This window comes from Longimicrobium terrae (assembly GCF_014202995.1).
GTDB classification, from domain to species: domain Bacteria; phylum Gemmatimonadota; class Gemmatimonadetes; order Longimicrobiales; family Longimicrobiaceae; genus Longimicrobium; species Longimicrobium terrae.
The window spans coordinates 1-57,227 of the sequence record NZ_JACHIA010000020.1; the positions used below are offsets into that span (position 1 = coordinate 1).

Annotated in this window: 53 protein-coding genes and 1 tRNA gene (1 of these 54 running past the window's edge); 13 read left to right on the forward strand and 41 right to left on the reverse strand. The window is 70.1% G+C overall.

Annotated features, from left to right (window positions below; all coding sequences use genetic code 11):
• Window positions 1-152: 152 nt before the first annotated feature.
• The 24 genes from secG to HNQ61_RS22655 form a co-directional block, all read right to left on the reverse strand.
• On the reverse strand, window positions 153-662 hold the full coding sequence (secG, locus tag HNQ61_RS22540) for a preprotein translocase subunit SecG (RefSeq protein ID WP_170039984.1): 510 nt from the start codon (window positions 660-662) through the stop codon (window positions 153-155).
• A 70-nt stretch (window positions 663-732) separates the two neighbouring features.
• Complete coding sequence (gene tpiA / locus HNQ61_RS22545; RefSeq protein ID WP_205762214.1) at window positions 733-1,500, reverse strand: triose-phosphate isomerase; 768 nt, start codon at window positions 1,498-1,500, stop codon at window positions 733-735.
• Window positions 1,497-2,708, reverse strand: a complete 1,212-nt coding sequence (locus HNQ61_RS22550; protein WP_170040511.1) for a phosphoglycerate kinase — start codon at window positions 2,706-2,708, stop codon at window positions 1,497-1,499. Before HNQ61_RS22550 ends, tpiA begins: the two co-directional genes overlap by 4 nt.
• 2 nt (window positions 2,709-2,710) lie before the next feature.
• Window positions 2,711-3,718, reverse strand: coding sequence for a type I glyceraldehyde-3-phosphate dehydrogenase (gap, locus tag HNQ61_RS22555; RefSeq protein WP_170039986.1), 1,008 nt, complete (start codon window positions 3,716-3,718; stop codon window positions 2,711-2,713).
• 54 nt (window positions 3,719-3,772) lie between these two features.
• The gene (locus HNQ61_RS29710; protein ID WP_170039988.1) at window positions 3,773-4,540 is read right to left on the reverse strand and encodes a phosphoribosyltransferase family protein; all 768 of its coding nucleotides are present in this window, start codon (window positions 4,538-4,540) and stop codon (window positions 3,773-3,775) included.
• 236 nt (window positions 4,541-4,776) lie between these two features.
• Complete coding sequence (locus tag HNQ61_RS22565) at window positions 4,777-5,409, reverse strand: hypothetical protein (RefSeq protein ID WP_170039990.1); 633 nt, start codon at window positions 5,407-5,409, stop codon at window positions 4,777-4,779.
• A gap of 205 nt (window positions 5,410-5,614) precedes the next feature.
• Window positions 5,615-6,433 carry a GNAT family N-acetyltransferase gene (locus tag HNQ61_RS22570; RefSeq protein ID WP_205762216.1) on the reverse strand — a complete coding sequence of 273 codons (819 nt, stop codon included), beginning with the start codon at window positions 6,431-6,433 and terminating at the stop codon, window positions 5,615-5,617.
• Window positions 6,434-6,498: 65 nt separating this feature from the next.
• The gene (locus tag HNQ61_RS22575) at window positions 6,499-6,897 is read right to left on the reverse strand and encodes a hypothetical protein (RefSeq protein WP_170039992.1); all 399 of its coding nucleotides are present in this window, start codon (window positions 6,895-6,897) and stop codon (window positions 6,499-6,501) included.
• Window positions 6,898-7,064: 167 nt separating this feature from the next.
• Complete coding sequence (aroE, locus tag HNQ61_RS22580; protein ID WP_170039994.1) at window positions 7,065-7,904, reverse strand: shikimate dehydrogenase; 840 nt, start codon at window positions 7,902-7,904, stop codon at window positions 7,065-7,067.
• Window positions 7,901-8,446, reverse strand: a complete 546-nt coding sequence (locus HNQ61_RS22585; protein WP_170039996.1) for a low molecular weight protein arginine phosphatase — start codon at window positions 8,444-8,446, stop codon at window positions 7,901-7,903. Before HNQ61_RS22585 ends, aroE begins: the two co-directional genes overlap by 4 nt.
• Before the next feature lie 100 nt (window positions 8,447-8,546).
• Window positions 8,547-9,242 carry a 2-C-methyl-D-erythritol 4-phosphate cytidylyltransferase gene (gene ispD / locus HNQ61_RS22590; RefSeq protein ID WP_205762218.1) on the reverse strand — a complete coding sequence of 232 codons (696 nt, stop codon included), beginning with the start codon at window positions 9,240-9,242 and terminating at the stop codon, window positions 8,547-8,549.
• Window positions 9,220-10,602: a DNA repair protein RadA gene (gene radA, locus HNQ61_RS22595; RefSeq protein ID WP_170039998.1), complete on the reverse strand. Its 1,383-nt coding sequence runs from the start codon at window positions 10,600-10,602 to the stop codon at window positions 9,220-9,222. Before radA ends, ispD begins: the two co-directional genes overlap by 23 nt.
• A gap of 79 nt (window positions 10,603-10,681) precedes the next feature.
• The gene (locus HNQ61_RS22600) at window positions 10,682-11,209 is read right to left on the reverse strand and encodes a hypothetical protein (RefSeq protein ID WP_170040000.1); all 528 of its coding nucleotides are present in this window, start codon (window positions 11,207-11,209) and stop codon (window positions 10,682-10,684) included.
• 14 nt (window positions 11,210-11,223) lie between these two features.
• Entirely contained in the window at window positions 11,224-13,914 is a 2,691-nt protein-coding gene (locus HNQ61_RS22605) for a replicative DNA helicase (protein ID WP_205762220.1), read from the reverse strand.
• A 79-nt stretch (window positions 13,915-13,993) separates the two neighbouring features.
• Complete coding sequence (locus HNQ61_RS22610; RefSeq protein ID WP_205762222.1) at window positions 13,994-14,983, reverse strand: uracil-DNA glycosylase family protein; 990 nt, start codon at window positions 14,981-14,983, stop codon at window positions 13,994-13,996.
• Complete coding sequence (gene coaBC / locus HNQ61_RS22615) at window positions 14,980-16,218, reverse strand: bifunctional phosphopantothenoylcysteine decarboxylase/phosphopantothenate--cysteine ligase CoaBC (RefSeq protein ID WP_170040002.1); 1,239 nt, start codon at window positions 16,216-16,218, stop codon at window positions 14,980-14,982. The genes HNQ61_RS22610 and coaBC overlap by 4 nt, the downstream gene beginning before the upstream one ends.
• A 14-nt stretch (window positions 16,219-16,232) precedes the next feature.
• Window positions 16,233-16,475: a DNA-directed RNA polymerase subunit omega gene (gene rpoZ / locus HNQ61_RS22620; protein WP_170040004.1), complete on the reverse strand. Its 243-nt coding sequence runs from the start codon at window positions 16,473-16,475 to the stop codon at window positions 16,233-16,235.
• A gap of 34 nt (window positions 16,476-16,509) precedes the next feature.
• Window positions 16,510-17,163 (reverse strand): guanylate kinase, encoded by a 654-nt coding sequence (gene gmk / locus HNQ61_RS22625; RefSeq protein ID WP_205762225.1) that lies wholly within the window; start codon window positions 17,161-17,163, stop codon window positions 16,510-16,512.
• Entirely contained in the window at window positions 17,160-18,041 is an 882-nt protein-coding gene (locus tag HNQ61_RS22630) for a YicC/YloC family endoribonuclease (RefSeq protein WP_170040006.1), read from the reverse strand. Before HNQ61_RS22630 ends, gmk begins: the two co-directional genes overlap by 4 nt.
• A gap of 286 nt (window positions 18,042-18,327) precedes the next feature.
• Window positions 18,328-19,515: a hypothetical protein gene (locus HNQ61_RS22635; protein ID WP_170040008.1), complete on the reverse strand. Its 1,188-nt coding sequence runs from the start codon at window positions 19,513-19,515 to the stop codon at window positions 18,328-18,330.
• A 369-nt stretch (window positions 19,516-19,884) separates the two neighbouring features.
• Window positions 19,885-21,828, reverse strand: a complete 1,944-nt coding sequence (locus HNQ61_RS22640) for a TonB-dependent receptor plug domain-containing protein (protein ID WP_183685810.1) — start codon at window positions 21,826-21,828, stop codon at window positions 19,885-19,887.
• Entirely contained in the window at window positions 21,825-23,348 is a 1,524-nt protein-coding gene (locus HNQ61_RS22645) for a leucyl aminopeptidase (protein WP_170040012.1), read from the reverse strand. The genes HNQ61_RS22640 and HNQ61_RS22645 overlap by 4 nt, the downstream gene beginning before the upstream one ends.
• A gap of 235 nt (window positions 23,349-23,583) precedes the next feature.
• A complete protein-coding gene (gene icd / locus HNQ61_RS22650; protein WP_170040014.1) occupies window positions 23,584-24,888 on the reverse strand; it encodes an NADP-dependent isocitrate dehydrogenase in 1,305 nt (434 codons plus the stop codon).
• A gap of 121 nt (window positions 24,889-25,009) precedes the next feature.
• The gene (locus HNQ61_RS22655; protein ID WP_170040016.1) at window positions 25,010-26,143 is read right to left on the reverse strand and encodes a citrate/2-methylcitrate synthase; all 1,134 of its coding nucleotides are present in this window, start codon (window positions 26,141-26,143) and stop codon (window positions 25,010-25,012) included.
• A 235-nt stretch (window positions 26,144-26,378) separates the two neighbouring features.
• On the opposite strand from HNQ61_RS22655, the gene HNQ61_RS22660 reads away from it, so the two are divergent.
• Entirely contained in the window at window positions 26,379-26,885 is a 507-nt protein-coding gene (locus HNQ61_RS22660) for an RNA polymerase sigma factor (protein ID WP_184430773.1), read from the forward strand.
• Window positions 26,886-27,173: 288 nt separating this feature from the next.
• Here HNQ61_RS22660 and HNQ61_RS22665 read toward each other — a convergent pair whose 3' ends face one another.
• Entirely contained in the window at window positions 27,174-27,698 is a 525-nt protein-coding gene (locus tag HNQ61_RS22665; protein ID WP_205762227.1) for a TraR/DksA C4-type zinc finger protein, read from the reverse strand.
• A 4-nt stretch (window positions 27,699-27,702) separates the two neighbouring features.
• Here HNQ61_RS22665 and HNQ61_RS22670 point away from each other — a divergent pair, with 4 nt between their 5' ends.
• Window positions 27,703-28,716, forward strand: a complete 1,014-nt coding sequence (locus HNQ61_RS22670; RefSeq protein ID WP_205762229.1) for a putative sulfate exporter family transporter — start codon at window positions 27,703-27,705, stop codon at window positions 28,714-28,716.
• 928 nt (window positions 28,717-29,644) lie between these two features.
• Here HNQ61_RS22670 and HNQ61_RS22675 read toward each other — a convergent pair.
• The 5 genes from HNQ61_RS22675 to HNQ61_RS22695 all read right to left on the reverse strand — a co-directional run bounded on the left by HNQ61_RS22675 (window position 29,645) and on the right by HNQ61_RS22695 (window position 34,759).
• Complete coding sequence (locus HNQ61_RS22675; RefSeq protein WP_170040024.1) at window positions 29,645-30,082, reverse strand: hypothetical protein; 438 nt, start codon at window positions 30,080-30,082, stop codon at window positions 29,645-29,647.
• Between the two features lie 81 nt (window positions 30,083-30,163).
• The gene (locus HNQ61_RS22680; protein ID WP_170040026.1) at window positions 30,164-30,745 is read right to left on the reverse strand and encodes a hypothetical protein; all 582 of its coding nucleotides are present in this window, start codon (window positions 30,743-30,745) and stop codon (window positions 30,164-30,166) included.
• 268 nt (window positions 30,746-31,013) lie between these two features.
• The gene (locus tag HNQ61_RS29325; RefSeq protein WP_170040028.1) at window positions 31,014-33,452 is read right to left on the reverse strand and encodes an Ig-like domain-containing protein; all 2,439 of its coding nucleotides are present in this window, start codon (window positions 33,450-33,452) and stop codon (window positions 31,014-31,016) included.
• Window positions 33,453-33,898: 446 nt separating this feature from the next.
• Window positions 33,899-33,981, reverse strand: a tRNA-Leu gene (locus tag HNQ61_RS22690).
• 13 nt (window positions 33,982-33,994) lie between these two features.
• Complete coding sequence (locus HNQ61_RS22695; protein WP_170040030.1) at window positions 33,995-34,759, reverse strand: hypothetical protein; 765 nt, start codon at window positions 34,757-34,759, stop codon at window positions 33,995-33,997.
• Window positions 34,760-34,928: 169 nt separating this feature from the next.
• Here HNQ61_RS22695 and HNQ61_RS22700 point away from each other — a divergent pair, with 169 nt between their 5' ends.
• The 11 genes from HNQ61_RS22700 to HNQ61_RS22750 all read left to right on the forward strand — a co-directional run bounded on the left by HNQ61_RS22700 (window position 34,929) and on the right by HNQ61_RS22750 (window position 44,973).
• Entirely contained in the window at window positions 34,929-35,573 is a 645-nt protein-coding gene (locus HNQ61_RS22700; RefSeq protein WP_170040032.1) for a TetR/AcrR family transcriptional regulator, read from the forward strand.
• Window positions 35,574-35,645: 72 nt separating this feature from the next.
• The gene (locus HNQ61_RS22705) at window positions 35,646-36,473 is read left to right on the forward strand and encodes an enoyl-CoA hydratase/isomerase family protein (protein ID WP_170040034.1); all 828 of its coding nucleotides are present in this window, start codon (window positions 35,646-35,648) and stop codon (window positions 36,471-36,473) included.
• A 546-nt stretch (window positions 36,474-37,019) separates the two neighbouring features.
• Window positions 37,020-38,489: an aldehyde dehydrogenase family protein gene (locus HNQ61_RS22710; protein ID WP_170040036.1), complete on the forward strand. Its 1,470-nt coding sequence runs from the start codon at window positions 37,020-37,022 to the stop codon at window positions 38,487-38,489.
• A 113-nt stretch (window positions 38,490-38,602) separates the two neighbouring features.
• Window positions 38,603-38,827, forward strand: coding sequence for a type II toxin-antitoxin system HicB family antitoxin (locus HNQ61_RS22715; RefSeq protein WP_205762231.1), 225 nt, complete (start codon window positions 38,603-38,605; stop codon window positions 38,825-38,827).
• A gap of 67 nt (window positions 38,828-38,894) precedes the next feature.
• Window positions 38,895-40,100: a thiolase family protein gene (locus tag HNQ61_RS22720; protein WP_170040038.1), complete on the forward strand. Its 1,206-nt coding sequence runs from the start codon at window positions 38,895-38,897 to the stop codon at window positions 40,098-40,100.
• Window positions 40,101-40,111: 11 nt separating this feature from the next.
• Complete coding sequence (locus HNQ61_RS22725) at window positions 40,112-40,900, forward strand: enoyl-CoA hydratase/isomerase family protein (RefSeq protein ID WP_170040040.1); 789 nt, start codon at window positions 40,112-40,114, stop codon at window positions 40,898-40,900.
• Between the two features lie 710 nt (window positions 40,901-41,610).
• Entirely contained in the window at window positions 41,611-42,093 is a 483-nt protein-coding gene (locus HNQ61_RS22730) for a hypothetical protein (RefSeq protein ID WP_170040042.1), read from the forward strand.
• Window positions 42,094-42,217: 124 nt separating this feature from the next.
• Window positions 42,218-43,093: a 3-hydroxyacyl-CoA dehydrogenase family protein gene (locus HNQ61_RS22735; protein ID WP_205762233.1), complete on the forward strand. Its 876-nt coding sequence runs from the start codon at window positions 42,218-42,220 to the stop codon at window positions 43,091-43,093.
• Window positions 43,090-43,872 carry an enoyl-CoA hydratase-related protein gene (locus HNQ61_RS22740; RefSeq protein WP_205762235.1) on the forward strand — a complete coding sequence of 261 codons (783 nt, stop codon included), beginning with the start codon at window positions 43,090-43,092 and terminating at the stop codon, window positions 43,870-43,872. The genes HNQ61_RS22735 and HNQ61_RS22740 overlap by 4 nt, the downstream gene beginning before the upstream one ends.
• 2 nt (window positions 43,873-43,874) lie before the next feature.
• Window positions 43,875-44,717, forward strand: coding sequence for a hypothetical protein (locus HNQ61_RS22745; protein WP_170040043.1), 843 nt, complete (start codon window positions 43,875-43,877; stop codon window positions 44,715-44,717).
• 109 nt (window positions 44,718-44,826) lie between these two features.
• Complete coding sequence (locus HNQ61_RS22750; protein WP_170040053.1) at window positions 44,827-44,973, forward strand: hypothetical protein; 147 nt, start codon at window positions 44,827-44,829, stop codon at window positions 44,971-44,973.
• Between the two features lie 95 nt (window positions 44,974-45,068).
• On the opposite strand, the gene HNQ61_RS22755 is transcribed toward HNQ61_RS22750, so the two are convergent.
• From HNQ61_RS22755 to HNQ61_RS22805, 11 genes are all read right to left on the reverse strand, one after another.
• Entirely contained in the window at window positions 45,069-45,944 is an 876-nt protein-coding gene (locus HNQ61_RS22755) for a 50S ribosomal protein L11 methyltransferase (protein WP_170040055.1), read from the reverse strand.
• On the reverse strand, window positions 45,941-47,113 hold the full coding sequence (dnaJ, locus tag HNQ61_RS22760) for a molecular chaperone DnaJ (protein ID WP_170040057.1): 1,173 nt from the start codon (window positions 47,111-47,113) through the stop codon (window positions 45,941-45,943). Before dnaJ ends, HNQ61_RS22755 begins: the two co-directional genes overlap by 4 nt.
• A gap of 142 nt (window positions 47,114-47,255) precedes the next feature.
• Complete coding sequence (gene hrcA, locus HNQ61_RS22765; protein ID WP_170040059.1) at window positions 47,256-48,305, reverse strand: heat-inducible transcriptional repressor HrcA; 1,050 nt, start codon at window positions 48,303-48,305, stop codon at window positions 47,256-47,258.
• Window positions 48,306-48,531: 226 nt separating this feature from the next.
• Window positions 48,532-49,716: a radical SAM family heme chaperone HemW gene (gene hemW, locus HNQ61_RS22770; RefSeq protein ID WP_170040069.1), complete on the reverse strand. Its 1,185-nt coding sequence runs from the start codon at window positions 49,714-49,716 to the stop codon at window positions 48,532-48,534.
• A gap of 148 nt (window positions 49,717-49,864) precedes the next feature.
• Entirely contained in the window at window positions 49,865-50,308 is a 444-nt protein-coding gene (locus tag HNQ61_RS22775) for a hypothetical protein (RefSeq protein WP_170040071.1), read from the reverse strand.
• Window positions 50,309-50,461: 153 nt separating this feature from the next.
• The gene (dprA, locus tag HNQ61_RS22780; RefSeq protein WP_170040073.1) at window positions 50,462-51,595 is read right to left on the reverse strand and encodes a DNA-processing protein DprA; all 1,134 of its coding nucleotides are present in this window, start codon (window positions 51,593-51,595) and stop codon (window positions 50,462-50,464) included.
• A gap of 149 nt (window positions 51,596-51,744) precedes the next feature.
• Entirely contained in the window at window positions 51,745-52,776 is a 1,032-nt protein-coding gene (obgE, locus tag HNQ61_RS22785; protein ID WP_170040075.1) for a GTPase ObgE, read from the reverse strand.
• Between the two features lie 442 nt (window positions 52,777-53,218).
• Complete coding sequence (locus tag HNQ61_RS22790) at window positions 53,219-53,818, reverse strand: carboxymuconolactone decarboxylase family protein (RefSeq protein WP_170040077.1); 600 nt, start codon at window positions 53,816-53,818, stop codon at window positions 53,219-53,221.
• Window positions 53,811-54,821 (reverse strand): asparaginase, encoded by a 1,011-nt coding sequence (locus HNQ61_RS22795; RefSeq protein WP_170040079.1) that lies wholly within the window; start codon window positions 54,819-54,821, stop codon window positions 53,811-53,813. Before HNQ61_RS22795 ends, HNQ61_RS22790 begins: the two co-directional genes overlap by 8 nt.
• Before the next feature lie 190 nt (window positions 54,822-55,011).
• Window positions 55,012-56,658, reverse strand: a complete 1,647-nt coding sequence (locus HNQ61_RS22800; protein WP_170040081.1) for a S41 family peptidase — start codon at window positions 56,656-56,658, stop codon at window positions 55,012-55,014.
• A gap of 290 nt (window positions 56,659-56,948) precedes the next feature.
• A protein-coding gene (locus HNQ61_RS22805; protein WP_170040083.1) for a response regulator crosses the window boundary here: on the reverse strand, window positions 56,949-57,227 show its 3' end. The gene runs 864 nt beyond the window's last position; only the last 279 of its 1,143 coding nucleotides appear in the window; the start codon falls outside the window, past its right edge; it ends in the stop codon at window positions 56,949-56,951.

The following is a 57,227-nucleotide window of genomic DNA, read 5'->3' on the forward strand; positions in this document are numbered from 1 at the left end:
CGCGGCTCAGCACCTTGCCATTCGCTCGGGTCGCTATGACCAACTCCCCAGAGGACTTTCACCTCCAAGCTCCAGCCCATGCCGGGCACACAACGCAGAACGGCCCCCTTCCGGAAACCGGAAGGGGGCCGTTCACGCGACGAAAAGAACGATCAGGGCGTCGTCGCCGGAGCCGGAGCGGGCGCGGTGCCCGTCGCGGGAGCGGGCGTCGTACCGGTCGCCGACGCCGGTCCGGCCGGAGCCGTCACCGGAGCGGTTCCCGCCGCGGGAGCCGGAGCCGTACCCGTTACCGGAGCGGACGCCGCGCCGGGCGCGTTTCCGGTGGCCGGTGCGCCGAGCGGAGACTGCGCGCCCGGAAGCGCGGGAGCCGGAGCGGGCGTGGTGGTGCCGCCCTTCTGCAGTTCGCGCTGCAGGATGGACGACGCGCCCTGCGGCCGCGACGACAGCATGCTGAGTGTGAGCGCCAGGGCCAGAAAGAGGCCGCCGCACCACCAGCTCATCTTGGTGAGGAGCGTGGTGGCATGCCGTCCGCCCATCAGCGAATCGGTGCCCGCGCCACCGCCCATCGCGGCCAGCCCGCCGCCCTTCCCCGACTGCAGGAGCACCACGGGGATGAGGATCAGCGCGTCGAGGATCAGCAGGATCAGCAGAAACGTGAACACGGAAGGCCCGGAAGACTGGCGAAGAAATTCTGCGAGGAAACGACGAAAGTTAGACGGAACTCGCCCGGTGTCAACCCGCCGCCCGTACGATGGCGGCAAACCCGGCCGGGTCGAGGCTCGCGCCCCCCACCAGCACGCCGTCCACGCCGGGCTGCGACATCAGTTCCGCCGCGTTTTCGGGCTTGACGCTGCCGCCGTACAGAACCGGCACCTGCCCGGCCGCGCCGGCGCCGTACACCTCTTCCAGCGTGCGCCGGACGGCCGCGTGCATGGCGGCCGCGTCCGCGGGCGTCGCTGTTACGCCGGTGCCGATGGCCCACACCGGCTCGTACGCGATCACCAGCCGCGCCAGGTGCTCCACCGGCACCGCGGCCAGAACGGGCCCGAGCTGCTCGACGACGACGGCCTCGGCCCGGTCCGCGCGGCGCTCGTCGATGGTTTCGCCGACGCAGAGGACGGGATCCAGCCCGCCCTCCAGCACGGCGACGGTCTTTCTCACCGTTTCGTCGATCGTCTCGCCGAAGACGTGGCGGCGCTCGCTGTGGCCCACCAGCACGAGTTCCGCGCCGGCGTCCGCCGCCATGGAAACGGAAAGCTCGCCCGTAAAGGCGCCGCCCGCCTCCCAGTGCACATTCTGCACGCCCAGGCGCACGTCCGGCCGCCCCTGCACCGCCTCGCGCGCCGCGGCAAACGACACCGCGGGGGGAAAGAAGACGACGCTCCGGCCGTCCGCCGGCTCCACGAGGGGCAGGAAATCGGCGAAGAAGCGGGCCGCCTGCGACGGCCCGTGGTTCATCTTCCAGTTGCCGGCCAGGATGCGCGTGCGGGTCACCGTCACTCGGCCTCCGACAGGACCGACACGCCCGGAAGCTCGCGGCCCTCCAGGAACTCCAGCGAGGCGCCGCCGCCGGTGGAAACGTGCGACATGCGCGACTCCAGCCCCATGTCCGCCACCGCCGCGGCGGAGTCGCCCCCGCCGATGATGGTGGTGGCACCGCGGTCCGTGGCGTCAGCGACGGCCTCGGCCACCCCGCGCGTGCCGGCGGCGAACTCCGCGATCTCGAACACGCCCATCGGCCCGTTCCACAACACGGTTCCGGCGGTGCCGAGCACGCGGCGGAACTCCTCCACGGTGCGCGGCCCGATGTCGAGCACCGACTGGTCCGCCTGGATTTCCTCGCGCGCCACGACGGTGGTGGTCTGCCCCGCCTCGAGCCGGGGCGCCACGACGGCATCCACCGGAATCACCAGCTTGTCCCCGGCCTGCGCCAGGAGTTCGCGCGCCATCTCCACCCGGTCGTCTTCCACCAGCGAGGTGCCCGTGGCGAGCCCCATGGAGCGGAAGAAGGTGTTGGCCATCGCCCCGCCGATCAGCAGGTGATCGGTCTTGGGAAGCAGGCTGCGGATGACGTCGATTTTTCCGGAAATCTTGCTGCCACCCAGGATGGCGACGAACGGGCGCGCCGGGGACGCCAGCGCACGGCCCAGGTACTCCAGCTCGCGGTCCATCAGAAGCCCCGCCACCGCCGGCTTGCCCTGCCCGCGCATGATCGTCGCGATCCCCGCGGTGGAGGAGTGCGCCCGGTGCGCCGCCCCGAACGCGTCGTTGACGAACACGTCACCCAGCGCGGCCAGCTGCTCCGCGAGTGGTCCGTCGTTCTTTTCCTCGCCCGGGAGGAAGCGGGTGTTCTCCAGCAGAATCACCTCGCCCGGCTGCAGCATGGAGGCGGCACCGTGGGCCTCGCGGCCCACGGTGTCTTCCACGAAGCGGACGGAGTGCCCTTCCAGCAGTTCGGCCAGGCGGGCCGCCACCGGGCGCAGCGACATCTCCGGCACCGGCTTCCCCTTGGGGCGGCCGAAATGCGCCAGCAGCACCAGCGACGCGCCGCGCTGCAGCAGCGCGTTCAGCGTGGGGAGCGTGCTGGTGATGCGGGTGTCGTCGGTGATCCGCCCATCCTCGATGGGAACGTTGTAATCGACCCGCACGACGACGCGGCGGCCCCGCAGCTCGTCGTCGCGCAGGTCGGCGATGGTGCGCTTGCGCACGCTCACAGGCGCTCGCCCATGTAGCGGGCCAGGTCCACGCAGCGGTTGCTGTAGCCCCACTCGTTGTCGTACCAGGTCACCACCTTGACCAGGCCGGCGGTGACGCTGGTGCACGGCGCGTCGATGATGGACGACGCCGGGTTGCCGATGAAGTCCACGGAAACCAGCTCCTGCTCCTCGTACGCCAGCACGCCCTTCATGCGGCCCTCGGCGGCGGCGCGGAGCGCGTCGTTCACTTCCTGCGCGGTGACGTCGCGGCCCAGCTCGGCCGTAAGGTCCACCACCGAAACGTCCGGGGTGGGAACGCGCACCGAGATGCCGTCGATGAGCCCCTTGACCTCGGGAAGCACCAGGCTGGTGGCCTTGGCGGCGCCCGTGGTGGTGGGGATCATGGAGAGCGCGGCGGCGCGGGCCCGGCGCAGGTCCTTGTGCGGCAGGTCCAGGATGTTCTGGTCGTTGGTGTAGGAGTGGATGGTGGTCATCACTCCGCGCTTGAACCCGAACTCGTCCAGCAGCACCTTGACCACGGGCGCCAGGCAGTTGGTGGTGCAGCTGGCGTTGCTGACCACGTGGTGATTGGCCGGGTCGTACTTGTCCTCGTTGACGCCCAGGACGATGGTGACGTCCTCGTTCTTGGCGGGTGCGGAGATGATGACCTTCTTGGCCCCGGCCTGCAGGTGCTTGGCGGCGTCTTCGCGGTTGGTGAAGCGGCCGGTGGACTCGATGACGATGTCCACGCCCAAGTCGCCCCAGGGGAGCGCGGCGGGATCCTTTTCGGCGAACACCCGGATCTCGTCGCCATCCACCAGCAGCGACTGTTCGCGCGCTTCCACCGTGCCGGGGTAGGCGCCGTGAACCGAGTCGTAGCGCAGCAGGTGCGCGAGCGTCTTCGTGTCGGTGAGGTCGTTGACGGCCACGAAGTCGATATCGGTGGCCCCCGCCTTCTTGGCCGCGCGAAGGACGTTACGGCCGATGCGGCCGAAGCCGTTGATGGCGACGCGAATGGGCATTGTTCCGCTCGTGAGGATCGGTGAAAAGGCATGGAGCGCCGGGCCGCGCGGGCCTCAGCGCTCCAGTTCCGGAATGACGCGCGCAAAGGTCGCGACACTCACCACGCGCGCCCCGGCCTCCAGCAGCGCCTGGGAGCAGGCCAGCGCGGTGGCGCCCGTGGTCCATACGTCGTCCACCAGGATCACGTGCTCGCCGCGCAGCTCCCCGGCACCCGCGGCGGGGGCGGTAAAAGCGCGCGCTACGTTAGCCTTGCGTTCGCCCGGATGCAAGGCCGTTTGGGTGGCGGAGGCGCGCGTGCGCACGAGCAGACCGGGCGCGGAGGCGCGCCCCGTTCGCCGCGCGAAACCATCCGCGAGCAGGACGGCCTGGTTGTAGCCGCGCTCCCGCAGCCGGGAGCGGCTGGTGGGAACGGCGACCACGAGCCGCGCCTCGTCGTCCACGTCGCGCGGCCAGGTCATGGCGGCCATGCGCGCCGACATGGGCTCCGCGGCGGCGCGCCATCCCCCGTACTTCAGGGCGTGCACCAGCGCACGCGGCTCCGTCCCCATGACGAACGCGGACCGGATGGAGCGCACGGCGGCGGGCCATTCGCCGCACGTGCGGCACTTGGGACGCGGGTCTTCCCGCGCGGGAACGGGCCCCCAGCACCGGTCGCAGCGCGGCGCGGGAAGCGGGCGGCAGCGCGTCCAGCACACGCGGCAGACGATGCGTTCGGGCTCCGTCGTGGAAACCGGCTCCCGGCAGGCCACGCAGATGGGGGCGAACACCAGGTCCAGCGCGCCGGTCCACGCACCGGAAATCAGATCGCGGATGACGTTCACGGAACAGCTTTCCGGGTCCGGGGTGGACAGCCTGAACGCCGGAAAGAAAGCCGATCCGCCGGATGTCCGGAAGCGCCGCCCGCAAACTGGTCCGCGATGTGGCGCAGACGGCGCGCACGCCGCGACGCACATCCTCCAGAAAGCGAGACGGGCCGCCGCGAATCTCGCGGCGGCCCGTCGTCATGCACTCCTGCTTCGATTCGGCGAATCATCCGGAACCCGCCATCCGCCGCAAATCAATCGTCGGTGATCAGGCGCTGCTGCAGGAGAAGCGCGGTCGCGGCGGCGGCGAGCAGCGCGCGGTCATCAGCCGGAAGCGCCGGGCTCATGCGGACGCTGCCGGGATGGGTGCGATCCACCACCGCCACGGGCACGCCGTCGCGACTCAGAAGGTAGCCCAGCGGCCATCCCGTCTCGTCGTCGCCGGGATACGCCTCGCCCGTGATCTCGTAGCGCACATCGGCGCGATGGATGGTGCCGCCGGGCATGCTTCCGTTGCGCCCGGACAGCTGCAGCTTCCACTGGCCCGCCGAGTCCGCGCCGGGGCGCAGGTCGCAATCCAGCGACATCCCCGACCCCAGTTCCACGTCCACGCTGCCGAGGGTCACGCCGCGCTCGCGATCACGGCCGTCGCATCGCGCAGTCCATCGTACGGCATGCAGCGTATCGCGGATGACGAACGAAAATTCCTGCTGGAACTCACGCTTGCCGCCCACGATGTCCAGAACGCCGCCGCGCTGCCGGGTGTCGCGGAGGTTCACGGTATCGGCGGAAAACGGACCCCACTGTACGCGGAGCGGATGGAGCAGCCCCCGGCGCGTGTGCACCCGCCAAGCGGGCGCGTCCGCCAGCTCCGCGGGAACAGGCATGAGATCCGGCTGAATGGCCGCGCATGCCGGGAGCGCGGTGAGCGCGAGAACCATCGCGGAGCGGATCAGAGGGATGGCGCGAGGCATGTGGGCCTGGTCGGGACGTGGCGTAATCCGATGATCACGATGTCATCAGAGCTTCGACACGAACGATGAGCGGAATCCACGCTTCGCGACACCGGACGAATGACCTACGCGGAGCCGGTCAGCCCTGGGGTGCGGACGTCTGCCCCTGCCACTTGATCCGCGTGTAGGCGATGCGGAATCCCTCGCGCTCAGCGTTGCGCTGCGACGCGCTCCCCGGGTGCGCGCCCATCATGGCCAGCGGGCATCCGGATTCCGCCGCGAAGCGGAGGCGAGCCTGCAGCAGCGCGTGCTGGGCGCCTCGCCTGCGCATGGCGGGAACCGTGCTGGCGCCAGCCAGCAGCGCGACCCCGTCCGCCAGGATCAGCGCACCCGCGGCGGCGGGCTGTCCATCCACCTCCGCCAGAAAGCACTCTGTTCCCGCCGCGGGCGCGCTCACCCGCCCGAAGCTCTGGATGAACTCGGCGATCCCCTCACCCTCGCTGCTCCACCCCTGTGCCGAGACCCGCGCCCACTCATCCGCTTCTTCCACGGCGATGCGGCGGACGTGCACTCCGGCCGGGATGTCCGCGGAGCGATCCGGGAGCCGTGACGGGCGGAAAAGGATGCTGGTGAACTCGATCGGCCGGTACCCGCGGCCGTTCAACTGCTCCAGCAGGCCGGGATCGGCGAGCGGGCTGACCTCGTGGAACACCTCCGCGCCGCGCTCAGCGAAGAACGCCTCCAGCCGGCGGAAATCGTCTTCGCTCACCGGGCCTGACATCCCCAGCCCGAAGGTCTGCGTCAGCGGCGAGCCTACGCCGTCGAACATCGCCCAAGTGCCGGCGACGTCGATCCACGCGGCACCGCTCTCCGGCTGCAGGCGGGCGCGGGCATCGACAAACCCCGCGTTCGCCCGCGCCTCCGCCCGTTCCAGCCGCGCGGAAAGGTCAGCATCCACCAACGGAAAGGCGGCGGATGCCGGTGTCGTGATCTGCACAGTGCTGACGGAATGCGTGATGGTGATTACCGCTGGGCTGTCGTCCCGGCGGAAGTGGCGTCTTCGATGATCAGGGCCGAAATGCGGGCCATCGGCGGGCACGAGCGCGTCTGCGGGCCCGTCACGTATGCCGCCACGGTCGCGCCCGTCTGCACGTCCACCGCGCGTGCGGCCGTCACACCGCCGCCGGAGGAGCGGCGCAGGTACTGTGTGGCGGAATTGGCGGTGCCGTTCAATCCGCACCCGCCGCCGTTGTCGCGCACCATGATGTTCAGCCCACGATCGGTCATGCGGACGGATTCCACGGTACCGCGCACGTACGGCTCACCCGCGGGGACCGCGACAGGAGCGGACGGCGTGCACGCGGTGCCGGCCAGAACCAACGCGACGGCGGCGGGAAAGCGGGCAAGAAGCGAGTTCGTCATCGGCTTCAAATGGATCGGGTGAACTGCCTGTCGTGCCCGCGCCCGAAAATGGGCGCGGGTCAGCGTTGCGGCATCGGTCATTAGACCCGGATCGCCGCAAAATGTTTTCGGCCATCCACATCGGACCCATGCGGAGATGCGGGGCGTGGAGATGCCGAGGGGGAGACTTACGAGGCGGGAAGAGAGAGGGCGGCGCGCATTTCATCCAGCGGCGCATCCATCTGAAACCAGCGGCGAAAGGCGGCCGCGCCCTGGCGGACCAGCATCTCGCTTCCGTCCGCGGCCGGGACGCCGTGCGCCCGCATCTCGCGCGTCCACGCGGTTTCCCCCGGCGCGTAGACCATGTCCAGCGCCGCACCGATCCACCCCTCCGCCTCCGCGGGGTCCAGCGCCGGCGCGTCTCCGGCCTTGAGCCCCAGCGACGTGCTGTTGATGGCCAGATCGAAGCGGTCGCCACGCAGTTCCTGTGCGGAGGCGGCCACGTCGATCCGCAGCCCGGGGGCGCGGAACCGGTCCGCCAGCGCACGCGCGCGATCCAGCGTGCGGTTGGCGATGGCGATGCGCGACACGCCCGCGTCTGCCAGCGCGCACACCGCCGCGCTCGCCGCGCCGCCGGCCCCCAGCAGGAGCACGGACGCGCCCGCCGGCTCGCCGCCCAGGAGCGACTGCACCGCGCCGCGCGCGCCGTCCACGTCGGTGTTGTCGCCGTGCACGCGCCCGTCCACCGCCCAGTAGCAGTTGCAGGCGCCGGTGCGGGTGACGGCGGGAGAGGGGAGGTCCACCGCGGACGCGGCCACCGCCTTGTGGGGAACGGTGACGTTGCCGCCGCCGCCCGCCAGCGCGATTCCGCGCATGAGCCCGGCGACCTGCGCCGGGGCGCAGCGGAGCGCCACGTACACGGCATCCAGCCCCAGGTGGCGGAACGCGGCGTTCTGAAAGACGGGAGAAAGCGAGTGGGCGACGGGGTCGCCCAGGATCGCGAAGAGGCGGGTGGCGGCGGTGGTCACGGATGCAGAATGGGCGCGAGCCGGTCCAGCACCTGGTCGATCAGCGCGCTCAATTCGTCAAACGTCTGCTGGTACAGCTCTTCCGGGCCGCCGTACGGATCCGGAACGGCGTGCCCCAGCCCCTCGCCGCCCGCAGCGAAGTCGCCCAGCGTGGCGGCCTTTTCCCCCGCGCCTACGCGGTCCACCACCACCAGGTGCGACGGGCTCATCGCCAGGATCAGGTCCGCCCACTCGGCCAGCCCGGGGGTCAGCGGCTGGCTGCGGTGGCCGGAAAGGTCAATCCCGGCGCGGGCGGCCACGGTCACCCCCTCGGGAGAGGCGGCCCCGCCCGGCGCGGCGGACACGCCCGCGGACTGCACGCGCACATGCCGCCATCCGCGCGCGGCCACGGCCTGGCGGGCGATGCCCTCCGCCAGCGGCGAGCGGCAGGTGTTGCCGGTGCAGAGAAACAGGAGATTGAACGTGGTGGTCCGCGGCGTGGACCTCGTGGCCTGTTCGGACATCTCCGGTCCCGGGTTGCGGGCGGGGGTCAGGTCTGACATGGGCTCCGGTGTGGCTGTCGCCCGGTTCGTGGTGCACCGGCAAGGCGAGCGGCGCAATCTACAGACTGCGCCGCCGATCGTCCAACCAGTACGCAAGCCGTCAGCCGCGGTCCAGTTCCGCCGCGATCGCCTCCGCCACCGCCACGTCCTCCGGGCGCGTCACCTTCAGATTTCGCGGCGAGCCCATGACCACCCGCACCGGCCCGGCGTAGCGCTCGAACAGCGCCGCGTCGTCCGTGGCGGCGAATCCGTCCGCCGCGGCACGATCATAGGCGTGGAGGATGGCGGCGCACGGAAAGCCCTGCGGCGTCTGCGCCTGCCAGAGCCGCGCGCGGTCCGGCGTGCCGGTGATGGCGCCGGATTCATCCACCTGCTTGATGGTATCCGTCACCGGCACCGCCGCGATCGCGCCGCCCTCCGCCTCCAGCACGCGGTCGATGGTGTCGCGGTCGATGAACGGGCGCGCACCGTCGTGGATCAGCACCCGGTCACAATCCGCCACGAGCGCGAGTCCCGCGCGGACGGAATCGCCCCGCTCCGCCCCGCCCGCGGCGAGGACGATTCCCATCCCCTGCAGCCACGCCGGAGGCGGTTCCACGTCTTCCGCGGGGAGCACGACGACGACGCGTTCGATGCGCGGATGGCGGAGAAAAGGAAGGATGGCGCGCAGCAGCACCGGCTGCCCGCCGATGGACAGGTATTGCTTGCGCACCGGCCCGCCGAAGCGACGGCCGCTGCCGCCGGCGACGATGACGGCGGCAACGCGGGGGATGTCAGGCGAAGATGTGGTCGACAAGGGCGCGGATGTCTTCGGCGGGGACGGCGCGGATGCCGGCGGGAACGCTCTGCGGCACGGCGCGGGGAGACAGGTAGGCGGTGCGGAAGCCCATTCGCGCGGCTTCGGCCAGGCGGCGCTCCATCTGACTCACCGCGCGCACCTCGCCGCCCAGTCCCAGTTCGCCGATGATGACGACGTCGGCCGGCACGGCGCGGTCGAACACGCTGGAGGCGAGCGCCACGGCGACAGCGGCGTCCCCCGCGGTTTCCGCCAGCCGCAGCCCGCCCACGACGTTCAGGAACACGTCCAGCTGGCCGAAGGGAAGGCCGGCTCGCTTTTCCAGCACGGCGAGAAGGAGGGCGAGCCGCTTGGGATCCATCCCCGAACTGACGCGCTGCGGGGCACCATACGCGGCCTTTGCCGCCAGCGCCTGCACTTCTACCAGGAGCGGGCGCGTACCCTCCATCGTCGCCACCACGGCGGAGCCGGGGACCGCGTCGGAGCGCTCGCCCAGGAACAGTTCGCTGGGATTGGCGACCGGGGCCAGCCCGCCCGCCGTCATCCGGAAGACACCGATCTCGTCCACGCCGCCGAAGCGGTTCTTGGTGGCGCGCAGAACGCGGTGGTCCAGCCCGCCCGCGGCCTCGAAGTAGAGCACCGTATCCACGATGTGCTCCAGCGTCTTGGGACCCGCGATGCCGCCGCCCTTGGTGACGTGGCCCACCAGGAACACGGCCGTTCCCGTCTGCTTGGCAAAGCGCTGGAGACGCGCGGCGCACTCGCGCACCTGGCCCACGTTGCCCGGCGCGCCTTCCAGTTCCGGCGTGTAGACGGTCTGGATGGAGTCCACCAGCAGCACTCGCGGGTTCACTTCCGCCGCGCGCAGGAGGAGAGTATCCAGTTCCGTTTCCGCCAGCAGCGTCACGGCGCCGGCGGGCTCGTCCATGCGGTCGGCGCGCAGCTTTACCTGATGCGCGGATTCTTCGCCGGAGACGTACAGCGTGCTGCGGCCGGAGCCTTCCAGCCGCGCGGCCACCTGCAGCAGAATCGTCGATTTGCCGATTCCGGGCTCGCCGCCCACCAGCACCACCGAGCCGGGGACGATGCCGCCGCCCAGGACGAAGTCGAACTCGGCCAGCCCCGTGGGCCAGCGCTGTCCCTCCGCGCCCTGCACGTCGCGCAGCCGCACGGGCGCGGGCGAGTTTGAGGCGGCCAGACGCAGGGACGATATCGACGACGCGGACGCCTTGGCCCGGCGCGGCGCGGCGGGCTCTTCCACCAGCGAATTCCACTCGCGGCAGGCGGGGCACTGGCCCTGCCACTTGGGCGTCTCGTTGCCGCATTCGCGGCAGAAGAACGCAGTCTTTGTCTTGGCCATTCGCCCTGTCTGCTCCGGAAACGGGTCCGGAGATCCGTACACCACGGACACCGAATCGTGCGCTGCTCGCCCGTCGCGATCAGCGGATGAACGGAATGGAATCACACAGAGTCAACGGAGTCAACAGAGAAGACCTCCGTTGACTCTGTTGACTCTGTGTGAACCCTGTCTTTTCCAGACTGGCCCGCGCTCGGCACTCCGGCGGACCGTCCCCGGCCAGAGGAGATTCAAAGTCCGGGGTCAGGCGGAATGGAAGGTGGATCAGCCAGTGCGCGGACACGAACCGTTCGAGCAGGTCGAACGCCGCCCGGGCATCCCCCTCCGCGTGCCGCACCCACGTCGGCGGCCGGCCGGGCATGGAGTGATGCGCGAAACGGATGCGCTCTCCCTCCAGATCGATCCGCAGCACGTCGTGATCGGGATCCCACTCGGCGACGTTCGCGATCAGGAGCGCGTGCATCGACGCCGACGCGAAGAGCCGCCCCTCGTACCGCGCCGCGATGAGCCGGACGAGGGCGGCCATCTCGGCGAAGTGGTGCGGGCCGGGGCGGATGGCGAGGAACAGCGCCTCCACCTCCGCCCACGGCCGCGCCTGGATGCGGTACATCCCGGCCGCCCAGCTCAGTACTCCGGCGGACCGTCCGAGCGGCCGGAGTAGCTTTCGAAGCGGGTGAACTCCTTGAGGAACATCAGGTTCACGGTGCCGGTGGCGCCGTTTCGCTGCTTGCCGATGATGAGCTCGGCGCGCCCCTCCAGGCTGTTCCCCTCCTTGTCCGTGGGCCCGAAGTAATACTCCGGGCGGAAAAGGAACATGATGACGTCCGCGTCCTGTTCGATGGCGCCGGAGTTGTGGCTCACGATGCCGTCGGCCAACCAGCACGACGGGCCGGGAACGGTGAGGTCGAACACTTCTTCCTCGCCTTCGGGCACCACGCTCACAACACGGTCCCAGAACAGGTCGCTCTCCGCCCAGGCGTGCAGTTGCTCGTCATCCAGCAACGTCGCGTATTCCGCCACAACCGCGCGGGACGGGGCGAAGCGGAAATGCGACGTGCCGCCGTACGACGTGCCCCGCGCGGAAGCCATCGCGCGCTGCGACATCCCCCGCTCCGCCATTCGCTCCTTCACCCGGCCGAACACCTCCCGCGGGAGCGTGTCGACATTGGTGTTTTCCTCCGTGGCCGCCAGCCGCTCCGCGAGGCGAGCCACCGGTTCCGCCCGCGGCCCGAATCCGCCGACAGTCTCCAGAAACCGTCGCTGATCAACGGCGCCGGAGACATAGACGTTGTACATCGGGCGCCCACTCGGCTGCGCGACTTCGCGAATCCGCCCCACGATTCCCAGGCGCAGCAGCAGCGCGGCCACGTCATCAGCAAGCAGTCGGCTGCACGTGGCAAAGAACACGCTGGACGATCCGCGCGCGCCGGACGTGCGGACGTGCACGCTTCCATCCGTCGCCCACAGATGTCGGAGAAGGAGCGCGACCTGCCGGCTGCTGAAGCGGAACACGTCCGCAGGCAGGTACTTCTGGTGAGACCGATGGTTGAAGATCCCCAGTTCGCGCAACCAGCGGTTCACCCCCGCCGGATGCCAGCGGTTTCCGTTGCCGCTGATGACGAGCTGGTGCCAGTTGCCGCGCCCGGCATGCCGGTTGACCGTCGCGCCGAACTCCGCCTCCGCCGCGCGAGCCACGTACGCGCTGTTCTCCTCCGACGCGGTGGTATAGCGGAGCGGCTGGCCGCTCAGGTAACTGCCGTCGCCTACCAGATGGCCCAGCAGACCCACGCGCGAGTCCGGCCACACAACCGGGTCCGAAGGCTCCGGAAGCTGACGGGCGAGCGCGAGGCGGTCGCCGGAGGCGAGGTCGCGCACATGCACCCATCCGGCCGGTCCGCGCAGACGGTGCTCCGCCGTGGCGCGGATGCGCCGGCCGCTGGCGAGCTGGACCGTGAACACCGGCTTGGGGCCCTTGCTCCACACCAGGTCCGTCGCGGCGCGGTGCAGCTTTCCATCTTCCGACACCGCGATCACTTCCGGCGTCGTCCCCACCAGGTCGCGGATGGGGACGCGGCGCCCGTCCGCCAGCACCACGCGCGTGTCGCCCGTGACGCATTCTCGAAGGTCGCTCATCATGGGGCGCTTGTCGGGGCGCGACTCCACGGCGCGGGACAGCTGCGAAAGCGCCACCACGGGAACGTCGAGTTCCTTCGCGAGCGCCTTGAGCCCGCGGGAAATCTCCGACACTTCCTGCTGGCGGTTTTCGGTCTTGTTGCCCTTGCCGCCCACCATCAGTTGCAGGTAGTCGACGATGATCATCGACAGGTCTGGGCGGTCCGCCTTGAGCCGCCGGGCCTTGGCGCGCATTTCCAGCACCGAGATGCCGGCCGTGTCGTCGATGTAGATGGGCGCGGTGTTCAGGTGCCCCGCCGCGGTGGCCAGGCGCGCGTACTCGTCGTCGCCCAGGCGGCCGCGGCGCAGACGGCCGGCGTCCACGCGGGCCTCGGCGCAGAGCACGCGCTGCACCAGCGACTCCTTGCTCATTTCCAGCGAAAAGAACGCGACCGCCTTCTGGGCCGAAATCGCCGCGTGCTGCGCGATATTAAGCGTGAACGCCGTTTTTCCCATTGACGGCCTGGCCGCGACGATGATGAGGTCGCTGGGCTGAAAGCCGGCGGTCATCTCGTCCAGGTCGGCGAAGCCGGTGGGAATGCCGGTGACGGACGAGTTGTTGTTCTGCAGCGCCTCGATCTTTTCAAACGTGGGCCACAGGATCTCCTTGATCCAGACGAAGCCCTTGCGGTCGTTGGTCTGCGCGACCTCAAAGATCTTCTGCTCCGCCTGGTCCAGCAGGGTGTCGACCTCGCCGGGATTGTCGTACGTGTCCTGAATGATGGTGGTGGCCGCCTCGATCAGGCGGCGCAGCAGCGCCTTTTCGCGAACGATGCGGGCGTGGTACTCGATGTTGGCCGCCGTGGGCACCGCGTCCATCGCCGAGGCGATGAACTGCAGGCCGCCCACCGACTCCAGGTCGCCGTGGTTGCGCAGGTCCTCCGCCAGCGTCAGCGCATCCACCACGTCGCCGCGCTCAAAGATCCGCTGCATCGCCCGGAAGGCGCGGCGGTTTCCCTCGCGGTAGAACATGGTGTCGTCGACCTGCTCGATGGCCTTGGTGAGCGCATCGGCGTCGATCAGCATGCCGCCCAGGACCGCCAGTTCCGCCTCGGCGGAATACGGGGGCGAGCGGTCCGCGAACGCCGACGGCATCGCCGAAGGCGGCGCGACCTTGGGGACGTACGGGAGGATGGTGGACATGGCTCCTGGTACTGCTGAAGAGCGAATCGTCTTGCAATCCGCGCGGGGCGGAATTGTATGAGCTTTTGAGCGACGCGGATCAGGCCGCGTCCAGCAGAGCGCGCGCGCGCTGAAGGTCTTCCCAGACGGCGCGCACCCAGGCCGGGCTGCGCAGGCAGGCGGCCGGGTGGTAGGTGGGAACGAGCGGAATGCCGCGGTACTGGTGCGCGCCGCCCCGCATGCGGCCCATGGGCGTGTCGATGCCCAGCAGCGTCTGCGCGGCGAAGTTGCCGAACGCCAGAATCACCCGCGGCTGCACCAGTTCCACCTGGCGCAGCAGGTAGGGGCTGCAGGCGTCCACCTCTTCCGGCTTGGGATTCCGGTTGGCCGGCGGGCGGCACTTGAGCACGTTGCAGATGTACACCTGCTCGCGTGAAAAGCCGGACGAAAGCAGCAGCAGATCCAGCAGCTGCCCCGCCTTGCCCACGAACGGCCGCCCGGTGCGGTCTTCCTCCTGCCCCGGCGCCTCGCCCACGACGAGCACGTCCGCGTCTTCCCTGCCCTCGCCGAACACCACGTGCTTGCGCGTCTTGGCCAGCTCGCAGCGCGGGCACCCCAGCGCCAGGTCGCGCACCTCGCTCAGCACGGGGAGCGCGCGAATCTCCTCCGCGGAGGCGTAGCGGGCAGGCGCGCGGGGCGCAGGCGGATGCGGCGTGCTCCCCGGCACCGGCGCACCCTCCCGCCGGTGCGTCTCCACCACGCCCGGCACCGGCGGCGCGTTCCTGTCGATGACCGGCGTATCCGTCGACCCGGTAGATACGGTCGATGTAGGCGATGCGGCCGATCGGGCCGGGGACGCCGGCCTCGGACGCTCCGCCATCGGCTCCGCCCGCGTGCCCGGCCGCTCCGACGCGGATCGACCCGGCTGCATGGCCGCCCGCGCTGCCTCCATCCCCATCCGCTGCGGGATGACGGGGGAGAGCAGTTCGCGCAGCTGATCGGGGGAGAGCGCCTCCAGGATCAGTTCCTCATCACCCAGTTCCCGCCGCTGCCGGAACCACGAGCGGAGCAGATCGCGCGGATCGTTCACGCGCCGGGCTCCGCCGTGAGGATCGATTCCACACGGTCCAGAATGCGGTCTGCAACCTCCGCCTTGCTCATCAGCGGCAGCGCCTCATCCGGCAGATCGGGCTGAAGCAGGACGACGCGGTTGGTTTCCACCTCGAAGCCGGCGCCCGGCTCCGTCGCATCGTTCACCACGAGCAGGTCCAGCCCCTTGCCGTGCAGCTTGCGGCGCCCGTTCTCCACCACGTCCGCCGTTTCCAGCGCGAAGCCCACGACCACGCACCCCGCCGGGCGCACGTCGCGCGTGGCGCGCAGCACGTCCGCCGTGGGCTCCAGAACGATCTGGGGAACGCCGCCCGCTTCCTTCTTGATCTTGTCCGTCGCGGCGTTGGCCGGGCGGAAGTCCGCGACCGCGGCGGACATCACCAGCGTGTCGGCGGCGGGCAGCGCCTCGGCGACGGCGGCGCGCATCTGCTCCGCCGTCTCTACGCGGCGCAGTTCCACGCCTTCCGGGACGGGAAGATGCGACGGCCCGGCGATGAGAATCGTCTGCGCGCCGCGCCGCCACGCCGCGGCGGCGATCTCGTACCCCATGCGCCCCGACGAGCGGTTGCCGATGAAGCGCACCGGGTCGATCGGCTCGCGCGTGGGCCCGGCGGTGACGACGACCACGCGGCCCGCCAGCGCGCCGCGGCCTTCCAGCGCGCGCCCCGCGTGGGCCACGATCTGCTCCGGCTCCAGCATGCGCCCCGGTCCTTCGCCCTCGCCCCAGGCGAGAGGGCCCACGGCGGGACCGGCGACCCGATACCCGTATTCCGCCAGCCGCGCAAGGTTGCCCTGCGTGGCGGGGTGGGCGTACATGCGGTCGTTCATCGCCGGAACGAGGACGACGGGCGCCGCCGTCGCAAGCAGCGCGGCGGTCATCAGGTCGTCGGCCATGCCGGCGGCCGCCCGCGCCAGAAAGTTGGCGGTGGCGGGCGCAATGATCACCAGGTCCGCGTCGCGGGCCAGGCGGATGTGCAGGAGCGGATCGCCCTGGGGATACAGCGACGAGTACGCCGGGCGCCCCGTGAGCGCCTCGAACGAAAGAGGGCGCACGAATTCGAGCGCCCCCGCGGAAAGCACCACGTCCACCTCCGCACCCGCGAGCGTGAGCTCGCGGGCCACGGTGATGGCCTTGTACGCGGCGATTCCGCCGGTGACGCCCAGGACGACGCGGCGCCCCGTGAAGGGGCGCCGAGAAGAACGCGGTCCGGGCACGCCGGTGAGCGGGTTTAGAGTTCGTCCGGACGGCGGCGATGGATCAGGTGGTACGCCGCCTTGCCGTCGCGCACCTGCTCGATGGCGATCGTGGTCAGCTTCTCGCGGACCTCGTCCGGATTGCCCAGCGTGGGGTCTTCGAGCAGCTCGTTGCGGCGCAGCTCGTTCAGGTTGCGCGCCATCTTGGCCGCCACCAGGACGCCCAGGTACTTGCTTCCGGTATGACGGGCCGCCTGGCCCGGAGTCACCACTCGCATATCAATCCCGCTTCCTCAGATGTGATCCCGCGCCTCAGCCCGCGTCCGAGCCCAGGTTTCGTTCGATCTCCGCCGCGATGGCGTTGATCAGCCCATCCAGCGGCGGATGGGGGCGCACGGCCCCCGCCCGCCCGTCCAGGATGGCTTCCACGTCCGCCACGGCGTGGTCCAGCTCGTCGTTCAGCACCACGTGGTCAAACCGCGGCGCTTCGGCGATTTCGTCCCGCGCATTCCGCAGGCGGCGGCGCACTGCTTCGTCCGCCTCGCTGCCCCGCCCCGTCAGCCGCTGCACCAGCACGCGTCCGGAGGGGGGGAGGATGAAGACCAGCACCGCTTCCGGCACCGCGGCCCGCACCTGCGCCGCTCCCTGCACATCGATGTCCAGCAGCAGAAACGCCCCGGCCGCGTGCGCCCGCCGCAGTTCGCTGCGCGGGGTGCCGTAGAAGTTGCCGTGCACCTCCGCGTGCTCCAGCAGCTCGCCGCCGGCAATCATCCGCCGGAACTCGTCCACGTCGACGAAATGGTAGTGCACCCCGTCGCGCTCGCCCGGGCGCGGAGACCGCGTTGTGGCGGAGACGCTGAAGACGACGTCCGCGCGCCGCTCGCGCAGCCGGCCGGCGATGGTCGTCTTTCCCGCGCCGCTGGGAGCGCTGAGCACCAGGGGAAAGGGAGCGGAGGGGACCGTCACTCCACGTTCTCCACCTGCTCGCGAAGGCGCTCCACCTCTTCCTTGATGGCGATCACGCGGTGGGCGATCCCCGCGTGGTTGGCCTTGGAGCCGATGGTGTTCGCCTCGCGGTGCATCTCCTGGACGAGGAAGGACAGGCGCTTGCCCACCGGCTCCGTCGCCTCGGCCGCCATCAGCTCGCGGAACAGCTCGTTGTGCGAACGGAAGCGCACCAGCTCTTCGTTGATGTCCCACCGCTCGGCCAGATGCGCGATCTCCTGCGCCAGCCGGTCCTCGTTCACCGCCACGCCGCCGCTCAGCTCGGCGATCGCCGTCCGCAGCCGGTCGCGCTCGGCGATCAGCCGCGCGGGGGCCAGCTCGGCGATGGCGTTCAGCGCCGTTTCGATGGCGGCGATGCGCCCTTCCAGGTCGTCCGCCAGGCGGCGTCCCTCGTCCTCGCGCATGCGGGCGGTGGCGCGCGCGGCATCTTCCACCACAGCGCGCAGCTCCTCCACGTCCAGCTCCGCCTTCGCCCCGTCGTCGTCGCGCACGATGACGTCGCCAAAGCGCAGGAGCGAGGCGAGGTCCGGCTCGCCGCCCACGCCAAAGCGCTCGCGCAGGTCGGTGAACAGCGCCAGGTAGGCGCGGACACGCTCCTCATCCAGCGAAAGCCCGAACGCCGCCGCGCCCGAAGCGCCGGCGGGCTCCAGCCGCAGCGAGCCGTTCACGTGCCCGCGCGAAAGCTCGCCGCGCAGCCATTCGCGCAGCTGCGGCTCCCACTTCGACAGCGAAGGGGGCGTACGAAAGTTTACGCTCAGGTGGCGGTGGTTCACGGTGCGGATTTCCACGCGCAGCGTTCCCGCCGCCGTTTCCCGCGCCGCTTCCCCAAACCCCGTCATGCTCCGGATCATCGCGCCCGCCGTAAGAGGGACGGCAATTTTACCCCGTAACCGGCCGCCAGTCAACGGAACGGTCGGCCCCATCCATCGGACGGCGGGGCCGAATTCAGCATCCGCGCCGTTTTTCCATCGTCGTGCCTCCACGTCCGCCTGCATCGGCGGCCCGGACGGGTCCGCGGCCCGGCCGCAGGCGGAAAACGAGAACCCTCTCCCGCCGGTGGCGGGAGAGGGTTCTGTCCACACTCGATGTGCGCCGCCTTCGCCGGACGGCGGGCGCGCGCCAGGGCTAGGGCCAGGGAGTGACGCGGATGTCCGCGGAAACGCGCACCGACTCGCAGGTCTGCTGGTAGCCGCACGCAACCGGCTGTGTCCACGCCTTGTTCACCAGCCCGTTTCCGTTCACGAAGTCGCTGTAGTACCAGATGTTCTGGCCGAAATCGTCGTCCGTGTTCGGCCACGGGTCCGATTCGTACAGCCGGATCACGAGCCAGCGGCTGGAGTCCGTGATCCGCTGGCTGAAGATCTGGTCGAACTTGTTCCAGTACTTGGCGAAGCTGTCGCCTGTGTTGATTCCCTCGTACCGCAGCGTGTGCGTGTCTTCCACGTACGAGGGATCGCTGGAACCGGGAGGGGTGGAATGGCGGAGCGTCGCGCGGAACTCGTACTCCTCGTCACCCCACTCGGTGTCGCCGTCCTCCGTCACATTGAATCCTTCCATGAAGATGCCGGAAGGAGGGGTGGGGGGGACGTACTGGCACTGCGGGAGCGAAGGATCATAGAAGCAGGGATCCTCCTCTTCGTCGCCGGGCTCGCAGATGAGCACGTCCGGGGCGCAGGCCGATTGATAGGTCACGGTGACCCCGTCGGCCTCTTCCATGTCCTGGATCACGTCCGCCGAAGAGGCGCCCGCGTACAGCGGACGCAGGCCCTTCCGCTCCGCCGGGTGCAGCATCAGCATGGGCTGGGCGGGCACCCCGTCGGCGAGGCGGAACTGCCGGGAGGTTCCATCCGACGCGTACGCCGTCACCGCGGGAGCGTCCGGGTCCATCGTGGCGGCGACCATCACCGAACCGGTTCCCGCCCACCGGGTGCGGTGCTCGCGGAAGGGAGCGTAGAAGTCGGTGACGGGAAGCGCGTCGATGCGGCGCAGCAGCGATTGCGCGTCCGTCCGCCCCGCGAGCGCGGCCGCGGCGATCACGCGCTCGCCCTCGGGGGTGCGTGCCCAGCTCTGCAGCACGAGCTTGTGCTCGTTCAGGCGCGAGCGCCGCATGGACGCGCGCACGTCCACGCGGGCGTCCTGCCGCGCCAGCCCCAGCGCCAGCACGCGGGCGACGTCCTGGAGTTCGCTGGCGTTTGACGCGCCCGGAGCACTGGGAGCCAGGTCCGCGGGAAGGGTGGGCGCATGCTCCGCGCACGCTCCCAGGAGAAGGGCGCAGGCGGTGCCCGCGGTGAGGATGATCCTTCGGTTCAGCATGGAAACCTTCAAGGAGGAGGGAGAAGCGGCCGCGGAAAACATTCGTTCCGCGCCGCCATCGAGAGTACAGGATCCCCAACCCCCACTACCAACCATTTCCAGCCACCGGACAAACGAGTTGAAAGAGCGCACCACGCCTGGTTTCCACGACCGAAAAGGTGCGCTCATACGGATGCAGACCGTTCATTCGCGGGCTCTCTCCGGCGAGCAGACGATCCAGCGGAGGGGTCCGCCGGGGGCGCCGGGAGACTTCCATCCGCGACACCCGGCGGTGCCGGCGCGAACTTCCGGATCCTCATCGGGGGGGTTGAAGAACAAAAAGGCGCGCGGCCGGAGCCGCGCGCCTTTTTTCCATCCACCCACGCGTGATCAGTCGCGGAAGAACCAGCGCACGCCAAAGAGCGAGCGCGCGCCGGGGAGCGTGAGCCCCGGGATGTCCGCGGCGGTCCGCCGGTTCAGCAGGTTTTCCGCGCGGTAGAAGGCGCGCACGTCCAGCACGCGGATCTGCACGAACAGGTTGGCGATCAGGTACGGCTCCGTCAGCGCCGTCAGCGCGCCCGTGGTGGCGTCCAGCGACACGGCCCGGTCGCGCCCCAGCAGCTCCGCGCGCAGCGTGGGCTCCAGGTTGCCGTCCTTGTACACGCCGTGAAACTCCAGCGCCGCGCGGCCGAAGCGCGCCGGCGTGTACGGCCGGTCCGGCACGGCAAAGAAGTCCGTGTAGTGCGCGTCGAACCGAAGCTGGCGCCAGAAGAGGGGGACGGACGCGTACGCCTCCACCCCCGACACCGTGGTGCCCGCCGCCGGCTGCGTCCCGCGGTCGAAGTAGAAGCCGTACGGCACGGTTCCACCCAGGTCGTGCACCACGAAGGCGGCGCCCGCCTGCACCGCGCCCCGCGTCCACTCCGCGCCCGCCCGCACCGCCGCCAGCGTGGGGAAGATGTCGGGAAAGTCCACGATGGGCACCGTGTCCAGCGCGGGGATGGACGGATTGATCACGTTCCCCAGGTTCTGCACCACCTCGCTGGTGTCGCGCCAGTAGCGGATGGCGCGCGTGCCCGTGGCGGCCTGGCCGAAGAGGGACACGCCGCGCCACGCCCCGGTGCGCGCCGCGGCCTCCAGCTCCACCCCCGTGGACCCGCCCCAGCTTCCCGCGCGAACCTCGCCCCAGGCCGAGATGGCGCGCCCCGGCGTGAGTTCCGCGCGCAGCGACGCTTCCGCCCCGCCCGCCGCGAAGCCCTCGTCGTCCACGCCGCGGTAGCGCAGGGCGCCTTCCAGCCGGCCCAGCGGAATGTCGGCCACGGCGCGGGCGTACGCCTGCACCGCCTCGCGCTCCAGGGTGATGGTGTCGCCCCCGCCCGGCCGCTGCCAGCTGCGGCCCACCGCGCCGTCCACCCACACGTCGCCCAGCACGCGTCCGCGCGCCCGCAGCATCAACTCGCCGCGGTCGTACGCTTCCGTGGGAAGGGTGGCCCGCGTGCCGTTGAAGGCGAACGAGCGCTCCGCGTCCACCGCGGTGGAGCGGTACTCCAGTTCCAGCGCGCGGTCGGCGGAAAAGGCGTAGCTCAGCCGGCCGAAGCCCGTGTTGGCGCTGAACGGCTCCGCCCGGCGGAAGCCGCCGGTCTCCACCACGTCCACCCCCACCGTGGCCACCATCCGCTGCCCCAGCGGGCGCGAAAACAGGCCCCGCAGAATGCGCGTGGCGTAGTCGCCCTCGCCACCTTCAATCTGCGCGTACGGCCGCCGGTCCGTCAGCCGCAGCGTCTGAATGTCCACGCGGATCTCGCCCAGCCCGCGGAACACGCGGACGGCCGACACATCCACCAGCGGAATGCGCTGCAGTTCGGGAGACGAGGCGTTCAGCCCCGGCATCTCCCATCCATCCAGAAACACGCGCAGCCGCCCGCCGCCCCCGCCAAAGGCCGCCACGCCCGCCGGACGGCCGGGGCTTCCTTCGCGGGTGACGACGATGCCGGGAATGCGGTCCAGCAGGTCCAGCATGGACAGGCCGTGAAAGCGCGCCAGCTCCACCGGCCCGAACACCCACACTCCGGGCCCGAAGCCGGTTTCGCGCGGCTCGGGAAGGAGCGGAAAGACGGGCGCGGGCAGGGTGCTGTCCGCCGGGACGGAGTCCGCGGCGGGGCGGTCCGGAAGCGTGTCGGCGCGCACGTTGGGATCGGCCACGAGCGCGCTGTCCTTGCGCACCGTGTCGCGCGCGGCGGGCACCTGCGCGCGAAGCTCCGCCGCGGCGACCAGCACCGCGGCGAACGCGCAGAGCAGCGCGGGAATCCCCCGCCGGAACAGGCGCGGCGTCATGCGGGGGACGGCGTCTCCCGGCGGGCGGCGCGGCCCATCACCCACTGTACGAAGATGCGGGTGGGGACGCCGGTGGAGCCCTTGCTCAGGTAGCTGAGCTTGCCCTCGCCGTACGCCGTGCCGGCCACGTCCAGGTGCACCCACGGCCAGTCGCCCACGAACTCGCGCAGGAACCACGCGGCGGTAATCGTTCCCGCCGGGCGTCCGCCGCTGTTCTTGAGGTCCGCGTAGTCGCTCTTGATCTGCTCGCGGTAGTCGTCAAACATGGGCAGCGGCCAGCAGCGCTCGCCGGTGTGCTCCCCCGCGGCGATCACCTCGTCCAGCAGCGCCTGGTCGTTGCCCAGCACCGCGGTGGCGGCGTGGCCCAGCGCGATCACGCAGGCGCCGGTCAGCGTCGCCGCGTCCAGCATGGCCGCCGGTTCGTACTTTTCCGCGTAGCTGATGGCATCCACCAGAATCAGCCGCCCCTCCGCGTCGGTGTTGACGACCTCGATGGTCTTGCCGCCGCGCCCGCGGATGATGTCGCCCGGCTTCATCGCCTTGGAGCCCAGCAGGTTCTCGCTGCTGGGGACGATGCCCACCACGTTGACGGGGAGGTTGAGTTCGGCGATGGCCTGCATGGCGCCCAGCGTTCCGGCGCCGCCGCACATGTCGAACTTCATCTCCTCCATCCCCTGCGCGGGCTTGATGCTGATGCCGCCGGCGTCAAAGGTGAGGCCCTTGCCCACGATGACCAGCGGCTTCTCGCCCTCCGCGCCGCCGCGGTGCTCCAGCACGATCAGCCGCGGCTCCTGCGCGGAGCCGGCGGCCACGGCCAGCAGCGCGTCCATCCGCTCGGCCCGCATCTCCTCCGGGCCCAGGATGGTGACCGTCATCCCCTGCTCCGCCGCGATGCGCTCCGCCGTCTGCGCCAAGTACGTCGGCGTCGCGACGTTGCCGGGGAGATTGCCCAGCGTGCGCGCCAGGTTCTCGCCGCGCGCGATGATCTCGCCGATGCGCGCGCCTTCCGCGTATTCCGCCGCGTCCGCGCCTTCGGGGAGAAGAAGGACGGCCTCGCTCAGCGCCGCGCGGGCGGGAGCGGCGGGATCCTCGGTCTTCCACTCGCGGAAGTCGTACGCGCCCAGCACCAGCCCCTCGGCCAGCGCGCGCGCCGCCTCGCGGGACGCCACGGCGGACGCGGGGACGGCGAACGCCACGGACGAGGCGCGGGACTTGGCGGCCTGCTCGGCGGCGCTCCCCGCAGCGCGGCGCAGCCGCTCCGGGGTGAGGTCCGCGCCCCTGCCCACGCCCACCATCAGCACGCGCTCGGCCGCGGCCGTGCCCGCGGGGGGAAATACGACCACGGTTTCGCCAAAGGCGCCGCGCACGTCGCCGCGCGCCAGCAGCGCCGCGAGGTGGCCGCTCATGGCATGGTCCAGCGCGGTGAACGCCGCGTCCTGCGTATCGCCCTGCAGAACGGGAATCACCAGCAGGGGAGCCGCGTGCCGCGCCACGTCCGCGCGGACGGCCGAGATCTTCATAAGGTCAGCGGACAGGTGAATGGAAGACAGAAAAAGAAAGTACCCAGTGCGCGGGATCAAGTGCCAGGAGGCGAAGTACCCAGGATCAGGTGCCCCGGATCAGGCGCCCGGTACCCGGGAGCGGGTACCCGGTCCCCGGTGCCGGAATGCGGTGGACCGGACGCGCCGATCCACCGCACTCACGCACTCACGCACCCCGCACTCACGCACTTTTCGTCCGTGAGCACTTCCCTCCCTACCCCATGTTCTCGATGATCTTCCGGCCGAACTCCGAGCACGACACCTTGGTGGCACCTTCCATCAGCCGCTCGAAGTCGTACGTCACCGTCTTCTGGCGGATGGCGCCTTCCAGCCCGGTGACGATCAGGTCCGCGGCCTCGGTCCATCCCATGTAGCGCAGCATCATCTCGCCGCTGAGGATGACGGAGCCGGGGTTGACCTGGTCCTTGCCGGCGTACTTGGGGGCCGTGCCGTGCGTGGCCTCAAAGATGGCGTGGCCGGTCAGGTAGTTGATGTTGGCCCCCGGCGCGATGCCGATGCCGCCCACCTGCGCCGCCAGCGCGTCGCTCACGTAGTCGCCGTTCAGGTTCAGCGTGGCGATCACGTCGTAGTCGCGCGGACGCGTAAGGATCTGCTGCAGGAACGCGTCGGCGATGCTGTCCTTGACCACCATGCGGCCGGCGGACTCCGCCTCCTTCTGCGCCGCGTTGGCGGCGTCCTCGCCCTGCGCGTCCTTGATGCGGTCGTACTCCGCCCAGGTGAACACCCGGTCGCCGTACTCGCGCTCGGCCAGCTCGTAGCCCCACGTCTTGAAGGCGCCCTCGGTGAACTTCATGATGTTCCCCTTGTGCACCAGCGTCAGCGACTTGCGCTTGTTGGCCAGCGCATAGTCCAGCGCCGAGCGCACCAGCCGCTCCGTGCCCTCGCGGCTCACCGGCTTGATGCCGAAGCCGGACGTCTCGGGGAAGCGCACCTTCTTGTAGCGCGGGCCGAACTGCTCCTGCAGCAGCGCGCGGAACTTCGCGGCGTCTTCGGTGCCTTCCTCGAACTCGATGCCGGCGTAGATGTCTTCCGTGTTTTCGCGGAAGATTACCATGTCCACGTCGCCCGGGCGCTTCACGGGGGACGGCACGCCCTCGAACCAGCGCACGGGGCGCAGGCAGGCGTACAGGTCCAACTCCTGGCGCAGCGCCACGTTCAGCGAGCGGATGCCGCCGCCCACGGGCGTGGTGAGCGGGCCCTTGATGCCGACGAGGTACTCGCGGAAGGCGTCCAGCGTGGCCGAGGGAAGCCAGTCGCCGGTCTGGTTGAAGGCCTTTTCGCCCGCCAGCACTTCCATCCACACGATGCGGCGCTTGCCGCCGTACGCACGCCGCACGGCCTCGTCAAAGACGGGCTGCGAGGCGGCCCAGATGTCGGGCCCCGTGCCGTCGCCCTCGATGAAGGGAAGAATGGGCGCATCGGGAACGCTGAGCGTGGTCCCGCTGATGGTAATGCGCTCGCCGTCGGTGGGGACGGACGGCCGCTGGTCGCTCGCCATGGTGCGTCTCACGGAAAAGTGCGTGGTCTGAAGTGCGGGAACGGGTACGTCCCCGCCGAAACGAAAGCGGGGCGCGGCGGGGGTTCCGCCGCGCCCCGGAAGAGCGGTGCAAGCCGCCGGATCAGCGCTCCGAGAGCGGCGTCACCTTGCGGTCGCGCGGCCCGATGTAGTCCGAGCCCGGGCGGATGAGCCGGTTGTCGGCGTACTGCTCCAGCAGGTGCGCCGTCCACCCCGGCATGCGGGCGATGGCGAACACGGCCGTGAACAGGTCCATCGAAATGCCCAGCGTGCTGTAGACCGAAGCCGAGAAGAAGTCCACGTTGGGGTAGATCTTCTTTCCCTTCTTTTCCATCTCTTCCGCCATGACGGCGCGGATGCGGTCCGACAGGTCCAGCCAGCGGGTTTCGCCCGCCTCGGCCATGATCTTGTCGGCCAGTTCGCGCAGCACGGTGGCGCGCGGGTCGGTGGCCTTGTACACGCGGTGGCCGAAGCCCATGACCTTCTTGCCGCCCGACAGCGCGTTGCGGACCCAGGCGCCCGGGTCTTCGCCGCTCTCGTCGATTTCGCGGAGCATGTTCATGACCTCCACGTTGGCGCCGCCGTGGCTGGGGCCCTTGAGCGTGCCCAGCGCCGAGGTGACGGCGCTGTACACGTCGGCCAGCGTGCCGGCGGTGACGCGCGCGGCGAAGGTGGAGGCGTTCATGCCGTGCTCGGCGTGCAGCACGAGCGCCACGTCCATGGTGCGGACGCGGGTTTCGTTGGCTTCCTCGCCGTTGAGCATGTACAGGAAGTTGGCCGCGAAGCCCAGGTCCGGCTTGGGATCCAGCGGCTCCTTGCCGTTCCGCACGCGCTCGTACGCCGCCACGATGGCCGGCGTCTGCGCGGTCAGGAAGATGGCCTTGTGACGCACCGACTCGATGCTGATGTCATCGGCGTCGGGGTCGAACATGCCCAGCGCCGACACCGCGGTGCGCACGGCGGCCATGGGATCCGCATCCGTGGGATAGTTGCGGATCATTTCCACCACTTCAGGACGCAGCGTCGCATGCTTGCGCAGATGCGCGCTGAACTCCTCCAGCTGCGTGGGGGTCGGCAGTTCGCCGTTCCACAGCAGGTAGCACACCTCTTCGAAGGTGGTGTTGCGTGCGAGGTCGTCGATATCGTACCCCGCGTAGATGAGTTCACCCACCTCGCCGTTGATGTCGCTCAGGCGGGACTGCGCGACGACGACCCCCTCGAGACCCTTGGCAGCCATTTCAGCTTTCTCGGACGCAATTGCGAAAGTACATTCCGGCCACCGCTGGCCGGTACGCGCGTTGTGCGCAGCATGGTCCGGGCCAGCGGAACTGCGGCAACATAGCAAGGGCCCCCAGGGCCCGCAAGCGCGCAGCCAGCGGCGCGGAGGATGCGGAAGCACTCACGCGCGCGCACTTTTTCTTCCCCGGACGGCAACGCTTTTGGAGTCGGCGAGCGACGCGGAACTGGTAGGCATGGTTCTGGACGGCCAGACCGGCCGATACGAGGTCCTGGTGCGCCGGTACCAGGATACCATGTACCGCCATGCCTTCGGGATGGTGGGCGACGCCGACGCGGCCGCCGACCTGGTGCAGGACTCGCTGGTCAAGGCGTACACCCGGCTGGGCACCTGCGACCCGGACCGGTTCGCGGCCTGGCTGTTCCGCATTCTGCGCAACCGCTGCAAGGACTGGCTCAAGAGCCGCCGCCGCCGCGACGTGTCGCTCACCGACCAGGACGTGGCCGCGCCGGGTTCGGCCGATCCCCTGCGCGCGCTGGAGGCGGGCGAGGCGGGCCGCGTGATCGTGGAGGCGCTGGGCAGGCTGCCGGAGGGGCAGCGCGAGGCGTTTCTGATGAAGCACGTGGAGGGACGCAGCTACGAGGAAATGGCCGGCATGCTGGGCGCCGGGGTGAGCGCGCTCAAGATGCGGGTGATGCGCGCGCGGGAGGCGCTGCAGGCGATGCTGGGGGATCAGGTGTAGGGAGTACGGAAGTGCGTGAGTGCGGGGTGCGTGAGTGCGTCAGTGCGCCGGCCGCGGGGTCGCGGTGATGGCGGCGAACGTCACGTTGTTGAGAGAGGCGCCGCGCGGTACCTTCCTGCGCCTCAGACTTGGGCGCCGGCGGAGGGTTCCGCGCCATACCCGCCCGCGAGGATTGCACGCCACGCGAATCGCCGTGAGCAGACAGGTCTGCTCACGGCGATCGTGGTTGGGTGGATCAGGCGCGCCGCCGCCGGAAAGGAGGGGGCGCCGGCCGCCAGTGGCAGAAAATCAGGCCGGGTGGGCGGTGCCGTCGGCTTCGCGCGGGTCGGCGTCGGCATCGGAGGCTTCGTCGCGGGCGATGGCGTGCTCCGCGCACAGCCGCGTCTCGGGAATCACCTCCAGCCGCGCCATCTCGATCTGCTTTCCGCAGACGTCGCACAGCCCGAACTGCTCCGGCTCCTTGTACAGCCGCTCCAGCGCTTCGTCCAGCGCGTACAGCCGGCGCCCCTCCACGCTGGCCATCAGGAACTGCTTCTCCTGCTCGTGCTGCTCGGTGGCATAGTCGGCCATGTGCTGGTCCATGCCGCTCAGCTCGCCCGTGCGGTCCCGCAGCTCGTCCGACAGTTCGTCGAAGTGGCCGATGGAGTCCTGCGCGCGCTTGCGCTCGTCCAGCAGCCGCTTCTCAATCAGGCTGCGCTCGTTTTCCTGAAGCATGTGGGTTACGTTCCGGTCCTGGTGAAGGGCGGTTCGCCGCCCCTGCCGCAGCCGCGCCCCGTCAATCTCCGTGCCTGCCCCGCGCAGCCCACTACGCATCGCCGTGTCCGACACTCGCAGCCGCTGGTCCGCTCCCCTCCCCGGCCTCCTTCTGGCCGCCGCCGTCACCGTCGCCGCATGGGCCCTTCAGGGGGTGGAAGAACGCCTTTTCGGCCACGCGATCGTCGAGGCCATCGTTCTCGCCATTCTGCTGGGAATGCTGCTGCGCACGGCGTGGAAGCCGGGGCCGCGCTGGGAGCCGGGGATCAAGCTCGCCGCCAAGCAGGTGCTTGAAATCGCCATCGTGCTGCTGGGCGCGTCCGTCAACCTGCCGCTGCTGCTGAGCGCCGGGGCACCGCTCGTCATCTCCATCCTCCTCGTGGTCGTGGGCGGGCTGGCGGCCTCGTACGGGCTGGGGCGCGCGCTGGGGCTGAACCCGCGCCTGGCCACGCTCATCGCCTGCGGAAACGCCATCTGCGGCAACTCGGCCATCGCCGCCGTGGCGCCGGTGATCGGGGCCGACAAGGAGGACGTGGCGTCGTCCATCGCCTTTACCGCCGTGCTGGGCGTCATCGTCGTCCTCGGCTTGCCGCTGCTGATTCCCGTCCTCGCGTTCAGCGACTACCAGTACGGCGCGCTGGCGGGGATGACGGTGTACGCCGTGCCGCAGGTCATCGCCGCCACCTTTCCCGTCAGCGCGCTGAGCGGCGAGGTGGGCACGCTGGTCAAGCTGGTGCGCGTGCTTCTGCTGGGCCCCATCGTCGTCTTCTTTTCGCTGCGCAACCGCAAGATCGGCGAACGCAAGCTGTCCGCCGGATCGCTCATTCCCTGGTTCATCACCGGCTTCCTGGTGCTGGCGATGCTTCGCTCGATCGGCCTCATCCCCGCGGAGGTCGCCGGGCCCGTGCGCGAGGTGTCGCGGTGGATGACGGTGATCGCCATGGCGGCGCTGGGGCTGGGCGTGGACGTGCGGGTGCTGGGCAAGGTGGGCGGACGCGTGATCGCGACGGTGACGGGATCGCTCATCGTCCTCATCACCCTGAGCGCCGCGCTGATCCGCTTCTTCGGCATCGGCTGATCCACACCGGGCGATCCTCGTCGTCCCAAGCGGAGCCCGGTCGATCCTCATCGTCACCCGACCTGGTCCGCATCGAACAGAAAGAAAGCCCGGCACCTCGCGCGAGGTGCCGGGCTTTCTTGTGTCAACGCATCGGACGCGGGGCACGAACAGACACGAGTCACGCCGTCTCAAAAGATGATCAGCAGATGGAACCGCCACGGACGCCCGAACCTCAACCCGGAAGCTGCGGACCGCACGCGTTCAGGAACCCGCATTGATCTCTGGATGATCAGACGGGCCCCACTCAAGCAGGCCAGTACGCGGCGGCGGGACTCCGCCGGAGTTCGGCGCTGCGCAACGTGTCCGGCCACGCAGCGCGGCCTGAACCGTGTCCACGTGACCAGCCCGGACGACGATGCGGCCACGGAGCCCGTCGTGACCGATGGCCCGGGCGAAAACACCGTACGTTCCCGCAGGAATCGAATCCCATCGAACGATTCCCGCCCCATCCATCCCTGACCGCCGCAGAGACTCATCCGGATTCGAGACCCGGGGATCCGCATGCAGGGAGACGATGACCTTCTGCAAGCCGGCGGTCTGATCCCTGACCCGGGTCGCGCGAATCACCAGAGACCCCATTCCCTCGCCCGCCTCTCGATACGGTGCGCCCTGGACGATCCGGATCGAACCGGGCTGTCCATCAGGAGCAGCGCATTCTGGATTCCGGCGTCCCAGGCAGCCACCCATGAGCATGCCCGCGCAAAGCGCAACAGCCGATCGTGAACGCATTCCTCGTCCTCGCTCCTGAAAATCACCGCTGATTTGACAGAGGCGCAGGCCCGTCGCGGGCTCTCTGTCGCGCTGAATCGCACCGCCCATCCACTCGAGCTCCGTCGTTCCCTGCTCCGGGGCGGCGTACGAAACACCACGGAGATCGCCGGTGCTCTCAGAACTCGCTGTCCAGGAACACGGAGGTGACAACCCAGGATTCAGCAACGGGTCTGACCGAAACGGACAGCTTTTCAACAGCTCCATCGGACGTGAATGAAAAGAAGGCCAGCATGCGGGAGTCCCGCTTCCCCGGGTACAGACCCCGAAGCTTCAATCCATTGGCGGCGTCCAACAGCAGCGCGCGACGGCTGCCGTGCAGGCCAGCAAACCGCCTTGGCTGGTCCCCTTGGGACAACCCACGCAGAGTCAGTGTGTCGCCGCGTGCAGCAGCCCGCAGAAACTCTTTTGTCGTACGTGTGATTTCTTTCCCGTTCCGGGCATGGGGGCTCGCACACCCGGAAAGCAGCAGCAGGCCCACAATGACTCGCCCAAAACCTGCCCGCATCGCCCAACCTGTGCCGAGGCGCGTGGCGCCGGTGATGAATGCTCTCATGACCGATTCACTTTGAGCAACGGAGCCCGGCACCTCGCGGAGGTGCCGGGCTTCTCGCATCCGCGGATCTCGATCCACCGTTCACCTCGCAAGGCTCCGGCGCACACCCCAGACGAGCGCCAATACCGGCCAGAGCAGCCACACCGTCCCGAACCCCCACAGGACGATGCCCAGGTGCCGCGGATTCGCGCCGCCCACGTCGGACGCGTAGGAGGCCACCCATTCCGCCACCGCGAACAGCCCGGTCCACGCCAGACCCGCGACCGCGACGGGCACCAGCCCGCGCCGGTCCCACGTGTTCTGGCGAAGCGAGAACACCGTCACCGCCGCGAGCGGCAGCGCCAGCAGGGCGAACGGGCGAAACCATTCCGGAGCGGCCAGCAGCAGCCGGATGTGCAGCGGCGCCGCGTAGGACTGCAGGCCGATCATGATCCAGACCCACATGGCGGCCAGCAGCAGCCAGAGTGCGAGCACCCCATTCCTTCGCCCCACGCCCACCACGATCCCGACGATCACCAGCCATGCGAGCAGACCCGCCAGCGCCTCCACCGCGGGCCTGAACCCGCCAAAGACCGCCGCCACCAACACCAGAACCATCGTCGCGGCCCCCGCCGCCGCCAGTCCCGCGCGGAGCGCCGGCAGCCGATCTCCGCGACTGCTCATCTGCAAACCTCGCTTGTCACAGAAGCCTGTGGCCAGTCATGCGGATGGATGAAGTCCGGCGCCGTACCCGCCGGTTCGCGCAGGTGAAGCCTCACGGCAGTATGGTAACGCTTTCCGCCGTTGTTGCGGCAGATTCATCTGCTCCAGCGGAGAACACACGGCGCCACGCGTGCGATCCATCCACCAAGAAAACGGCCCGCCCGGCGATTGCCGGACGGGCCGATTTGAGGAGCCGGTCGCGCGGCCGGAGCCGCGCGATCGACCGGGACTACTTGGTGCGCACGATCGACAGCGCGAACGGAGTCGTGGGCGCAACGCCGCCCGACAGCGCCGTCACCTTGCCGAACTTGCTGGCACCCACGCTGAACCGCTGGTACGTGGTGCCGCCGCCGGCCGAGTGGTTCACCGTGAGCGGCACTCCGCTGGTGAGCGCACGCACCTGCAGCGAGTAGCTTCCGTACAGGATCTGGTGCATCGACCGGAAGTTCCAGCTGGGAATCGTGTAGATCGGCGAAACCCCGGTGACGGCGTCGTCCGTGTACATGGCCGCATCGAAGTCGCGCACCCACTCCTGCGGGCTCACACCCAGCACGGTGGCCAGGTTGGTGAGGCCGGCCTGCTGCGAGTTGGACAGATCGTACCACAGGGTGGCGTCCGAGGCGTTCTTGCGGTCAGCCGCGTACCGCAGGAAGGCCCACACGGCGCCGCGCGTGGCCAGAACGTCGTTGCCCTTGAAGGCGCCCGACGTGTCGGGGCGCTGCATCCACGTCCGCAGGCGGCCGAAGTTGGCGCTGGCGTACGTGTTGTACGCGGCCACCCGCTTGCTGTTGAGCTGAATGCCCGACACCGCGTTGGTGCCCGCCGCCACGTTCTGCCGCGGCGACATTCCGGACGCGCGGTAGAACATCAGTTCCTCGGCGATGTGGCTGAGGCCCTCGTTCAGCCACACGCTCTCGTACTGCGTGAAGCCGTCGTTCACGTACATGCGGCGCGACGCGTTGGTCAGGTGCTGCAGCTCGTGGGCGATGGTGCCCACCGTGCCGCCACGGACGTAGCTCACCGTCCGCACGTTGCTGTTCACCACCCCCGTGGGATCCGGCACCAGCATGTAGAACATTTCGCCCTCGTTGCTCAGCGTGCACGAGCCGGGGGCCGAGCTGTACAGGTCGCGGGCCGAGAAGTAGCCGGCCACGACGGACGACGACGCGGGGGGCGAAAGCTCGTTCACCGCGCGGGTGTAGAAGGCGATCACGCGGCCGTTCTCGTCCAGGTCCGCCGGCGCGCCGAAGGCGACGGAGTCCGTGGCGTACACCAGCGTGTCGAACTCCATCGCGATGCTGTCGTACTGCGCCGTGGTGAAGCCGCCCGCCGGGTTCGACGTGTCGGACACGATGATGATGTGCTGGCCGACGGAGCGCACCATGCCCGCGCGGTCGCCGCGCGTTCCGCTGCAGCCGCTGACGGTGTTCAGGTTCATGATGTCGCCCACCGTCGGCACGCCGATGGTGATGTTGCGGCGCGCTCCGCCCGTGCGGGCGCCACGGCGAACCAGCGACGAAGGCTTGCGCATCACCGTGGACACGTCGCGCAGGTCACGCTCCATCATGGAGATGTGCAGATCCTCGTTCTGCTGCAGCGCGGCGTCGGACGTGGCGTTCAGGCGCGGCAGGCCGCCCGGAAGCAGCGACGGCGACGGCGGGCCGGTGACGGCGCCCGTTCCCGTAGCGGTGACCGTGAGCGAAAGCGCGCCCGAGGTGGCCAGGTTCACCGGCATGTACGTGAACTCGGCGCCGGCGCCGCCGCCCGCGATGCACAGGTTGGACGCGCCGGGCATGGTGGTGGAGACCACTTCGCCCACGGCCAGGTTGTAGCACACCGCCACGGGGATGGAGGCGGTGCGCGACCCCGACACGGCCGAGATCAGCGTGCTGCCCGGGGCCACGGCGGTGATGACGCCGCTGGCGTCCACGGTGGCCACGCCGGTGTTGCTGCTGGACCACGTGACCGACTGGTTGGCCTCCGGGTTGTTCACCACGTTGTACACCGTGGCCGACACCTTCACCGTGTCCGAGGCCACCAGCGTGTCGCGCGAGCGCGCCAGCGTGATGAAGCCCTCGGGGTACTGCACCTGCGCGCGGACATACACTTTGAACACGAAGCCCGTCGCGCCGCCGGACACCTGGAACTGCCAGTTCTTGGCCGGGGACACTTCATTCTGCGACAGCACCTCGTCGTACTGGAAGTACGGCTGGTTCTCGCCGGTGAAGTCGTCGCTGCCGGTGGCGTTGAACACCGACACCGAGCCCGCGCCCGTGGAAGTGGGACCCTGGTGAAAGAATACCTTGATGGCTTCCGGATCCAGCGTGGTGCCGTTGGTGGTGCCCAGCGACTGCATCAGCAGGTTCTGCACGGTGGCGTCAAAGCTGAAGATGCCCGTGCCCTCGTCGTTGGAGAGGTTGCTGGCCTGCAGCTTCACGTACGTGTTCTGGTTGCCCACGATCACCGCGGCGCTGCCGGCGCCGGTGGGGGCGGACGGCGTGCAGCCGAAGGTGGCCGTCGGCTTGACGGTGACCTTGCAGTCCAGCGCCACCACGGTCGAGGGCGTGGTGGGGCGGGTTTCCGGAGTGAGCGGGCCGCCGTCACTGTCGCACGCGGCGAGCACGGCGAGCAGCAATCCGGCGCAGGTGAGGCGCGTGGATCGAATCATGTCCGAATGGGGATCGGCGTGGACGGGAAGATGCCGCGCGGAGGTGGGATGGGAAACCGCGGCGGAACCCGGCTAATGTATCGAGGAACCCTGATCCCGTCAACTGTCGCAGATCGCGAGGCAGATGCTCAGGCTCTTGCTACCAAAGGGCTTGGCGGTTCCTGAGCGGTGGCGCAACGTATCAGTGAAGCCCTGCCGCCCGGTCACGGGCAGATGACGGAGCCGCTCCCGCCCTCGCGGGCCGCACCGGGCCGGATGCGCCAATCCCGCACGCGCCGCGTCGGCAAACGGTGGGAATTGTTTCTACCGGATGCGCCGGCACACGAGCGCATGAAACGCCCGGATCGCGCGCACGGCGGGCCGTGACGTGTTGATTCTTGTAAAAAAGCCGGAGGGGAGAAAACGGAAGCGGCCCGCCCCACGGTCATGTGGAGCGGGCCGCCTGATGCCCGGAGTGGGACTCGAACCCACAAACCCTCACGGGTGGCAGATTTTGAGTCTGCTGCGTATGCCATTTCGCCATCCGGGCCCGCGGCGCAAAACTAACGCGGAGCCGGCGCGGAATCAACCAGTCCCGCCGCGGGCGGCGCGTCCAGCAGTTGCAGCGCGTACACGGCCCGGCGCAGGGCGCGGATGCTGTCTCCCCCGGCCAGCCCTTCGCGGGCGCCGGCCAGCAACCGGCGCGCGCGGGCCCCGTTCTGCCCCGCCCCGCCGGCGGCCAGCCGCGCCTCGGCGCTGGCCAGCAGCCGCAGCCCCACCGCCATGGGCCCCTGCCCCCGCGCGGCCACCGTTCCCCGCGCAATCAGCAGCACGGCGGCGGAGGTGTCGCGGGCGGAAAGCGCCGCGCGGGCGGAATCCGCGCGCGCCGCCACAGAGACAGCGGCGGAATCCAGCGCGGGGTAGCGGCCGTGCTCCATCCGCTCACGGGCGCGGTCCGTCCACGCGTCCAGCGCGGCCAGCGGCTCCAGCACCCGGCGCGGGTCCGGAGCGCGGCTCACCGAACCGGCCGCCAGGAGCAGCGCCTGGTCTTCCATCGCCAGCGCCTCCTCCACCCGCCCCGCGGCACGCGCCCGGCCGGCGGCGGCGTGCAGCCCGCGCACCCCGTCCCGCGCCGGCGACCCGGGCGCGGCGTAGCGCAGCCAGGTGTCCGCGCGCGCCATGCCCACGGGCTCGGCCACGGCCACCCACTCGGTGCCGCCCGCGAACTGCACATACGAGCCGGGCCCGGTGGGGCCGTCCTGGCAGGCGGCCAGCGCCAGCAGGGGGGCCAGCGCCAGAAGCAATCGCGAACGGAGGGGGTTGGGCATGCGGCGGGATTCGGGGGGACCACGGCCGTACGGGGGAGAACCGCAAGCTATACGAAGTCGTGACAGATGGTCAAGCGGAAGCCGGCCGGCGTGCTTGACACCGTTTCCGCGCGCGGGATAGGTTAGCGGACGGACGTTCGACATGCCCGACCCGGAGGCCACACGCTCGATGACGGACGAGAGAAGCGCGTACGACGAAAAGCTGGAAAGCATTCTTCGCACCGCCGCGCAGATCTTTGCGGAGAAGGGCTACCACCAGGCCAGCATCCGCGACATCGCCCGGGCCACGGGGGTCAGCCTATCGGGGCTGTACTACTACTTCAACAGCAAGGAAGAGCTTCTCTTCCTCATCCAGGACCACGCGTTCGGAACGCTGCTGGACCACCTGGAGCGGCTGCTGGACGGCGTGGCCGAGCCGCACCGCCGGCTGCGGCTGCTGATGGAGAACCACCTGCGTTACTTCGTCGCCAACACGGCGGAGATGAAGGTGCTTTCGCACGAGGCCGAGGCGCTCACGGGCGACTTCCGCCGCCGGGTGAACGCCAAGAAGCGCAGGCTGACCGAGACGGCCATGCAGATCCTGCAGGAGATCCGCCCGGCCGGCGACCTGGATGCGCGCGTGGCGACCTTTGCCATGTTCGGGATGATGAACTGGCTGTACAACTGGCACCGCGCCGAGCGCGACGTGCCGGTGGACCGCATCGTGGACGACATGTACCGCATCTTCGTGGAGGGCTACGCGCCCGACAACGCCGCGGTGCCGGCGCTGGCGCGCGAAACCTCTCCCGGCGAAGAGCGCCCGTCCATCTGGTAGCGCCGCGCACTCGTGCGCGGCGCCGCCGATTTTGTCATTTTCGCTAACTTTCTTTGAACCGGAGCAGACCTGATGGCCACGCTGTCCGCTGACGTGCCGACCGAGACCCAGACGCTGGTGCACTACGAGGTGAGCGACGGCGTCGCCCTGTTCACCCTGGACGATCCCCCGGCCAACACGTACACGCACGAGATGATGCGCCAGATCGACGCGGCCATCCTGCGCGCGCGGTTCGACGCCACGGTGGACGTGATCGTGATCACGGGCAAGGGCGACAAGTTCTTCTGCGCCGGCGCCAACATCAACATGCTGCAGAAGGCCGATCCCACCTGGAAGTACTACTTCTGCCTGCACGCCAACGAGACGCTGCTCAAGCTGGAGCACACGCCCAAGCTGGTGATCGCGGCGCTCAACGGCCACACGGTGGGCGGCGGGCTGGAGATCGCCATGGCGGCGGACCTGCGCATCGCGCGGCGCGGCGCCGGCAAGATCGGCCTTCCCGAGGTGGCGCTGGGCGTGCTTCCGGGCACGGGCGGCACGCAGCGCCTGACCAAGCTGGTGGGCACCAGCAAGGCCATTGAGCTGATGGTTCAGGGCAACAACCTGGACTTTGACCAGGCCGCGGCCATGGGCATCGTGAACCAGGTGCTGGATTCGGAAAGCCGCGACGGCTTCCTGGAGCAGGTGATGGCGTACGCCAAGCAGTTCACCCGCCCCAACAAGGCGACGTTCGCGGTGGGCAACATCAAGCGTTCCTGCCAGAGCGGCGCGGAACTGCCGCTGGAGCAGGGTCTGGCGCTGGAGCGCGAACTGCAGGCGCTGCTGTTCAACTCGTCGGACGCCAAGGAAGGGCTGAACGCCTACGTGGAGAAGCGCACGCCGCACTTCACCGGCAAGTAAGCTCGGGGAAAGGAACGGGGCCGGGCTGCGGGTGGCCCGGCCTCGTTTTCGTTTGGGGGATGAAGGGCAGGAGGGTTGTTGGAGGCGGGTGGTCTGGTGCGCGAAGCGGAGGTGGACGCGTGCTCACGCTGTCTTGAGCGAATGAATCCGCCGCTCAAACCGCGGGAACCCCGACACCAGCCGCTGGCGCGTCCGGTTCGGGGCTTCAACCGCACCGGGGCCGACGGTTCCGGTGTGAAGTCTCCCCTCTCCGTGCGGCTGTTTGCACGCGGAGGGGCCGGGTGAGGGCAAGCTTCGGGCGCACACCGCGCCTCGTCGCCCGCGCCGGACAGCTCCCCCTCTCCCGCTTGCGGGAGAGGGGGCTGGGGGGAGAGGGGTGCCTCAGCATGCGGCTGGCACGGTCGATCCCGGCTTTTGTCGCCCGGACGAGATCCCGCCCGCTGGTGGCTCGCGGCGGTCCGGCGCAGTACTATCGTGTCCATCATCGCGAAACAATCACCCCGCTTCGGCGGGACGGCAGTCTGGCACGTTCAAACACACGGGAACATGAGCGATACGGCGACGCTGGAGATTCAGCCGGGACGGCTGTTCATCGGGGGCGAGTGGCAGGACGCCGCCTCGGGCAGGACGTTCGACACCATCAACCCCGCCACCGCCGAGACGCTGACGCAGGTGGCCGAGGGCGGCGCCGCGGACGTGGACCGCGCCGCGCACGCCGCCCGCGAAGCGTTTGAGAGCGACTCGTGGCAGAAGCTGGATGCCCGCAAGCGCGGCCGCCTGCTGTACGCCATTGCCGACGCCATGGAGGAGCGCGCCGACGAGCTCGCCCGGCTGGAAACGATGGACAACGGCAAGCCCGTGCGCGAGGCGCGGATGATCGACATCAAGGAGTCGATCGACTGCTTCCGCTACTACGCCGGCTGGGCCGACAAGATCGACGGCGACGTGATCCCCGTCCCCGGCCCCTACCTGAACTACACGCGGCGGGAACCGGTGGGCGTGTGCGGCGCCATCATCCCGTGGAACTACCCGCTGCAGATGGCCGCGTGGAAGGTGGCCCCCGCCCTGGCCTGCGGAAACGCCGTCATCCTCAAGCCCGCCGAGCAGACGTCGCTGACCGCGCTGGAACTGGCGCGCATCGCCTCGTCCGCCGGGCTCCCCGCGGGGATCCTGAACGTGGTCACCGGCTTTGGCGAGGACGCCGGCGCCGCGCTGGTCGCCCATCCGCAGGTGGACAAGATCGCGTTTACCGGCAGCACGGCGGTGGGCAAGATCATCCAGCGGCAGGCGGCTGACACGCTCAAGCGCGTTTCGCTGGAGCTGGGCGGCAAGAGCCCCAACATCGTCCTGGAAGACGCCGACGTGGACGCGGCCGTGCGCGGCGCCAGCATGGCCATCTTCTACAACACCGGCCAGGCCTGCACCGCCGGTTCGCGCCTGCTCGTCCATGAGAGCATCCGCGACGAGTTCGTGGAAAAGCTGCTGAAGCGCGCCGCAGGCTTCGTTCCGGGCGACCCGCTGGATCCCAAGACGCGCCTGGGGCCGCTGGTTTCGCAGGAGCAGATGGACCGGGTGATGGGCTACATCGAACAGGGCAAGAACGAAGGCGGCAACCTGCTGATGGGCGGCGACCGCGTGGAGGTGAACGGCAAGGCGGGCTACTTCATCAACCCGACCATCTTTGGCGACGTCACCTCGCGCATGACCATCGCCTGCGAGGAGATCTTCGGGCCGGTGCTGGCCGTGCAGACCTTTTCCGACATGGACGAGGCGCTGGAGATCGGCAACAGCACGGAGTACGGGCTGGCCGCCGCCGTGTGGACCAAGGACGTCCGCAAGGCGCACGTGGCCGCGCACCGGCTGCGCGCCGGCACGGTGTGGATCAACACGTACCACAACCTGGACACCGCGTCGCCCTTCGGCGGCTACAAGCAGTCCGGGTACGGCCGCGAACTGGGCCGCCACGCGCTGGACCTGTACACGCAGGTCAAGAGCGTGTGGGTGAATCTGGGATAACGGAAGTGCGTGAGTGCTGGGTGCGTCAGTGCGTGAGTGCTGCGTCCCAGGTTCAAGTGCCCAGTGCCGGTTTCGGCGCTGGGCACTCGGTCTTACTTTGCGGGAGCGATTGGATGGAATTGCAGGTGACCGCGATCTTTCAGCAGGTTCCGGAAGGCTGGATCGCGTGGGCGCAGGAGATTCCCGGCGCCATGACGCAGGGCGATACGCTGGACGAGGCGCGGGAGAACCTGATCGATGCCGTCCAGCTTCTGGTCCTCACGCGGCGCGAAATGGATGACGAGTTGCACGCCGGAATGCCCATGATCCGGGAGCAGCTTTCCATCCGCATCGAATGATCCGCCCGGCCTGACGACCGGCCCTGGGCACTGGGTACTTGAAACTGAGCACTTCCTTTCTCTTCTCATGACCGACGCTTTCATCCTCGACGCCTGCCGCACGCCGGTGGGGCGCTACAACGGCTCGCTGGCCTCCGTGCGGCCCGACGACCTCGCCGCCCACGTCGTGCGGGCGCTGGTGGAGCGCACCGGCATCGACCCGTCCCTGGTGGACGACGTGATCTTCGGGTGCGCCAACCAGGCCGGCGAAGACAACCGCAACGTGGGCCGCATGGCCGCGCTCCTGGCCGGCATGCCCGTCACGGTCGCCGGGCAGACGGTGAACCGCCTGTGCGGATCGGGGCTGGAAGCGGTCCGCAGCGCCATGCACGCCATCCGCGCGGGTGAGGGCGAAACGTTCATCGCCGGCGGCGTGGAAAGCATGACGCGCGCGCCCTGGGTGATGCTCAAGCCGCAGGAAGGGTTCGCGCGCGGCGTGCCCGAGATGGCGGATTCGCTCCTGGGATGGCGGTTCGTGAATCCCAGGATGCCGCCGGAGTGGACGGTGTCGCTCGGCGAGACGGCGGAGATCGTGGCGGAGGAGTTCCACGTGAGCCGCGACGACCAGGACGCCTTCGCCCTCCGCAGCCAGCAGCGCGCGGCGCAGGCCATTGCCAGCGGCCACTTCGCGGGCGAGATCGTTCCCGTCCCCGTGCCGCAGCGCAAGGGTCCGCCCAAACTGGTGGAGACGGACGAGCATCCCCGCGCCGACACGACGCTGGAGTCGCTCACCGGCCTCAAACCCGCGTTCCGCCGCGAGGGCGGCACGGTGACGGCGGGAAATGCGTCCGGGCTGAACGACGGCGCGTCGGCGCTGCTGGTGGCGTCCGGCGCCTCCGCGGAACGGCTGGGGCTGCGGCCGATGGCGCGCATCGTCGCGAGCGCGGTGGCGGGCGTGGAGCCGCAGCGGATGGGAGTCGGCCCGGTGCCGGCCGTCCGCAAGGCGCTGGCGCTGGCGGGGATGTCCATCGACCAGATCCAACTCGTGGAGTTGAACGAGGCGTTCGCGGCGCAGTCCGTCGCCTGCGTCCGCGAGCTGGGAATCGATCCGGAAATCGTGAACGTGTCCGGTGGCGCGGTCGCGGTCGGGCACCCGCTGGGGAGCAGCGGCGCGCGCATCCTCACCACGCTCGTACACGAGATGCGGCGGCAGAACGTGCGCTACGGGCTGGCCTCCATGTGCATCGGCGTGGGCCAGGGGATCGCGATGATCGTGGAGCGGGCGGACTCGTGAGCGTGACGGAGATGGCGGATTCCGTCCTGTCGAGCGTCGCCGACGGCGTCGCGCGGATCACGCTGAACCGCCCCGACCGGCTGAATGCGTTCGCCGGCGACATGCGCGACCGCCTGCACGACGCCATCGACGCCGCGGCTTCGTCCCCCGACGTGCGGGTGATCGTGATCACGGGCGCGGGGCGCGGCTTCGGCACGGGCGCGGACGTGGAGGTCATGAGCGACCTGCTGGGCCGCGGCGACGACACCACGTTTGCGCGGCTGGTGCAGTCGGGGATGCGCGTCATCCGCCGCCTGCGCTCCGTGGAGCAACCGGTGATCGCCGCGGTCAACGGGCCGGCGGCGGGCGCGGGCGCGGCGCTGGCGCTGGCGTGCGACTTCCGGATCGCGTCATCGCGCGCATCCATTGGTCTGACGTTCAACCGCATCGGCCTGCACCCGGACTGGGGCGCGACCTATTCCCTGCCCCGCCTGGTCGGCCCCGGCCGCGCGGCGGAACTGGTAATGACGGGGCGGATGGTGGACGCGGAAGAAGCCGGCCACATCGGCCTGTTCGAGCGCGTGGTCCCCGCGGAGTCGTTCGATGACGAGGTGCAGCGGCTGGCCGCCGAACTCGCCGCCAAGCCGCCGATGGCGCTGCGCCTGGCCAAGCAGTCACTCGCTACATCGCTGGATTCCGATCTGGACGCCATGCTGAACGCCGAACGCGAGCGGCAGATGGCCTGCTTCCGCTCCGCGGATGCCAAGGAAGGCATCACCGCGTTCAACGAAAAGCGCACCGCCGTCTTCCGCGGCGCGTAACGTTCATCCCGATCGGCGATCCCTTCGAGAATCCGAAGCTTTGGAGTCGGGCTCCGGGCTCAGAGGCTCCGAGGCTGGGGCGACTGAAGTCGCGGCAACAACGGCGCAAAGTCCGCCTGCGCGGACTGCATCCGCTGCTTTGGTGAGGTTCGACGAGCAATCGCGCATCCTCCCTTCCAGGAGCGAATGAATTCGCCGCTGGAAAGGCACGAAGTCCGCCTGCGCGGACTGCACCCGCTTCTCCACCGCGCTTCGGCCGCGGCGCCGCCGCCGGATCAATAAGCAGAGCCGTCGCTCGGCGTCATGCGCCCGACCTGTCCTGAGCGAAGCATTGCGGCGGGAACGCGCGGCAGGTGATACGGCTCAGACGCGGGCCCCGGCGCTCGCGGCGGGCAGATTCTTCGGCTCGCTACCGTCCACGACCCGCCGAAGCAGCGGCGGATCATTCGCTCTGGAGGCGGGCGCGCGGATGATGGCGAGGCAAACGGGAGCGGCGGCCACAGTCCGCGAAGGCGGACTTCGTGCTGTTCCAGCGGCGATTTCAATCGCTCCTGGAATGGCGGACGCGCCGGGGCTGATCGAGCCTCACCAAAGCCGCCGCCACAGTCCGCGAAGGCGGACTTCGCGCCGTTGTTGCCGCGATTTCAGTCGCCCTTTGCGGGCGGCGCGTCGGGTTGATCAACAGAGAACATCGCTCACAGTTCCCACATATGCCTGCTAACTTCGTGAAGCTGCGCAACCTTGTCATCGTCCTGTCCGCCGCCGCGCTAGCCGCGTGCGGTGGCGGAAGCCGTTCGCCCATGCCGCCGCGCGCCGCCCCGCCGTGGATGACCATCGGCCGCGCGACCGCCACCTTTTCGTCCGTCGACACGTCGCGCATCGTGACGGAAGGCAACCGCCGCGTGGTGTGGGTGCGCGCCGATTCGCTGGAGGTCGACACCACGGCGGCCGTGGCGGGAACCGGACGGGTGCACATCCGCGAAACGCAGCACCGCGTGGACTGCGGCGCGCGTACGGTGGAGGACCTGGCCACCATCCTCCGTGACGGCTCCGGCAAGCAGACGGGCGGAGGGGCCGAGCCCGCCGCCGCGCCGCGCCCCTTTGCCTCGCACCCGTTCGGCATGCGCTTCTTTCCCACCGTGTGCGAAGCCATCGGCGTCGCGGTGCGCAACCGCGAGCGCGAACGCGCCTGAGCCAACCCCGGCGCGGGGACGGGCGGCTCCCCGCCATCCGTCCCCCGCGCTTGCGGCGCCGCCCGCGGCCCGCGTATATCAACGGCTTCCCTGCTGCACGACACCCATCGTCGGAAGCCGACTCTTGCCTGAATCATCCATCCAGACCGTCCTCGTCCTGGGCGCGGGCACCATGGGCAACGGCATCGCCCAGGTGTGCGCGATGGCCGGCTATCACGTCACGCTGCACGACCCGCAGCCGGAAGCGGTCAAGCGCGCGCTCAGCACCATCCGCGGCAACCTGGACAAGGGCGTGGAGCGCGGAAAGGTGACCGCCGACGCGCGCGACACCGCCCTCGCCAACCTGCGCGACGTGGCGCACGTGGACGAGGCCGCGTCCGACGCCGATCTGGTGATCGAGGCGGTGCCGGAGCGGATGGAGATCAAGACGTCCATCTTCAGCCAGCTGGACCGCTCCGCCCCGCCGCACGCCATCCTGGCGACAAACACCTCGTCGCTCAGCGTAAGCCGCATCGCCGCGGCCACGGCGCGGCCGGACCGCGTGATCGGGCTGCACTTCTTCAATCCCGTCCACATCATGAAGCTGCTGGAGGTCGTGCGCGGGCGCGAAACCTCGGCGGAGACGGTGGATGCGGGGCTGGAGTTCGCGCGGCGCATCGGCAAGGAGCCCATCGTGGTGACGGACACGCCGGGGTTCGCCTCGTCGCGGCTGGGCGTGATCCTGGGACTGGAGGCGATGCGGATGGTGGAGCAGGGCGTGGCGTCGCCGCAGGACATCGACAAGGCGATGGAGCTGGGCTACAACCATCCCATGGGCCCGCTCAAGCTCACGGACCTCGTGGGCCTGGACGTGCGGCTGGGAATCGCCGACTACCTGCACGGCGAACTGGGCGGCGACCAGTACCGCGCGCCGGAGCTGCTGCGGTCGATGGTGGCGGAGGGCAAGCTGGGCAAGAAGAGCGGCCAGGGTTTCTACGACTGGACGCAGGAGGGCCGGTGAGCACGTACGAGACGCTGCTGGTGGATCGGGATGGCGCGGTCGCCATCCTCACCATCAACCGGCCGGAGAAGCGCAATGCGCTCAGCGGTCAGGTGCGCGCCGACCTGATCGCCGCGCTCGACGATCTGCGCGACGACGACTCCGTGCGCGTTCTGGTGATTACCGGCGCGGGCGACAAGGCCTTTGTCGCCGGCGCGGACATCGCCGAGTTCGCGGACCGCACGCCTCTCGAACAGCGCGCGGTGATGACCGGCCGCCGCGTGTTCGACGAAATCGCGGCGTATCCCAAGCCGGTGATCGCCATGATCAACGGCTTCTGCCTGGGCGGCGGGTGCGAGCTGGCGCTGGGATGCGATGTGCGCATCGCGGCGGATTCGGCGCGGTTCGGGCAGCCGGAAATCAACCTGGGGATCATTCCCGGCGGCGGCGGCACGCAGCGCCTGCCGCGCGTGGTGGGCATGGGCCAGGCGATGCGCCTCGTGCTGTCTGGCGAGCTGATCGATGCGGCGGAGGCGCTGCGCATCGGCCTCGCCGACGTCGTTCATCCCGCCGCCGACCTTCGCGAGCGGACGTTGGAGTTTGCGCGGGGGATGGCGGCCAAGTCGCCCGTGGCGCTGCGGATGGCCAAGTCCGCCGTGCGCGCCGCCGCGGAGATGCCGCTCGCCGCGGGCCTGCAGTACGAGACGGAGCTGTTCGTCACCTGCTTCGCCAGCGACGACAAGCGCGAAGGCGTCGCCGCGTTCCTGGAGAAGCGCGCCGCGGAGTTTACGGGGCGGTGATCATGGCGCTCTCCACTCTGATCCGGCGCCGCGGGAGCGCGCTCGTCCTTTCCGTCGTGCTGCTCTGCGGGTGCGGAGAGCAGCCGGCGCAGACGCCGGAGGGCTCGCCCGCGTGGATCGTGGAGCGCTTCTACGGCCGCGAGCCGTGGCCCGGACAGGCCCGCTACATCGGTGGTGAGCTCGCGCCGTACGCAAATCAACCCTCGCCAGGCAGCCAGCGTCCTGCGGATGCGCGCGTCACGATCCGCCCCATCCGCCAGGACACGCACGAGGCGGTGTTCGCGGTCACCCTGGGCGACGCCACCTCCGTTCAGGACGCATATCTGTTCCTGAACAACCAAGGCGACGGGTGGCAGCTGGTTGCGTACCGCATGCTGTGGCTGCCGCCGCTCTTTTATGAGATGGCCGATTCGCTCGCCGCCAGACCCGACCCTGACGAGCAGTCCCGGCGAACGCTCCGGGCAATGCGTCTGGCGACCGCGTCCGACTCCGTGCTCAGGGCGCACTTCCTCGCGAACCGGGCCGGCTTCAACGCGCTGGTGCAGCACACGATGGCGCTGGCGGACTCCTCCCCGGTCCAGGCGGATTCGTACGAGCAGGGTTCGCCGCCGCCACCCGCGGATCAACTGCGGGTTCGAGACGATCTCCGCGCGCTGGATCTGGACATGGCAACCCGCGACCGCAACGCGCCCGGCTGCCTGCTGTTCCACATCGGCGGGATGATGGACAACTCCGTGGGCTACCTGTACGCCCCTTCCGGCTGCCGCGTGCCGGCAATGACGCCGGGGCCCTTCATCTACGTGGAGCAGATCGCGCCCGGCTGGTACCTGTACAAGACGACCTGAACGCACGCGGCGAGCGTCGCGATCCGCCCCTCAACGACAAAACCCTTCCGGACACAAATCGTCTGGATTAGAATACTGCATTCCCAGTCCTCACTTCAAGGAGCCAGGAATGCGCAAGTCCAAACTGGACCTCACCCGGATCGACGTCGTGTCCTTCGAGACGGAGAGCTCGCACGACGTCTGCGGCGCGAATGTAATCACCGGAAACGTCTGCGTGACGCGGCCGACGATCTACGGCAGCTGCTGCACTCCGTGATCCATCGCCTCGCCCCGTCAACGGATCGAGGACGAAAAGAGGCGGGCCGCCCACATCGGGCGGCCCGCCTCTCTATCGTCAGACGAGAAAACGCGTCAGGCGACGGTGAGCAGCAGCGCGCTCCACCACTCTTCTTCCGCGTCGATCCGCTCCACGCGGAACCCGGCGGCGACCGCGTCGCGGATGACGTCCGGCGACTCCGTGCGCAGAATGCCGCTCACGATCAGCCGTCCATCCGCCGAACCGCCCAGCGCCGCGCGGAACGCCGGCAGCAGCGGGCGGATCACCCCGCTCAGGATGTTCGCCAGGATCAGGTCGAACTGCCCAAGCTCCTGGAGCAGGACCGGATCCGCCATCGCCTCGATGATGCGGATGGACTCGCCGCCGTTCATCTCCAGGTTCTCGCGCGCGTTGATGTTCGCGTCCGGATCGTACTCCACCGCGATCACCTCGCCCGCGCCCAGCCGCGCCGCCGCGATCGCCAGGATCGCGCTCCCCGAGCCGATGTCCACCACGCGGTCGCCGGGTCGCAGCGCATCATCCAGCAGCCGCAGGCACCCGCGCGTAGTGGCGTGCTCCCCCGTGCCGAATGCCATCTGCGGATCGATGTCGATCACGATCTGCCCGGGGCGCGCCTCCCACTCCGTCCACGTGGGCTTTACGACGAGCCGCTCCGTCACCTGCCGCGGCCCCAGCCCCTGCTTCCACTTGAGCGCCCAGTCCTCGTTCTCCTGCCAGCGCCACGATACCTCCGGTGCCGCGGAATCCGGAAGCTCGTCCGCCAGTTCCGCCCGCAGCGCGTCGGCAAAGGCGTCCGCATCCGCGGGAGGCACGACGTAGGCGACCACGCCGCCCTCCGCCTCCAGCACGGCACCGCCGCCGTGCGGCCCCAGCACGTCCGCCGCCAGCGGCAGCAGCTCGGGGTCCGCCACGCGGACCGTCACCACGAGCCAGCGATCAGGTCCCGTCACGCGGCGAACGCGTCCTTCACGCGATCCCAGAACTTCTTGCCCCCGCCGCGGCGGCTTCCGGGAACCGGGCCCTCCAGTTCCGACAACCTGCGGAACAGCTCCTCCTGCTCGGCCGACAGCTCCGTGGGCGTCCACACGTGAATGCGCACGTACTGGTCGCCGCGCCCGCCGCCGCCCAGGTGCGGCAGACCCTTGCCGCGCAGCGTCATCACTTCCCCGCTCTGCGTCCCGGCGGCAATGCGCAGCTTCTCATCCCCATAGACCGTGGGAACGTCCACTTCCCGCCCCAGCGCGGCCTGCGTAAAGCTCAGCGGCAGGTCAAAGATCAGGTCGCTGCCCTCGCGCTGGAACCGCGCGTCGTCCTCCACCTCGATCACCGCCAGCACGTCGCCGCGCGGGCCGTTGCGCGGGCCCACGTTGCCCTTGCCGCGCAGCGTCAGGTAGTTGTCGCTGCTCACACCGGCGGGGATCTCCACCTCCACCGTCGTTTCGCCGCGCTGGCGCCCGTCGCCGTGGCAGGTCTTGCACGGGTTCTTGATCGTCTTGCCCTCGCCGTGGCAGGTGGGGCAGACGGACGCGCTCATGAACTGGCCGAACACGCTGCGCTGCACCGTGCGCACCTGGCCGGCGCCCTGGCAGGTGCCGCAGGTCTGCACGCCACCCTCGTCGGGCGTGCCGTTGCCCTTGCAGGTGTCGCAGGGGTCCAGCGTGCGGATGCGGATGGTCTTCTTGACGCCCGTGGCGACTTCCGTGAGGGTGATGGGCACGCGCACCTGCAGATCCTTGCCCTTCTGCGCCCCACCCCCGCGGCCGCCGCGCCGCTGCCCGAACATGTCCTCGAAGCCGCCGAAGTCGCGCATGAAGATGTTGAGCGCGTCCTCGAACCCGAACCCGCCGCCGAAGCCGCCGGCCTGCCCGCCGCCGCCCGCCCCGCCGCGCTTGACACCCGCGTGGCCGAAACGGTCGTACAGAGAGCGCTTGTCGGAGTCGCGCAGCACCTCGTACGCCTCCGTGCACTCCTTGAACTTTTCTTCGGCCCCGGCGTCGCCCGCGTTGCGGTCGGGGTGGTACTGCATGGCCAGCTTGCGATACGCCTTCTTGATCGTTTCGCCGTCGGCCGTCTTTTCCACCCCGAGAACTTCGTAGTAGTCTCTTACCGTGGTGCTCATGACCGTTCCTGCCTGCAATCGGGAAGCGCGACACCGGTGTGCGGTGACGCGCGTGTTATCGATTCGAGTACTTCTGTTCCCGCCACCGGACGCCCATCCGCGCCCGGTCGTCCCGGCGCGCGGTGGATGAGCGTCCGCCGTCCTACATCAACAGATCCGACACCATGGACGACGTCGTCTCCACCAGGGCGATCACGCGTTCGTACGGCATGCGCGTGGGCCCGATGACGCCGATGACGCCCTTGAGGCCGGCCGCGTGGTACTCCGACGTCACCAGCGTGAACCCGCTCAGCGCCGGGTCCTGGTGCTCCACGCCGATGGTCACGCACAGCCCCTCGCCCGCCCCGCGGCCCACGACCGCGCTCTTGAGCAGGTCGCGGCGTTCCGTGAGGGTGATGAGGGAGCGCAGCCGCTCGCCGCTGTTGAACTCCGGCTGCTCCGCCAGCACCGACGCGCTTCCCAGGTGCAGGTCGTCCGTCTGCGCCGCGGGGGCGAACCACTCGTCGGCGGACTGCAGAAAGACGTTCAGCAGTTCGGCGCCCGGGCGGTCGGCGGGCACGGAGTCGCGCAGGCGGTCCGGGAGCGTCAGGCGAATCTCGCGCAGCGTGCTGCCCGCCAGCCGTTCGTTCAGCACCAGCGCCACGGCCGCCAGCGTGCTGGGCGGGATGGCGGCGGGAACGTCGACAAAGACCGTGCGTACGCCGGCCGCGCGCAGCGACATCACCAGCAGCACCTTGGCCTCGCTGATGGGGATCAGGTCCAGCCGCTCCAGCGTGGCTTCTTCCAGCCGCGGCGCCACCGCGATCCCCAGTTCCTGCGTCAGCAGCCCCAGCACCTGCGCGGCGCGGCGAAGCAGCCGCTCCACCGCGGCTCCGTCGCCGCCCTGCGACAGTTCATGGCGCAGCGAGGTGCGCTCCGCGGCGGAAAGCGGCGGCCGCTGCATCAGGCTGTCCACGTACAGCCGGTAGGCGATGTCGGTGGGGACGCGCCCGGCGGAGGTGTGCGGATGATACAGGTAGCCCTTGTCCTCGAGGTCGCTCATGGTGTTGCGCACCGTCGCCGCGGAAATGCCGAGATCGAACCGGCGAGCCACGCTTCGGCTGCCGGCCGGTTCGGCCGTTTCCACGTAGGTGCGGATCACCGCCTCGAGGATCTGGTGCTCGCGCTCGTTGAGAGGTTCTCCCGTATTCATCCGCGGCCTGAGCGCCCAAGAAGTACCTGCAAAAACCCGTTCAATCTGCCCCCGTGCGGCAGGGGCGTCAACCCGCGCCCCCGCTTGCACTTGCCGGGGATGCGCGCGTGGGATGCCGTGTTCCGTCCGCCCGCGCGGCGAAGCGGAGTGCAAATCGCGGTGCGCGGCGCGTCCGCCGTTCCGGCGCGGAGTGCGCCACGCGCGCCGGTGGGTCGACGGATTCCTGTCAAAGCTGCAGCGCCGGCGCGTCCGCTTCCGCCGCCGTCGCCATCCGCACGGCCAAGTCGTCCAGCAGCAGCCAGCCGCGCTCCGTCAGCCGCACGCGGCCGTCGCGCTCCGCCGCCAGCCCGCCGCCGATCCACTGGTCCGCCAGGCGTCGCGCCGCGGGCCCGGCCTCGTCCATCGGCCAGCCGGCGTCCGTGCGCAGCCGCAGCCACGCGCGCTCCAGTCCGGCCGTCTCCTCGTCCACCGTCTCCGTATCCTCTGTCGGAGACCGGCCGGCAAGGAGGCGGTCGCGATACTCATCCCACGAGCGGACGTTCCACCGGCGCAGAGGCGGCTGGTAGCCGTGCGCGCCGGGGCCGAGCGCCGCGTACGGCTCGCCCGTCCAGTACACGAAGTTGTGGCGCGACCGGCGTCCTGGCAGCCCGAAGTTGCTCACCTCGTAGTGCTCGAACCCCGCGCCGGTCAGCGTGTCGTGCGCCAGCAGGTACTCGTCGGCGTAGCGGTCGTCGTCCGCCAGCGTCTCGCGCCCCTCGCCCACCCAGCGGCCCAGCGGCGCGGCGGCCTCCGCCGTCAGCCCGTACAGCGACACGTGCTCCGGCTCCAGCAGCAGCGCGCGCACCAGATCGTCGCCCCAGTCGCGCCCCAGCCGCGCGGGCACACCAAAGATCAGGTCCACGCTCACGTTGTCGAACCCCGCCCCGCGCGCCGCGCCGAACGCGCGCTCCGGACCGTCCGGCCCGTGCAGGCGCCCCATCCACTTGAGCGTCGGCTCGTGAAAGGTCTGCGCCCCCAGCGAGATGCGGTTCACTCCCGATTGCCGCCACCCGCGCGCCACATCCGCCGTGAAGCTTTCGGGATTGGCCTCGCACGTCCACTCCGCGTCCTCGTCCCACAGTGCCCAGGGAGCGATGCGGTCGCGCAGCGCGGCCATGGCGTCCGGCCCCAGCAGCGACGGCGTGCCCCCGCCCACGTAAACCGTGTCCAGCCGCAGCGGCGCGTCCCACCCGTTCTCCTCCGCCAGCATCCGCAGTTCCGTGCTCACCGCGTCCAGCCACTCCGCCGTGGGTGCCTCGCGCGTGGCCTGCACCGCGAAGTCGCAGTACGAGCAGCGCCGCGTGCAGAACGGAACGTGGATGTACAGCGACCGCGGGCGGCCGGTGGAGCGAATGGACTGCGGATCAGACACGGCACGAACGTCAGGGACGGGATTTGTGGATGCCCTCACGACCCCGGAAGCGACCATCCGTTCCCATCCCACGCGTACGACTCCAGCCACGCCCGCCGTGCGGCCCGAGCGGACTCCCGCGCCTGGCGACGGTAGCCACGGATTTGGCTCAGGCTGGTCCGCCGACGGAATCCGATTCCCCGGGATCAAACCTCCGCGGCCAGATCATGTGCGGGTCGAGCGTGTATGTCGGCCCGAAGCGCACGAAGTTGAGCGCCGCCGGCCGCGCCTCCGTGCCGAACCGGACGGTGATGGACCGCAACCATTCAATGCGCGCATGCTCCCGGGCCAGGTAACTCGACACCCGGTTCGCGATGTCGGCCTGCTGCGCCTTCGTGCGGGCGAGCGGATGGTTCAGAAAGGTGATTTTCAGTTCATAGCCGTTCAGCTCCGCATGGGCCTCCCCACCCGGAAACCGCTGCATCAGGCCGGCTTCAAGCCGATCCATCTCCCGCCCCGCCTCACGACCGGCGAACAGCGGCAACACCGTAAGCAAGGCGAGCAGCGGCACCAGCACCCGCATGACCGACGTGAGCTTTGCTGAAAGGCGCACGGAGCTCCCGGGAATCGAGGTGAGGCGAGATGGACGCGATCAGCGGGTCCGGAACGAGCGATCCCGCGGCCGGAAGCGACACGCGCGACGGAACGATGGCCCGGGACGAGGCGGCGGACCGGCATCACCCCCGGCGGCGGCGCCGAACCGGGTTCATCGCAGGCGGAACTGCTTGCCGGGAAGCGACTCCGCCAAGTCCCGCAGTTCCAGCGCGAGCAGCGCGGAGAGCGTCCCTGGCGTGCCGAGCCCGGCGGCGATCGCCACCTCATCCACGTGGCGCGCCTCGGGCGCCAGCGCGGCAAACACGCGGGCCTCGTCCGGCGGCAGATCCGGCGGCGGGGCGACGGCGGCGGGCGGAGCGGACGGTATCGGCTCGGCGGGCTCCGGCGCGTTCCCCACCCCGTGCAGTTCCTCCAGGATGTCGCGGGCGCTGGTGACGAGCCGGGCGCCCTCCTTGAGCAGCTGGTTCGTCCCCGCGCTCGCGGCCGAGCCGATGGGCCCCGGCACGGCGAACACGTCGCGCCCCAGTTCCAGCGCGAACTCCACCGTGTGCCGCGCGCCGCTCCTTTCGCCCATCTCCACCACCAGCACGCCCGCGGACAGCGCCGCGATCAGCCGGTTGCGGCGGGGAAAGTTGCCGGCCAGCGGCTCCTCGCCCGGCGCCAGTTCGGTAATCAGCAGGCCGTGCCTGATGACGCGCGAGAACAGGGCGCGGTTTTCCGGCGGATACACGCGATCGATGCCGTGCCCCAGCACGCCCACCGTGGGCCCGCCCGCCTGAAGCGCCGCCGCGTGCGCCACCGCGTCGATGCCGCGCGCCATTCCGCTCACGATCGCATACCCCGCCCGCGCCAGGTCGAACGCGAGCCGGTGCGCCGCCCCGCACCCGTACTCCGTGGGTGCGCGCGTGCCCACGACCCCCACGGCGGGAAGCCCCAGCTGCTCCAGCCGCCCCGCGGCGTAGAGGACGAACGGCGGGTCCGGCAGGCGGCGGAACGCGTCTGGATAAAGGCGGTCGTGCGGGGTGAGCGCCACGGCGCCCATGTCCGCCAGCGCGCGCAGGGCCTCACGGGCGCGCGCCCGGCCCGCGGGGGTGGCCGCCGTCGCCACGCGCCGCGCGAACTCCGGCCCGATCCCCGGCACGCCGCCCAGCTCCCGCGTGGACGCGCCCAGCACCCGCGCCACCGAGCCGAAGCGCGCCAGCAGCGCGGCCACGCGGCTGGGCCCGATGCCGGGGACGATGGCGAGGCGCAGATGTTCTTCCAGCGCGGCGGAATCCAGGGCCATGGGCAGGGTGGGAACGCGGAACGGCCGGCGGCCGGGTGCGCCCGGCGCGGATCATCACCGCGCCAAAGCTAACACTCCGGCCAGCCGGCCGCGAGACATTCACACCCCTCTCGGGACAACAAATACCACCTGTGTCCCTGTCGGAGCGGTCAGGGGCGCCAGGGCTCCGGGTCGCCTTCGTCCAGCTGCCGCTCGGCTTCCGCCACCTGTGCGGCACGCGTCCACAGCGCCTCCAGCAGCGGATCCAGCCCGCGCTGCGCCACGGAGGAGATCACGAACTGCCCCCACGCGTCCGGCGCGTTCACCCGGGGCTCCGGCCAGTCGGGCGGCAGCAGGTCCGCCTTGGTGAAGATGACGCAGTGGTGCTTGGTCCCCAGCTCTTCCGAGTACTCCTGCAGTTCCCGCCGCAGACGGTCATACTCTTCCTGCGGCTCCAGCGCGTCGCCGGGAATCATGATGGCCAGCGTGCGCGTCCGCTCGATGTGGCGCAGGAACTGGTGTCCCAGCCCCTTGCCCTCGTGCGCGCCCTCGATGATGCCGGGAATGTCGGCCATCACGAACGAGCGGTTCCCCGACAGCTGCACCACGCCCAGGTTGGGCGTCAGCGTCGTGAAGGGATAGTCCGCCACCTTGGGCGTCGCGGCCGAGACGGAGGCCAGCAGCGTGCTCTTTCCCGCGTTGGGCTCGCCGACAAGCCCAACGTCGGCGATCAGCTTCAGCTCCAGCGCCAGGCGGCGCTCTTCGCCGGGCTCGCCCGGGTCCGCGCGGCGCGGGGCCTGGTTGGTGGCCGTGGCGAAGCGCGCGTTCCCCCACCCGCCTTTTCCGCCACGCGCGACGATCATTTCCTCGCCGTCGTTGAGCAGGTCGCCCAGGATCTCGCCCGTTTCCAGGTCGCGGATCACCGTGCCGGGCGGAACGCGCAGGTACAGGTGGTCGCCGCTGCGCCCGGTGCAGTTTACGGCGGTTCCCTTCTGCCCCGGCTCCGCCTTGTAGTTCTGGCGATAGCGGTAGTCCAGCAGCGTGTTCAGCTGCTTGTCGGCGCGCAGCACCACGTCGGCGCCGCGGCCACCGTCGCCGCCGTCGGGTCCGCCGCGCGGAGTCATCGATTCGCGCCGCATGGACGAGGCGCCACCGCCCCCGTCGCCGGCCTTTACATTGATTTCAGCGTAATCCAGAAACACCGGCTGGCCTCACATCCTGATACGTGTGTCTCGCGCGGGGAGCGGCTGCTCCGGGGCGCGTTTGATAAGCGTTATCGATCCATCAAGATAGCGGATGCAGGGATCGTGCGGGGGACCGCTGCGGAGCCGGCCGGGGCAACGGTACTGCTGTTGCCCCATCCGTCTCCTCCGCGGGGGCGGCGAGCCTCCTCGGCGCGTCACGCCCCTGCCCGATCCCGCCACATCCGTGCACCGCGCCTGCGGGGTCTCCCCGCCCGCTCCGGGAGCCTCGCGCCCCGGCTCCCGCGCGGACGATCAGCTTCCGCCGCGCGAGTCTCCCTCCGCCCCGTCCTCAGGGGAACTCACCCCGGATGCAGATTTCGTCGCGGGTCACGCACCTCTTCACGCCATCACAGCGCCGTCGGAAGCTGCGCCCCCGCGTGCCCCGACGCGCACTCTCCCGCTACCGCGCCCGGTCGCGGATCCCGGCCCAGAGTGCGCGGACCTCGTCCGCACGCCCGGCGGACATCTCCGCGCAGGCGATCTCCACCGCCTCGTCCACCTCGGCCACGGAAGCCCCGGCGTTCAGCGAGCCGCGCAGGTGCGAGTGCAGCTGCCGCGGCGCGTTCCACACCGCCAGCAGCGCGGCGATGCACAGTTCGCGGGTGCGCAGGTCCAGCCCTGGCCGGCCGAGCACGCGGCCGTATCCGCCGTTCACCATCCACCCGTCAAACTCCGGGTGCAGACCGCGCACGTTCTCGCGCAGCTTCTGGTAGTTCCCGCCGTACACGGTCTCGCACACCTGCTCGCCGCGCGCCTCCCAGACCCGAGGATCTTCCCCGAGCGCCGCCGGCGCCTGGGAGCCGGACACCTCGCGCCAGACAGCGAGCGCGTTCAGCGCGTCGGGAAAGCCCACGAACAGGTGCGACTGCAGCAGCACCTCGTCCACATGGTTCCCCTCCGCCACGCCATGCGCGCTCTCCAGCGCCGCGCGAACCCGGGCGGCATCGCGCGTGGCCAGCGCCGCGGCTACGCGCAGCAGCGCGCGGCGGGCCTCAGGCATCCGCCGCGCGCAGGTGGATGGACGGGCGGACCTCGCCCGTCACCTCGCCGCGCGTGTTGCTGATTTCGCGGAACACGTGGCGGTGCAGCGCGCCGAAGTCGTCTTCGCTGATCAGGTCCATCTCCCGCAGCACGCCCGCGATCGCCGGCGCCACGGCGCGCGTGGAGCCGTCCTCCACCTTGATGGCGATCCCCAGCTCCGCCCCCGGGCTGCCGACGCAGTACACGCCCTCCGCGCCCACCTTGGCAAACAGGCGCCCCTCCGTCACCCGCGAGATCGCGGTGCAGATGCGCCCCTCGCCCGCCACCATGTCCGGGTGCGCGCCCATCGCGTCGACGACGGTCGCCGGCCCGCGCTCCCCCGCGCGCGCCGCGGACGCCAGCGAGGCATACGCCTGCGCCATCTGCCGCAGCGGCAGCGCGTAGCACACGACGCCGCATCCGTCCACGCCCAGCCCGATCGCCTCGGAAGGCATCCGCACCCATCTGGCGATTTCTGTCAGCAGGCGCGCCTGCACGGGGTGCTCCACGCGGTGGTAGCCGTCCGTTTCCCACCCGCGCGCCCGGGCGACCGCCATCATTCCCGCGTGCTTGCCGGAGCAGTTGTTGTGCAGCCGCCCCGGCTCCATTCCGTCCTCTTCCAGCGTGCGCCGCGTCTCGGAATCGAACGGGTCGTGGGGACCGCAGGCCAGCGCGTCGGCGGTGAGCCCCAGCTTTTCCAGCAGGCCCTCCACCGTCTTTACGTGTGCCGCCGTGCCCGAGTGCGACCCGCAGATCACCGCCAGCTCCCGCGGCGTGATGCCGAAGCGGTCGAACGCGCCGTCCTCCACCACGGGAAGCGCCTGCAGCGGCTTGGCCGCGCTACGCCAGAACGTCACCATGTCGGGGTCGCCGGACGAGGCGCGCAGCGCGCCCTCGGCGTCCACCACGGCCACGTGCACACGATGGCGGCTTTCCAGCACCGCCCCGCGCGTCACCTCCACCACGCTTTCCAGGTCAGACATCGGCAGACGGGTTTCCGTCGGTTGGGGGTCACGCGGCCGCGCCGTACGACGCGCCGCCTGTGAAATCGAGCGTGTTCCCGGCCGCGCCGGGGGGAAAACAAGCGGAGGAAGGACGCGCGTGCGCCCCTCCTCCACTGCGGTTTCGCCCGCCGCGCGGGCGAACGCTGCGGTCGCGGCCGCCCGGCCCGGGTTACCGGCCGCGGGCGGCGGTCACGGGCTGGGCCTGCTGCACGGCCCGCAGCAGCGCGGCCTGGTTGGGCGCCGCGCGCAGGAGGCGAATGGCCTCCTGCAGCACCCGGTCCGTGGCGTCGTCGCGCACCGCGGCCACCGACGGGCCGAACTTGCTGCGCGCGATCTCGCCCGTAAGCTGCGCGTCGGTAAAGCGCTGGGCGCCCTGGAACGTTTCCCAGGTCATCGTCACCCCGGCCGCCTGCAGCCGGTCGTAGAACGCGCGCCGCATCTCCGGCGTCACCGCGAAGTCCTGCCGCAGTTCCGGGTGCGCCCGCTCGTACGCCACCGAGTAGCCGAACAGCGCGTCCTGGTACTTGGCCGCGTTGCGCGACGCGATGCGGATGAACTCCTTTTCCGCCGCGTTCGCGGTGTCCTGCCGCACCACCATGTCCGGCACGATGCCGCCGCCGCCGTACACGGTGCGGCCGCTGTCCGTGCGGTACGGCACGCGGCGCGTGCTGTCGGTGGTCACCGGGTTGCCATCCGCGCCCACCGCGGCGCTGTCCGTATCCGCGGCTTCGTCATCCTCCGCCTGCGCGGAGTGGTCGCGCTGAATGCTGCGCCCGGCCGGGGTGTACCACTTGGCCGTCGTCATCTTCAGGAAGTTGCCGCCCGAGAGCGGAAACAGCGACTGCACCGAGCCCTTGCCATACGAGGTGGTGCCCAGCACCACTGCGCGGTCGTGGTCCTGCAGCGCGCCGGCCACGATCTCCGCGGCGCTGGCGCTGTACGCGTCCACCAGCACCGCCACCGTCAGCCCGTCATACGACTCTTCCGTGCGGGCGCGGAACGTCTCGCTTTCGCGCGGGTCGCGGGCGCGGGTTTCCACCACCGGCTGGTTGGGCTTCAGGAACAGGTCGGCCACGCCGATGCCCTGGTCCAGCAGCCCGCCCGGGTTGCCGCGCAGGTCCAGCACCAGCGAGCGCATTCCCTCGCCGCGCAGCTTCTCGATCGCGCCGCGCAGTTCCTCGGTGCTCGTTTCGCTGAACATCACCAGGCTGGCGTAGCCGATGCCCGGCGACAGCATGTACGCGTACGGAACGGAGCGCACGTGAATCTGCTCGCGCGTCAGCGTAAAGCTGATGGGCTGGTCCACCCCCACCCGCTGCATGCGGATGGTGACTGGGGTCCCGCGCGGACCGCGCAGTTCCTTTACGGCCTGGTCGTCCGTCCACCCCTGGGCGCTCTTGCCGCCGATCTCCACGAACCGGTCGCCCACGCGCACTCCGGCGCGCTCCGCCGGCGTCTCCGGCAGCACGCCCACGGCCGTCACCCAGCCGTCGCGGGAGGAGATCTGAATGCCCAGGCCGCCGTACTCGCCGCTGGTCTGCAGGTGCAGCTGCGCGTACTCGTCCGCGGACATGAACGTCGTGTGCGGATCGCCCAGCTCCTGCAGCAGCCCCTTGATGGCCTTGTCGTACAGGTCCGCCGAGGACTGCGGCTCCACGTAGCGGTTTTCGACGTAGTTCATCACCTCGTCAAAGAGCCGCGCCTGGGCAAACACCGACTGGTCGCTCTGCACGCCGTGCTGCAGCAGCCAGCCGCCCGAAACCAGGGCGACGCCTGCCACCAGCGCGGGTGCGACGACGGTACGCTTCAGCTTCATCAAACCCCCGAGTCCTGCCTGAGGTCAAAATCCCTTGCGGGAGGGCGCGCACCGGAATCCGGCCGCGCATGGCTGACACCTGATAACCTGCCCCGCGGGAAAGGTTTCGGTCCGCGGGCACGCATGTTCCCGGCCAGAGGGGAAGTGCGTGAGTGCTGGGTGCGTGGAGTGCGTGAGTGCGAGCGATGGCGCGGGACCGTGCCGCAGTGCGTCAGGCGGATCCCGCCGAAGCGGGCCGATGCCGTCCGCCACACCGATGCCCCGCACTCACGCACTAACGCACCCCGCACTCACGCACTTTCTTTCGCTCGTTCCGGCAGCACGAAGTGGAACCTCGCGCCCGCGCCGGGGCGGCTCTGCACCCAGATGCGGCCGCCGTGCGCTTCCACCGCCAGCTTGCAGAAGGTGAGCCCCAGCCCCGATCCCGCCACGGAGGACGGCGCGGCGGAATCGGCCTCCGCCGCCTGCCCGTACTTGCGAAAGATCAGTTCCTGGTCCGTTTCGGCGATGCCGGGGCCGCTGTCCGCCACCGTCACCTGCACGCCTTCCGGGTCCTGGGAGCGGACGGC

Excerpts from the sequence above, each read along its gene's own strand:
- gap (WP_170039986.1), bottom strand. The coding sequence starts at position 3,718 with ATGCCCATTCGCGTCGCCATCAACGGCTTCGGCCGCATCGGCCGTAAC.
- HNQ61_RS22565 (WP_170039990.1), bottom strand. The coding sequence starts at position 5,409 with ATGCCTGTTCCCGCGGAGCTGGCGGACGCGCCCGCTTGGCGGGTGCAC.
- HNQ61_RS22575 (WP_170039992.1), bottom strand. The coding sequence starts at position 6,897 with ATGACGAACTCGCTTCTTGCCCGCTTTCCCGCCGCCGTCGCGTTGGTT.
- HNQ61_RS22585 (WP_170039996.1), bottom strand. The coding sequence starts at position 8,446 with ATGTCAGACCTGACCCCCGCCCGCAACCCGGGACCGGAGATGTCCGAA.
- radA (WP_170039998.1), bottom strand. The coding sequence starts at position 10,602 with ATGGCCAAGACAAAGACTGCGTTCTTCTGCCGCGAATGCGGCAACGAG.
- HNQ61_RS22600 (WP_170040000.1), bottom strand. The coding sequence starts at position 11,209 with ATGTACCGCATCCAGGCGCGGCCGTGGGCGGAGGTGGAGGCGCTGTTC.
- HNQ61_RS22605 (WP_205762220.1), bottom strand. The coding sequence starts at position 13,914 with ATGTCCACCATCCTCCCGTACGTCCCCAAGGTCGCGCCGCCTTCGGCG.
- rpoZ (WP_170040004.1), bottom strand. The coding sequence starts at position 16,475 with ATGCGAGTGGTGACTCCGGGCCAGGCGGCCCGTCATACCGGAAGCAAG.
- HNQ61_RS22630 (WP_170040006.1), bottom strand. The coding sequence starts at position 18,041 with ATGACGGGGTTTGGGGAAGCGGCGCGGGAAACGGCGGCGGGAACGCTG.
- HNQ61_RS22635 (WP_170040008.1), bottom strand. The coding sequence starts at position 19,515 with ATGCTGAACCGAAGGATCATCCTCACCGCGGGCACCGCCTGCGCCCTT.
- HNQ61_RS22640 (WP_183685810.1), bottom strand. The coding sequence starts at position 21,828 with ATGACGCCGCGCCTGTTCCGGCGGGGGATTCCCGCGCTGCTCTGCGCG.
- HNQ61_RS22645 (WP_170040012.1), bottom strand. The coding sequence starts at position 23,348 with ATGAAGATCTCGGCCGTCCGCGCGGACGTGGCGCGGCACGCGGCTCCC.
- icd (WP_170040014.1), bottom strand. The coding sequence starts at position 24,888 with ATGGCGAGCGACCAGCGGCCGTCCGTCCCCACCGACGGCGAGCGCATT.
- HNQ61_RS22655 (WP_170040016.1), bottom strand. The coding sequence starts at position 26,143 with ATGGCTGCCAAGGGTCTCGAGGGGGTCGTCGTCGCGCAGTCCCGCCTG.
- HNQ61_RS22660 (WP_184430773.1), top strand. The coding sequence starts at position 26,379 with ATGGTTCTGGACGGCCAGACCGGCCGATACGAGGTCCTGGTGCGCCGG.
- HNQ61_RS22665 (WP_205762227.1), bottom strand. The coding sequence starts at position 27,698 with ATGCGTAGTGGGCTGCGCGGGGCAGGCACGGAGATTGACGGGGCGCGG.
- HNQ61_RS22675 (WP_170040024.1), bottom strand. The coding sequence starts at position 30,082 with ATGAGAGCATTCATCACCGGCGCCACGCGCCTCGGCACAGGTTGGGCG.
- HNQ61_RS22680 (WP_170040026.1), bottom strand. The coding sequence starts at position 30,745 with ATGAGCAGTCGCGGAGATCGGCTGCCGGCGCTCCGCGCGGGACTGGCG.
- HNQ61_RS29325 (WP_170040028.1), bottom strand. The coding sequence starts at position 33,452 with ATGATTCGATCCACGCGCCTCACCTGCGCCGGATTGCTGCTCGCCGTG.
- HNQ61_RS22695 (WP_170040030.1), bottom strand. The coding sequence starts at position 34,759 with ATGCCCAACCCCCTCCGTTCGCGATTGCTTCTGGCGCTGGCCCCCCTG.
- HNQ61_RS22700 (WP_170040032.1), top strand. The coding sequence starts at position 34,929 with ATGACGGACGAGAGAAGCGCGTACGACGAAAAGCTGGAAAGCATTCTT.
- HNQ61_RS22705 (WP_170040034.1), top strand. The coding sequence starts at position 35,646 with ATGGCCACGCTGTCCGCTGACGTGCCGACCGAGACCCAGACGCTGGTG.
- HNQ61_RS22710 (WP_170040036.1), top strand. The coding sequence starts at position 37,020 with ATGAGCGATACGGCGACGCTGGAGATTCAGCCGGGACGGCTGTTCATC.
- HNQ61_RS22715 (WP_205762231.1), top strand. The coding sequence starts at position 38,603 with ATGGAATTGCAGGTGACCGCGATCTTTCAGCAGGTTCCGGAAGGCTGG.
- HNQ61_RS22720 (WP_170040038.1), top strand. The coding sequence starts at position 38,895 with ATGACCGACGCTTTCATCCTCGACGCCTGCCGCACGCCGGTGGGGCGC.
- HNQ61_RS22725 (WP_170040040.1), top strand. The coding sequence starts at position 40,112 with ATGGCGGATTCCGTCCTGTCGAGCGTCGCCGACGGCGTCGCGCGGATC.
- HNQ61_RS22730 (WP_170040042.1), top strand. The coding sequence starts at position 41,611 with ATGCCTGCTAACTTCGTGAAGCTGCGCAACCTTGTCATCGTCCTGTCC.
- HNQ61_RS22745 (WP_170040043.1), top strand. The coding sequence starts at position 43,875 with ATGGCGCTCTCCACTCTGATCCGGCGCCGCGGGAGCGCGCTCGTCCTT.
- HNQ61_RS22750 (WP_170040053.1), top strand. The coding sequence starts at position 44,827 with ATGCGCAAGTCCAAACTGGACCTCACCCGGATCGACGTCGTGTCCTTC.
- dnaJ (WP_170040057.1), bottom strand. The coding sequence starts at position 47,113 with ATGAGCACCACGGTAAGAGACTACTACGAAGTTCTCGGGGTGGAAAAG.
- hrcA (WP_170040059.1), bottom strand. The coding sequence starts at position 48,305 with ATGAATACGGGAGAACCTCTCAACGAGCGCGAGCACCAGATCCTCGAG.
- dprA (WP_170040073.1), bottom strand. The coding sequence starts at position 51,595 with ATGGCCCTGGATTCCGCCGCGCTGGAAGAACATCTGCGCCTCGCCATC.
- HNQ61_RS22790 (WP_170040077.1), bottom strand. The coding sequence starts at position 53,818 with ATGCCTGAGGCCCGCCGCGCGCTGCTGCGCGTAGCCGCGGCGCTGGCC.
- HNQ61_RS22795 (WP_170040079.1), bottom strand. The coding sequence starts at position 54,821 with ATGTCTGACCTGGAAAGCGTGGTGGAGGTGACGCGCGGGGCGGTGCTG.
- HNQ61_RS22800 (WP_170040081.1), bottom strand. The coding sequence starts at position 56,658 with ATGAAGCTGAAGCGTACCGTCGTCGCACCCGCGCTGGTGGCAGGCGTC.